Raw genomic sequence first — 54,258 nt, 5'->3', positions numbered from 1 at the left:
CAGGCGCCCGGTACCCCGCGGGGGCGGGCGGTAATCCGCTGGCGGTGCGTGCCGGGAGTCGCCATGATCGGCTCGTGGTATCCAGCCCCGCCGATGGTCGCGCCGGCATCGACGCCGCGCTCGTGACGCGGCTCGTCGCCGCGCAGTTCCCGCGGTGGGCCACCTGCCGGTGACCCCGGTCGAGGTCGACGGCTGGGACAACCGCACCTACCCGCCTGGGCGACGGGATGACCGTCCGCCTGCCGACGGCCGCCGGCTACGTCCCCGCCGTACACAAGGAGCACGAGTGGTTGCCCCGGCTCGCCCCGGCGCTGCCGGTCGCGGTGCCGCCGATCCTGGCCAGGGGGGCGCCCGGCGAGGGGTACCCGTACCCGTGGTCGGTGCGCGGCTGGTTGCCGGGCGAGACGGCGGACCGGGCCCGGATCGACGACCTGCCCGGGTTCGCGGTCGAGCTGGCGGGGTTCCTCCGCGCCCTCCGGCGTTGCGACACCACCGGGGCGCCGCCCGCCGGCGAGCACAGCTGCTACCGCGGCGCGGCGCCGGCCCACTACGACGGTGAGACGCGCCGCTGCCTGGCCGCGCTCGCCGGCCGGGTGGACACCGACCGGGCCGCCGCCGTCTGGGCCGCGGCCCTGGCCAGCGAGTGGCGCGGGGTGCCGGTGTGGTTCCACGGCGATGTCGCGTCCGGGAACCTGCTGGTGGTGGACGGCGGGCTGGCGGCGGTCATCGACTTCGGCACCTCGGGCGTCGGCGACCCGGCCTGCGACCTGGTGATCGCGTGGACCCGGTTCGGCGGCGGGAGCCGGCGGGCGTTCCGCGCGGCGGTGGGCGCGGACGAGGGCACCTGGGCGCGGGCGCGCGGATGGGCGCTGTGGAAGGCGTTGCTGGTCCTCGCCGGCACCATCGACACCGACCCGGAGCGGGCCGCCGCCAACGAGCGGGTCGTCCGCGAGGTCCTGGCGGACCACGAGGAGGCCGGGTAGGCGCGTCCCCGACTACCGGTGGGGACAGCGTTGCGAGAGGGGCGCCGGACCGCCCGCCCACGCGGCCATGCGTTTGTGGTGATTCACCCCGGGTAACCGCCGCGCGGAAACAGCGCCGACAGAGTACGTGCGCTGTGGAAGGCGGAGGTGATGAGCCTGTTGGAGGCGGCGCCCTTGGCGGGGCTTCGCGATCCGGACGGCGTGCGGGCGGGGGAGAACTTCCCGGTGGCCCTGCGCGTCCTGCCGGGTCGCGTGCGCCGGCATCTGCACGCGGTCTACGGGTACGCGCGGATGCTGGACGACCTCGGCGACGAGCCGGTGCCCGGCGTGGGCCGGGCCGAGCGGCTGGCGGCCCTCGACGCGGTCGAGGCGCAGGTGCACGACCTGTACGCCGGTCGCCCGGTCACCCTGGCGGCCGTCGCGCGCCTGGGACCCGCGGTGGTCGAGCGGGGCCTGCCGATGGCGCCGCTGCTGCGCCTGATCGAGGCCAACCGGATCGACCAGTTGGTGACCCGGTACGACACGTTCGAGCGGCTGGTCGACTACTGCACCTTCTCGGCGGACCCGGTGGGCCGGCTGGTCCTGCACGTGTTCGGTACGCCGCGGCCGGAGCAGGTGGCGCTGTCCGACCGTGTCTGCACCGGGCTGCAACTGGTCGAGCATCTCCAGGACGTGGGCGAGGACCGCCGTCGCGGCCGGGTGTACCTGCCGGCCGAGGATCTGGACCGGTTCGGGGTCACGGAGGCGGACCTGGACGCCGGTAGCGCCGGACCGGCGCTGCGCGCCCTGGTCGCGTTCGAGGCCGAACGGGCCGCGGCGTGGCTGACGTCGGGGGCGCCGCTCGTCGCCACCCTGCGCGGCTGGGCCCGGCTGGCGGTCAGCGGCTACCTGGCCGGCGGGCGCGCGGCGCTGACCGCGCTGGCCCGCACCGGGCACGACTCGCTGCGCGAACCGCCGGGGCGCAGCTCCCGGCTCGTGCTCGCACACTGGGTCGCCGCGACGGTCAGGAGCGCCGGATGACCGATGTGGACGCCGCCTACCGGCAGTGCCAGCTGATCACCCGCCAGCAGGCCCGCAACTTCTCGTACGGCATCCGGCTGCTGCCGCCGGTCAAGCGCCGCGCCCTGTCCGCGGTGTACGCGATGGCCCGGCGCATCGACGACATCGGCGACGGCGACCTGCCGGCCGAGCGCAAGCTCGTCCTGCTCGACGGCGTGCGCGCCGGGCTGCACGGGATCGCCGGCGGCGACGGGGGCGCCGGCGACCCCGTGCTGGCCGCGCTGGTCGACGCCGCCCGGCGGCTGCCGATCCCGCTGGAGGCGTTCGACGAGCTGATCGACGGCTGCGCGGCGGACGTGCGGGGGCGCGGCTACGACAGCTTCGACGACCTGCTCTGGTACTGCCGCAGCGTCGCCGGCTCGATCGGCCGGCTCTCGCTGGGCGTGTTCGGTGCCGCCGACCCGGACGCCGCCCGCCCGCTGGCCGACACCCTCGGCGTGGCGTTGCAGTTGACGAACATCCTCCGCGACGTGGTCGAGGACCGCACCCAGCAGCGGGTCTACCTGCCCGCCGCGGACCTGCGCCGGTTCGGCTGCGAGCTGGAGTTGCGCGACGGGCGGCTGACCGACCCGCCGTACCGGCTGACGGCGCTGCTGACCTACCAGGCGCGGCGCGCCGAGGACTGGTACGAGGACGGGCTGCGCCTGCTGCCGCTGCTGGACCGGCGCAGCGGCGCCTGCACCGCGGCGATGGCCGGCATCTACCACCGCCTGCTCGCCCGCATCAGCGCGAACCCGCTCGCGGTGACCCGGCAGCGGGTGGCGCTGCCGACCCGCGAGAAGGCATGGGTGGCCGTGCGGGCGCTGGCCGGGACCGGCGCATGAGCCGCGCGGGGGGTACCGACGTGTGCGTGGTCGGGGGCGGGCTGGCCGGGATCGCGGCGGCCGTGCGCCTGGCCGACCGGGGCGCCCGGGTGACCATGCTGGAGGCGCGGCCGGAGTTCGGCGGGGCGGCCCGTTCGCTCCGCCGCGGCGACCTGGTCGCCGACACCGGTCAGCACGTCTTCCTGCGCTGCTACCACCGGTACCGGGAACTGCTGGACCGGCTCGGTGTGGCCGGTAGCGTGGAACTCCAGGACCGGTTCGCGGTGCCCGTGCTGTCGCCCGGCCGGCCGCCGCACACCCTCGTCCGGGGTGACCTGCCGGCCCCACTGCACCTGCTCGGCGCGCTCACCCGGTACCGGCTGCTCAGCGGCGGGGAGCGGCTGGCCGCGGTGCGGGCGGCGGCCGCGCTGCGCCGCGTCGACCCGGACGAGCGGGCCAACGACGCGACGACCTTCGGCGCGTGGCTGCGGTCGCACGGCCAGGGGCCCCGCGCCGTGCGGTACCTGTGGGACCTCATCGCGGTCGCGTCCCTGAACCTCGCCTCGGAGCGGGCGTCGCTGGCCTCGGCCGCCCGGGTGTTCCGGACCGGGCTGCTGGAGCGGGCGGACGCGGGCGACATCGGCCGGCCCACGGTCCCGCTGGCGGACCTGCACGGCGGGGCGGCCCGCGCGCTGCTGGAGCGGATGGGCGTGCGGGTGCTGACCCGGACCCGGGCGCGGGGGATCAGCGCCGGCCCCGGCGGGTTCACCGTCGACACCGGGACCGCCGCCGTCAGCGCCGGTGGCGTGGTGCTCGCCGTGCCGCACCGGATCGCGGCCCACCTCGTCCCGCCGGGCGCGGTGGCCGACCCGGGTCGGTGGGCGGGGCTGGGCTCGTCCCCGATCGTCAACGTCCACCTGCGCTACTCCCGCCCGGTCACCGACCTGCCGTTCGCCGCCGCCGTCGAGTCGCCCACCCAGTGGGTGTTCGACCGGTCCGGGCCCGGCTGCGAGCGCGGCCAGTACCTGGTCGTGTCGCTGTCGGCCGCGGACGCGCAGGTGGCCCGGCCGGCGGCCGCGCTGGTCCGGGAGCAGGCGGCGGCGCTGGCCGACCTGTTCCCGGCGGCCCGGTCGACCCGCCTGCTCGACGCGTTCGTGACCCGCGAACCGCATGCCACGTTCCGCCCGGCGCCGGGATCCCGGTCGCTGCGGCCCGGCCCGCGCACCGCGCTGCCCGGCCTGGCTCTGGCCGGCGCGTGGACCGATACCGGCTGGCCCGACACGATGGAAGGCGCCGTGCGCAGTGGCCAGCAGGCCGCGGAGGTCGCCGCCCATCACCTGTCCGGCCGGCCCCGACCTCCGGAGGCACCGCGATGACCCTCAGCACCGTCGACACCGCCGATCAGGTCCGCAGCCGGGTGCAGCCGGCCATGCGGGCGCTGCTGGACCGGCTGGACCAGCGCAACCGCCTCGTGGCCGGTTACCAGATCGGCTTCTGGGACGCGGACGGCGAGCCCGCCGAGGCCGGCGGCAAGGGGCTGCGCCCGGCGCTGGCGCTGCTCTCGGCGCGGGCCGCCGGCGCGCCGCTCGACCTGGCGGTGCCGGCCGCCGTGTCGGTCGAGTTGGTGCACACGTTCTCGCTGCTGCACGACGATCTCATCGACGCGGACACCGAGCGCCGGCACCGCCCCACGGCCTGGGCGGTGTTCGGCCCGGGTCCGGCGCTGCTGGCCGGGGACGCGTTGCAGAGCCTGGCGTACGACGTGCTCATCGACGCGCCCAACGGGGGTGCCGCCACCCGCCGGCTCGGCGCCGCGGTCGCCCGGCTGACCGCCGGCCAGGCCGCCGACCTGGAGTTCGAGGGGCGCGAGGCGGTCGGGTTGGACGAGTGCCTGCGGATGGCCGCGGACAAGACCGGCGCGCTGATCTCCTGCGCCTGCACGCTGGGCGCGCTGATCTGCGGCGCGCCGGCCGACCTGGTCGCCGGGCTGTCCCGGTTCGGCGAGCAGATCGGCCTGGCCTTCCAGCTCGTCGACGACCTGCTGGGCATCTGGGGCGAGCCGGAGCGGACCGGCAAGCCGGTCGGATCGGACCTGGCCGCTCGCAAGTGGACGGTACCGACGGTGCGTGCCGCGACGTCGGACACCCCGGCGGGCCGGGAGTTCGCGCTGCGGTACCGGGAGAAGGCCGGCGCGGACGAGGGCGAGCTGGCGCGGCTCATCGAGCTGAGCGGAGCCCGGGAGTGGACCACCCAGTACGCGTCGCGGCGGGTCCGCTCGGCGATCAGCGGGCTGGACCGGCTCGAGCTGCCCGAGGACGTCCGTCGGGAACTGGCCAATCTGGCCGTCCGCGTGGTTGGGCGGGACCACTGATGACCCAGTTGCTCACCGGCCACCGCGGCGACGCGGCGCCCACCGGACCGGACTGGGGTTCCGCCCGGCACACCCTGGACCGGGCGGTGCAGCACCTGCTCGGCCGGCAGGACCCGGCCGGCTGGTGGAAGGGCGACCTGGAGACCAACGTCACCATGGACGCCGAGGATCTGCTGCTGCGCCAGTTCCTCGGCATCCGCACCGGTGGCGACACCGAGCGCACCGCCCGGTGGATCCGTTCCCAGCAGCGCGACGACGGCAGCTGGGCGACGTTCCATGATGGACCGTCGGACCTGTCCACCAACATCGAGGCGTACACCGCGCTGCGGCTGGCCGGCGACCCACCCGACGCGGGGCACATGCGCGCCGCGCGGGAGGCGATCCTGGACGCCGGCGGCATCGAGTCCAGCCGGGTGTTCACCCGCATCTGGCTGGCGCTGTTCGGGCAGTGGCCGTGGCGGGGACTGCCCGCGATCCCGCCGGAACTGGTCCTGCTGCCCACCTGGTCGCCGCTCAGCGTCTACGACTTCGGGTGCTGGGCGCGGCAGACCGTCGTGCCGCTGTCGGTGGTGCGCGCGCTGCGCCCGGTGCGCCCGCTGGGCTTCCGGCTGGACGAGCTGCGCACCTACCGCACGCCCCCGCCGCCACCGCCGCTGGGCACGACGGCGGGCAAGCTGCACCGGCTGGACCGGCTGGCCGCCGGGTACGACCACCTGGTGCCCGCGCCGCTGCGCCAGCACGCCCTGCGCCGCGCCGCCGCCTGGATCGTGGCCCGGCAGGAGGCGGACGGCTCCTGGGGCGGCATCCAGCCGCCGTGGGTGTACTCGCTCATCGCGCTGCACCTGCTCGGCTGCCCGCTCGACCACCCCGTGATGCGGCGCGGCCTGGCCGGGCTGGAGCGGTTCACCGTCCACACCGACACGCCCGAGGGGCCGGCCCGCTGGCTGGAGGCGTGCCAGTCCCCGGTGTGGGATACGGCCCTGGCGGTCACCGCCCTGTCCGACGCGGGGCTGCCGGCCGACCACCCCGCCCTGGGCCAGGCCGGGCGGTGGCTGCTCCGCGAGGAGATCACCGTGCGCGGGGACTGGGCGGTGCGCCGCCCCGGGCTGCCGGCCGGCGGGTGGGCGTTCGAGTTCGACAACGTCAACTACCCGGACACCGACGACACCGCCGAGGTGATGCTGGCGCTGCGGCGCACGGCGGTCCCGGCCAGCGCCGCGCTGCGACGGGGCGTGCGGTGGCTGTGCGGCATGCAGTCCCGCGACGGCGGCTGGGGCGCCTTCGACGCCGACAACACCCGGCGGATACTCGCCGATCTGCCGTTCTGCGATTTCGGTGAGGTCATCGACCCGCCCAGCGCGGACGTCACCGCCCACATCGTGGAGGCGCTGTGCGTCGAGGGGCTCGCCGGCTCGACCCCGGTCGAGCGGGGCGTGGCGTGGCTGCTGCGCGACCAGCGCCCGGACGGGTCCTGGTTCGGCCGGTGGGGCGTCAACCACGTCTACGGGATCGGCGCGGTGCTGCCCGCGTTGCGCGCCGCCGGGCTGCCGCCGACGCACCCGGCGGTCGCGGCGGCCGTGGCCTGGCTGCTGTGCCACCAGAACGACGACGGCGGCTTCGGCGAGGACATCCGCTCCTACCGCGACCCCGCCTGGATCGGCCGCGGCGGCTCCACCGCGTCCCAGACCGCGTGGGGGCTGCTCGCCCTGCACGCCGCCGGGCAGTCCGATACCGAGGCGGTCCGGCGGGCGGTGGACTGGCTGGTGACCACCCAACGCCCCGACGGCGGCTGGGATGAGCCGCAGTACACCGGGACCGGCTTCCCCGGCGACTTCTCCATCAACTACCACCTGTACCGGCAGGTGTTCCCGATCAGCGCCCTGGGGCGGGTACTCCGAGAGGTGGGGGAGTTGACGTGACGGCTGGATGGGCGATCTACGCGCCGATGCGGATGGAGACGCGGGCGCTGCGGGCCGGGCTGCCCGACGGTGACGGCCACGTTCACCGGACCGGCGTGGGGGCCCGGCGGGCGCGGCAGGCGTTCCGGGCCGGGACCGTGCCGCCGGTGATGGCGGTCGCGGGGATGTGCGGCGGGCTGGACCCGGAGCTGCGCCCCGGCGACGTGGTGGTCGCCGACGAGGTCCGCACGGACGCGCTGACCGAGGGCGCGATCCCGGCGACGCTCCACCTACCCGCCGCGCCGCTGCTCGCCGCCGCCCTGCGCCGGCGCGGGCTGACCGTCCATGTTGGACCGATGGTCAGCACCGACCGGCTCGCGTCCGGCGCGCAGCGGGAGCGGCTGGCGGCCACCGGCGCCCTCGCCGCCGACCTGGAATCCGCCTGGGTGCTGTCCGCCCGCCCCGGCGCGGTACCGGCGTGCGTGCGGGTGGTGGCCGATCCGGCGCCGGGTCACGTGCTGCGCCCCATCACGCTCGCGCACATCCGCCGGGCCCTGCGCTCCCTTCCGCCGGTCGCCGCCGGGCTGGCCGAGTGGTCCGCGGCGGCCACGGTGCGCCAGGTCCTGCTCGCCTCGCCGCGCTCGTTCTGCGCCGGCGTGGAGCGGGCCATCACGGTCGTGGAGCAGGCGCTCGACCGGTACGGCGCGCCGGTGTACGTGCGCAAGCAGATCGTCCACAACGCCCACGTCGTGGCGGCCCTGCGGGACCGGGGGGCGGTCTTCGTCGACGACCTGGACGAGGTGCCCAACGGCGCCGTCACCGTGTTCTCCGCGCACGGCGTGGCCCCGGCCGTCCGGGCCGAGGCGGCCGACCGGCAACTGTCGGTCATCGACGGCACCTGCCCGCTGGTGACGAAGGTGCACAGCGAGGCACGCCGGTTCGCCGGCCGCGGCGACACGGTGCTGCTGGTCGGGCACCCGGGCCACGAGGAGACCGAGGGCACCCAGGGCGAGGCGCCGGACCGGGTGCGCCTGGTGCCGGACGCGGCGGCGGCCGAGCGGGTCACCGTGGAGGATCCGGAGCGGGTGTCGTACCTGCTGCAGACCACGCTCGCGGTGGACGAGGCGGAGGAGGTCGTGGCCGTGCTGCGCCGGCGCTTCCCGGCGCTGGCCGGCCCGGGCTCCGACGACATCTGCTACGCCACCACCAACCGGCAGCGGGCCGTGCGCGCGATCGCGGCGGAGTCCGACGTCGTGCTGGTGCTCGGCTCGGGCAACTCGTCGAACTCGCGCCGGCTGGTGGAGGTGGCGGAGCGCGCGGGCACCCCGGCGTACCTGGTCGAGGACGCCGACGCCATCGACCCGCGCTGGCTGGCCGGCGCCACCGCGGTCGGGGTGACCGCCGGGGCCTCCGCGCCGCCCCGGCTGGTCGACCAGACCGTGGCCGTGCTGCGCGGCCTGGGCGCGGGCGAGGTCGACGAGCGCGTGCGCGCCACCGAGGACGTCCACTTCACGCTGCCGAAGGAGGTACGCCCGGCCTAGCCGGGCGGCGAAGCCGATGGGGATTCCGCTGCGTCAACGGCTGCGGGTCGGCCGGTACCTGATGGCCAACCGGCTGCGGCACCGGGAACGGTTCCCGCTGCTGCTGGAACTGGAGCCGCTGTTCGCCTGCAACCTCAAGTGCGCCGGCTGCGGCAAGATCCAGCAGCCGGCCCAGTTGCTGCGCCAGCGCATGCCGGTGGAGCAGGCGGTCGCCGCGGTCGAGGAGTGCGGCGCGCCGATGGTCTCGATCGCGGGCGGGGAGCCGCTCATGCACCCCGAGATCGACCGGATGGTGGGCGAGCTGATCGCCCGGCGCCGGTACGTCTTCCTGTGCACCAACGCGCTGCTGCTGCCGAAGAAGCTGGACCTGTTCCGCCCGTCGCCGTACTTCGCGTTCACCGTCCACATCGATGGGTTGCGGGACCGGCACGACGCCTCGGTGTGCAAGCCGGGCGTCTTCGACGAGGCGGTGGCGGCGGTGCGCGAGGCGCAGCGGCGCGGCTTCCGGGTCACCACGAACACCACGTTCTTCAACACCGACACCCCGCAGACCATCATCGAGGTGCTCGACTACCTCAACGACGACCTGCGGGTCGACGAAATGATGATCTCCCCGGCGTACGCGTACCAGAAGGCGCCGGACCAGGAGCACTTCCTCGGGGTGGCGGAGACCCGGGAACTGTTCCGCAAGGCGTTCGCGAACGGCCGGCGCCGCCGGTGGCGGCTGAGCCACTCGCCGATGTTCCTCGACTTCCTCGAGGGCCGGGTGGACTTTCCGTGCACCGCCTGGGCCATCCCGTCCTACTCCCTGCTCGGCTGGCAGCGGCCCTGCTACCTGATGGGCGACGGGTACGCGGCCTCCTACCGGGAACTGCTGGAGAGCACGGACTGGGATCAGTACGGGCGCGGCCGCGACCCGCGCTGCGCCAACTGCATGGCGCACTGTGGCTACGAGCCCACGGCCGTCATGGCGACCATGTCGTCGCTGAAGGAGTCGATCCGGGCGCTGCGCGGCGGCGCGTGACCGCCGCGGCGCCCCTCGGTCACCCGCGCCGCCTCGGTCACCCGAAGCGGCGGGTGAGCCGCCGGTAGCCGCCGGGTGCCAGCGCCCGCACCGCCACCGGCAGGCGCAGCCACGCCGGCAGGTACACCTCGGGCCGGTCCGCCTCGACCGCGTCCAGCACCGCCTCGGCGACCCGCTCGACCGGCAGCGGTCGCGGCCGCCGGCGCCGGTACGGCAGGCCGCGCCGCTCGAAGAACGGGGTGTCGACCACACCCGGCACCACGACCGTCACCCCGACGCCGGTGCCGGCCAGTTCCAGGCGCAGGCTCTCCGCGAACACGTCCAGGCCCGCCTTGGCCGCCGCGTATACGGCCTCCTCGCGCACCCCGAGGCGCCCGGCGATCGAGCCGACGAACAGCAACCGGCCCCGGCCGCGGTCGAGCATGCCCGGCAGGACCGCCCGGGTCAGGTGCGCGGGCGCGCGCAGGTTGACCGCGAGCAGCCGGTCCAGGTCCTCGGGGGGCAGGTCCGCGAACGGGCCGGCCCAACCCGCGCCCGCGTTGTTGACCAGCAGGTCCACCCGGCCGGCCAGGTCGAGCACCCGGCGGGCCAGCGCCCGTGGGGCGGACGGGTCGGCCAGGTCCATGGCGATCGGGGTGGCGCCGGGCACCTCGGCCAGGGCGGCCGGGTCGCGGCCGTGGGCGAAGACCCGGGCCCCCGAGTCGACCAGCCGCGTCGCGAGCCGGCGTCCGATGCCGGAGGACGCCCCGGTCACCAGCGCCACCGCCCCGTCAACCCGCATGGGTCGCGCCCTCCGACTTGTCCGCCGGCCGGTCCGGGTGGTTGTGCCCGTCCGGGACGGGGGTGCCCGCCACGTGCGGCGCGCGCAGGGCCAGCAGCAGCACCCCGCCGGCGAGGATGATCAGGCCCAGCGACTCGCCGATGATCGGCCAGGTGCCGCCCCGGACGCTCTCGCCCAGCCACACCGTGCCGAAAATGATGGACACCAGCGGGTCGACGACGGTGATGACCGCCAGCGCCGGTGCGCCGATCCAGCCCGCCTGGTACGAGTTCTGGTTGAGCAGCACCCCGAGCGGCCCGAGCCCGCAGATCGTGTACGTCTGCCACTGCCGGGCGATCGCGAGGGGCCCCTGCGTGAGGTGGGGGGACAGGTCGCGGACGAACCCGGCCGTCAGGCCGTAGCAGATCCCGGCGGCGAGCGACAGCGGCAGGGACCGCCACTTGCGCCCCATCACCCGGGACAGGGCCAGGCAGGCCACGATCATGCCGCCGAGCACCAGGAACAGGACCAGGCCGGCGGCCGGGCGATGATGGCCGCGCATGCCCGCCGACGGGTCGGCCACCACCAGGAACGTGGTGAGGCCGGCCAGGCACAGCACCGTGCCCGTGACGATGATCCGGTCGGGCGGGCGGTGGTACACCCGGGCCGACAGCAGCACGTACCACAGCACGCCGGTCACCAGCAGCGGCTGGATCAGGCTCAGCGGTGCCAGTCGCAGGGCCACGACCTGGAACCCGAACCCGGCGGTGGCGAGCACGATCGACCACCGCCACGACGGCAGGCGGACCAGGTCGGTCAGCAGCGCGGGCTGGCCCGCCGGCCGGTCCGGCACCTGGTGGGTGGCCCGGTACTGGAGCACGCCCGAGGAGCCGAAGCAGCCGGCGGACGCCACGGCGAGGGGCACACCCGCGACGACCGACAGGGCGCTCACCCGGCGGCCTCCCGGGCCTGGGCGGCCGCCGTGGGCGCGGCATGAGCCGGAGCCTCGCCAATCATCCCGGCGGCGCGATCCGGGCCCTCGCCTACGACGGCGGCGGCGCGATCCGGGCCCTCGCCTACGACTGCGGCGGCGTGATCCGGGCGCTCGCGCATGACCGCCGCAACGCGGTCCGAGGGCTCGCCCATGACGGCGGCAACGCGGTCTGGGGGTTCGTCAATGACGGCGGCAACGCGATCCGAGGGCTCGCCCATGGCCGCGGCGGCGGGAGCCGGGGGTTCACCGGCGATCCCGTCGAGGGCGGCGTGCAGGGCCACGGTGAACGCCTCGCCGAACCCGGCCAGCGAGGAGTCCAGCAGCACGCCCACCCCGATGGTGTCCTCCCAGCGCATGGCGCCGATCCCGACGGGTACGCCCTCGGCCAGGGCGATGACCGGGACGGCGCCCACGACCGGCGCCCCGGCCAGCGTCAGCGCCTTCCGGGTGCCGATGACGTAGGAGACGTTCACGTTGGTGAACCGGTTCGTGTAGAGGCGGCGGGCCAGCCAGGCGTGCGCCGGCGCGGGCAGCGTGCCGATCGCCCGCATCACCAGTCCCGCCGCATGCTGCTCGCCCGCGTCGAGGCTCCGGCGCAGCCGGTCGCGGATCAGGGCCGCCCGCGCCGGGGTGGACATCGGGCCCAGCGGCAGGTCGAGCGCGACGGCGCCGGTCCAGTTGCCGTGCGTGCGCCAGCGCTCCCGGGGCGTGCGGGCGACCGGGACCGTGGCCCGCAGCCGGTCGGGTACCGGCGCGGCGGGGTAGGTGGCGCGCAGCGCCTCGGCCACGAGCCCGTACAGCAGTTCGCTGACGCGCACGTCGCACGCCCGGGCCGCCCGGTTCAGGCTCGCCATGGGCAGCGTCGCGGTGACGAGGCGGCGGTCCGGGGTGGTCAGCGGGCGGTTGAGCGCGCTGCGCGGGGCCGGCCCGGCGAAGGCCAGGCGGACGAGTCCTCGCCCGGTCAGCACCGCCGCCCGGAGCCCGCCGCGGATCCGGCCGGCCACCGTCTCCCGGCGCGGGGTCATCGAACCCTGTGCCGTGCCGCCGGGGTGGGGGTCCAGGATGCGCCGCATGGTGGCGAGGACCGCCATGCCGTCGCCGAGGCTGTGGTGCATCTTGATCGCCAGCCGGGTGCGGCCCCCGGGCAGCCCGGTGAGCAGGAGCATCCGCCACGGCGGCGCGTCCAGGGGCATCGGCTGGGACCAGAACTCGTCGAGGAGCCGGGCGGCGGCCGGCTCACCGCCGCCGGGTACCGGCCGCTCGTCCACGTGCGCGGCCGGGTCCACGTGGCGCTCGACGACCCAGCCGGCCCGGCGCCAGGAGGCCGTCCGCACCGGCCGCCGGCGCAGCGTCACCATGGCGGGCAGCCGCCGCCGCAGCACGTCGAGCACGTCGTCCCGGCGAAGGGGGCGCCGGTCCGGAATGGGCCCGATGTCCAGCACGGTACCGACCTGCTGGACCACCGTCGGTGACTCGACGTGCAGGAAGAACGCGTCCGGCGCGCGCAGCGGCCAGGCGTTCGCCGGCCTGGCGGCGGGCGGCGGCGGGGCGTCGCTGAGCGCCCGCAGGCCCAGGTCCGGCGCGTTTTCGACGGCGGTGCGTGGTCCGGCCCCGACGCGCCGGCGGCGCAGCACCGCCCGTACGGTGGTGGCCAGCGCGGCGGGGGTGTGGCAGGTCTCGGCCAGCCCACAGACGGTCATCAGCGCCGCGTTCGCCACGCCGTGCGCGGCGATCGGTCGGTACATGACCACCGGCGTGCCGCTGGCCACCGCCTCCAGGGCGGTCGCGCCGCCGGCGTTGTTGACCAGCACGTCGGCGGCCCGCAACAGGTCCGGCATGGTGTCCGCCCAGCCCAGCACGGTCAGCCGGTCCGGGGGCAGGTCGAGCGCCGCCAGCCGCCCGGCCAGCCGCTCGTTCCGCCCGCAGACCACCACCACCTGGCTGCCGGCCGCCGGGTCGCCGGCGATGCCGGGTGGCCCGTCGCCGGCCAGCGCCCGTACCGCCTCCTCCACCTCGCCGAACCCGAGCGACCCGCAGGCCACCAGCACCACGGGCCGGTGCGGGTCCAGGCCCAGGCGCTGGCGCGCGGGCACCGGGTCGCCCGGGTGGAACGCCTCGACCACCGGCGGCGGGCACACCGCCACGGCCGCGCCCGGGGCGGCCGCCGCGGCCAGCGGCGCGGCGGTGTCGTGCACGACCAGGTTGAGGTCCAGTTGCGGGTACACCCAGAAGGGGTGCGGCGCGAAGTCCGAGATCCACGCGCCGACCGGCACCGCCAGGCCCCGGTGCCGCCGCAGCCAGGCCAGGCCGGCGCTGCCCAGGGGGTAGGTGGACAGGATCAGGTCGGGGTCGAAGCCCTCGACCACACCGGCCAGCCGCCGCCCCGCCCACGCGCCGACGAACCGCTTGGCGGCGGAGCCGAACCACCGGTGCCGCCAGACCGAGGCGTAGAAGAACTCGTACAGCCACGGGACGCTGTCGACGTTCGTGACGTAGGTGCGGCGGATGGCCCGCCCGACCCCCGGCCCCATCGCCGCCAGCGTGTCCACCCAACGGATGGCGCTGCCCGGCCACAGCCGCGCGACCCGCTCCTCCAGCGCCCGGCCGGTCGCGTCGTGCCCCCCGCCGATCTCGGCCGAGACCACCAGCACCCGGCGCGCCGGCGGTGGCCCCGTGGCCACCCGGGCGGGTTCCGGCTTCACAACGGTCAGGCGTGCGGTCATGGGTCGCCGTTACCCGGTACCGGCTGGGGAAACCGCCAAAGAACGACGGTCGCGGAAATGAGGTACGCAATGGGCGCCCGCGCCCCGCCACGGTAGGACCCGTGGGGGAGCGCGGGCGCCCGCGCCGATCGCGCCGGTCAGGCGCCGACCCGCTCCTCCACCGGCTCATCCACGGGCTCGTCGTCGAGCTCGTCGAGGTGCTCGTCCATGAGCTCCTCGACCGGCACGAGCCGGTGCCGTTGGAGCGGCACGGCCGGCGCGGGGGGCAGCTCCGATTCGTCCGGCTCACCGGCCACCTGCGGCTGATCGACCCACAGGGCGCGCAACTGGGCCTGCATGAAGCCGCTCAGCCGGGCCCGGTACTCGCGGTCGAACCGCTCCAGGGCCTCGATCTGCTGCTGGAGCGCCTCCCGCTTGGTGCTCAGCCCGCCGACCACGTCGTCGTAGCGCCGCTGGGCGTGCTGCCGCAGTTCCTCGGCGTTGTCCGCCGCGGTGGCCGCTACCGCCTCGGCCTGCGTCCGCGCGTCCGCCACGATCTGCTCGGCGCTGCGCCGCGCCTCCTCCACCCGCGCCTGCGCGTCCCGTGCGGCCCGCTCGGCGGTCGCCCGGGCCTCACCGAGGACCGAGTCCGCCTCGCCGCGCACGCGCTGGGCGTGCGCCTGGGCGTCCCGGGCGATCTGCTCGGCGGCCGCCTGCGCGTCCGCCCGGATCTTGTCGGCGTGCTGGTGCGCGCGGTTGATGTGCTCGTCGGCCGTGCGCTGGGCCAGCGTCAGCACCTGGAGGGCGTGGTTCGGGTGATGGCCCGGGTCCGGTGGGAGCATGGGTGGCGGCGGGGTGGGCGGCGCCTGCGGGGACGGCGGGTGCATGGGCGGCGGCTCGGTGGCCGCAAGCTCCGAAGTGGCTCCGTTCAACATAATCTTGACGCGATCCTTGATCCGATTGTCGGTCACGGAGCAACCTCCGTAGCTGCCTGGCGTCGGTGCTTCGGGTCGGCGCATGTTACCAAGCTGAACTGCGTAAATGCGAGCGCGGGAAGCCGCGACGAAACCGGCACGTCCGGTGGGGCGGAGTGTCCTGATTGTCTGGTTCATCTGGAGGGTGCGCGGCATCGACCACTACTTCGCGGGCATCGTCATCTCCGAGGCGCTCGGCTGCCGCACCGGCGGAGTCGCCCGGGGTCGTGGCCGGCCGTCCGCCCTCGGCGCAGGAGGCGTGAACGGCCTCCCGCCCTCCCGTCCCCTGGTCGGGGGCTTGTTGCAAGCTCTTTGCAACAGCAAGAGTGACGCAATATGCTGGCCGCGATGTCCGGGCCGCGGTACGAGGCCCAGGGGGAGGGGTCATGAACGTAGAGGCGATGCACATCGCCAACGGGATCGTGAACGGCCCGGTCTCGGGCGCGTTCGCCGCCCTCGCCGTGCTGGCGCTGGCGGTCTGCGTCTGGCGCGGCCGGGCCGACCTCGACGACCGGTTGGCGCCGATGGCCGGCCTGGTCGCGGCGTTCATCTTCGCCGTGCAGATGCTCAACTTCCAGGTGCTGCCGGGCGTCTCCGGCCACCTGCTGGGCGGGACGCTGGCGGCGATCCTCGTCGGCCCGTGGGTGGGCGCGCTGTGCGTGTCGACCGTGCTCGTCATCCAGTGCCTGCTGTTCGCCGACGGCGGCCTCACCGCCCTCGGCCTGAACATCACGAACATGGCGCTGCTCGGCACCGCCGCCGGGTACCTGCTCGTCGCCGGGTTGCTGCGGCTGCTGCCCAGGACGCCGACCGGCCTGGCCGCCACCGCGTTCGTGGCGTCCGTGGCCAGCGTGGTGATCTCCTCGCAGGGGTTCGTCCTCGAATATTGGCTGGGCGGCACCACGCGGCTGTCGCTGCCGACGATCTCGCTCACGATGGCCGGGGTGCACGTGCTCATCGGCATCGGCGAGGGCCTGATCGCCGGTACCACGGTGGCCACGGTCAGCCGGGTCCGGCCGGACCTGGTCTACGCCCTGCGCCGGTTCCGGGCCGTCCCGCGGCCCGCGGCGGCGCCGACCCCGGCGACGGTGGCGGGAGGTGCGGCATGAGCCGGCGGCTCGGGTGGTTCCTGGCCGGCGGGCTGCTCGTCGCGCTGGTGCTGGCCGGTGTGGTGAGCGCCCTCGCCTCGTCCAGCCCGGACGGCCTGGACGCCACGGCGCTCAAGGGCTGCACCGTCGACGCCGAGGGCACCATCACCGGCGGCACGTGCATGGCCCAGCGCGAGGGCGAACACCAGATGGCCGACAGTCCGCTCGCCGACTACGGCATCAAGGGCATCGACAACCCGTACCTGGCGACCGGGCTGTCCGGCGTCGCCGGCGTGCTCATCACGTTCGGGCTGGGCGCCGGGCTGTTCTGGGTCGTCCGCCGGCGCGGTCCGGCGGTGGGCACCACACCCCGCGGCGGCGTGGCCGCGGGCGGAGCACCGGCGGACGCCGGGGAGCGCTAGTGGCCGGCGGCCACGCCCACCCGCTGCACCTGGCCCGGGACAGCGCCGTGCACCGGCTGCCCGCCGAGGTGAAGATCGTCGCGGTGCTGCTGTTCACCGTCGTCGTGGTCATCACCCCGCGGGCGGAGTTCGCCGCCTTCGCCGGGTACGCCGCGCTGCTGGCCGCCGTGGCCGCGGCGGCCCGGGTACCGCTGCCGTGGCTGGCCAAGCGGGCCACCATCGAGCTTCCGTTCGTGCTGCTCGCCGTCGCGCTGCCGTTCGCCGGGCACGGCGAGCGGGTCACCTGGCTGGGCATGTCGCTGTCCGTCGACGGCCTCTACGGCGCCTGGAACATCTTCGCCAAGGGCACCCTCGGCGTGGTCGCCTCGCTGCTGCTGGCCGCCACCACCACGATGCGGGACCTCATCCTCGGGCTCGACCGGCTGCGCTGCCCCCGGGTGTTCACCCAGATCGCCACGTTCATGCTGCGGTACATGGACATTCTCGCGGACGACGCCCGCCGCATGCGGATCGCCCGGCTCTCCCGCGGGTACGACCCCCGGTTCCTGTGGCAGGTGAAGGCGTTCGCGGTCAGCGTCGGCGCGCTGTTCCTGCGGGCGTTCGAGCGGGGCGAACGGGTCTACCTGGCGATGGTGGCGCGCGGCTACACCGGGCGGCTGCCCCGCCCCGAGGGCGCCGACGCGTCCGCCACGCAGTGGGCCGCCTCGGCGCTGCTGCCCGCCGCGGCCGCCGGCATCGCCGTCGCGGCGGTGCTGCGATGACCGCGCCCTCCCTCAACGTCACCGGCCTGCACTTCGCCTACCCGGACGGCAGCGCCGCCCTCAACGGCGTCGACCTGCGGCTGGAGCCGGGGGAGCGGGCCGCCCTGCTCGGCCCCAACGGTGCCGGCAAGACCACCCTTGTGCTGCACCTGAACGGCATCCTGCACGGCGGTGCCGGCACCGTCGAGGTCGGCGGCGTCCGGGTCTACCCCGCCGACCGGGCCGGCCTGGCCGAGATCCGCCGCCGCGTCGGCATCGTCTTCCAGGACCCGGACGACCAGTTGTTCATGCCCACCGTCGCCGAGGACGTCGCCTTCGGCCCGGCCAACCTCGGCATCCGGGGCGACGAGCTACGCGCCCGGGTCGACGAGGCCCTCGCCGCCGTGGACATGACCGCCCACCGCGACCAGGTGCCCCACCACCTCTCCTTCGGCCAGCGCCGCCGGGTCGCCGTCGCCACCGTCCTGGCCATGCGCCCGGACATCCTCGTCCTCGACGAGCCCTCGTCCAACCTGGACCCGGCGAGTCGCCGGGAACTGGCGCAGATCCTCCGGTCCCTGCCGGTGACGGTGCTCATGGTCACCCACGACCTGCCGTACGCGCTGGAACTGTGCCCGCGCTCGGTCATCCTGGACACCGGCCGCGTCGTCGCCGACGGCCGCACCATCGACCTGCTGGCCGACGCCGACCTGCTAGCCGCGCACCGGCTGGAACTCCCGTTCGGCTTCGACCCCGCGTTCGCCGCCCAGCGGCTAGCGCGGGTCACCGGTCCGGCGGGGGAAGCGGTCGTTGGTTAACGTGGCCGGATCCGGTGGCGGGTAGGGCAACTGCTGCGCTTCGCGGCGCAGGAGGCGCTGAGCTGCCTGTTCGCCGCGGCGGTGTTCGTGATGCTCGCGGTGGCCCGGGTCGTGCCCCTGCCGGTCCCGCGGTACGACGCGCTGTTGATCGGCTGTGTGCCGCTCACCCTCGGGCTGTGGGCCGCCCGCGTCGAGACGGGCCGTGAGGTGCTGGTCATCGGCGCGTTTCTCTGGTTGGCCGAGAACGCGGCCACGTTCCTTCACGCGTGGCGATACCCGAACCAGGGGGACATCTGGCGGGTGGTGCACGTGTCGAAGTTCGGGTCCAGGGCGCTGCTGGTCAGTGTCAGCTTCGTGCTGGTTGCGTCCCTGAAGCGGCTGGACCACCGCCGGCGCGGCGAGGTCGGCTCCGACTTCGACCCGCCCTTGCCGCTCGCTCCCCGCCCGGCGGTGGGCGAGGGGGTGCCAGCGGCGGCGCCGTCGCCGGACACTCGACCACCCCGTCCCGAAAGTTTCGGAAAAGTTACGGTACGTGGCGGTGTGTGATTCGGCGCTCGGAGATCGCCGGGTGCGGTAGGAGGCCGCGGGGAGCGCCGGGGATCGACGCGGACCGAGGGATTGATGTTTCCGGAATGTTGCCGTTAACATGCTGGCATCGAGATCCGTCAAAGCCCCGACGCGCCGCCCGATGGTCGAACCACGTGTCTGCCCACGGCTGGGGGCGATGAGCGGTGCCGAGTTCCGTCACTATCTGAGAGGCAGAAGCATGACTGAGCAATCCAGGGCTCCGCGGCTGCGCGGCGGCCCGCGGGCCGCGTTGGTGTTCGCGGCCGCCGGGCTGCTCGCCGCTGGCGCGGCGGTGACCATGGCGACCTCGGCGAGCGCCGGTACGACGCTCGGGGCGTCGGCGGCGGAGAAGGGCCGCTACTTCGGGACGGCGGTCGCGGCGAACAAGCTCAGCGACTCCACGTACGCGGGGATTCTCCAGCGCGAGTTCAACATGTGTACGCCCGAGAACGAGATGAAGATCGACGCGACCGAGCCGAACCAGAATCAGTTCAGCTTCGGCAACGCCGACGCGATCGTCAGCCGGTGCACCGCCAACGGCGCCCGGATGCGCGGGCACACCCTGGCCTGGCACAGCCAGCAGCCCGGCTGGATGCAGAACATGTCCGGGACCGCGCTGCGCAACGCCATGATCAACCACATCAACGGCGTGATGGCGCACTACAAGGGCAAGATCTACGCCTGGGACGTGGTGAACGAGGCGTTCCAGGACGGCGGCTCCGGCGCCCGGCGGGACTCGAACCTGCAGCGTACCGGCAACGACTGGATCGAGGTGGCGTTCCGTACCGCGCGCGCCGCCGACCCGGCCGCCAAGCTCTGCTACAACGACTACAACACCGACGGGCAGAACGCGAAGTCCAACGCGGTGTACGCGATGGTGCAGGACTTCAAGTCCCGGGGCGTGCCGATCGACTGCGTCGGCTTCCAGGGCCACTTCAACAGCAACTCGCCAGTGACCAGCGACATCCAGGCCAACCTGCAGCGCTTTGCCAACCTGGGCGTGGACGTGCAGTTCACCGAGACGGACATCGAGGGTTCGGGCACCGCGCAGGCCGACAACTACCAGCGGGTCGTGCAGGCGTGCATGAACGTGTCGCGCTGCACCGGCATCACCGTCTGGGGCATCCGGGACTCGGACTCGTGGCGGTCCGGCGGCACCCCGCTGCTGTTCGACTCCAGCGGCAACAAGAAGCCGGCGTACACGGCGGTGCTGAACACGCTCAACGGTGGCAGCCCGACCACGCCGCCGACGAACAACCCGCCCACCACCAACCCGCCGACGAACCCGCCGACCAACCCGCCCACGAACCCGCCCACGAACCCGCCGACCAACCCGCCGGGCCAGGGCGGCTGCTCCGCCTCGGTGTCGTTGCAGACGTGGACCGGTGGCTTCGTGGCGACGGTCCGGGTGACGGCCGGCTCCAGCTCGGTGAACGGCTGGTCCGTGGGCATGACGCTCCCGAGCGGCGCCAGGATCGTGAACGTGTGGAACGCCAGCCAGAGCGCCACCAGCGGCTCGGTCCAGTTCTCCAACGTCAGCTACAACGGCCAGATCGCGGCCGGGCAGTCCACGGAGTTCGGCTTCCAGGCCGACGGCAACGCGAGCACCATGACGCCGACCTGCTCCGCCCGCTGACCTGACCCGGTACCCGGTGCGGGCGGTGCGCCGCCCGCACCGGGTCACGTCTTTTGCGAGCACACTGGCGGTGTGCAGTTACCGATCATGCCGCCGGTGCAGCCGATGCTCGCCAGGCCGGTGCCGGACCTCCCGGCCGCCGGCTGCTACGAGCCGAAGTGGGACGGGTTCCGCTCGATCGTCTTCCGGGACGGCGACGAGGTGGAGATCGGCAGCCGGAACGAGCGGCCGATGACCCGGTACTTCCCGGAACTGGTCGCGGCGTTGCGGTCCGAGTTGCCGGTGCGGTGCGTGGTGGACGGCGAGATCGTCCTGCCCACCCCGCACGGGCTGGACTTCGAGGCGCTCCAGTTGCGCCTGCACCCGGCCGCGTCCCGGGTCGCCCTGCTGGCCGGGCGGACGCCCGCCGCGTTCATCGCGTTCGACCTGCTCGCGATCGGGGACGAGAACCTGACCGGGCGGCCGTTCGCGTACCGCCGCGAACGTCTGGAGCGGGCACTGCGGGACGCGCGTCCCCCGGTGCACGTGACGCCGGCGACCACGGACCGGGCGCTGGCGCTGCGCTGGTTCGAGATCTTCGAGGGCGCCGGCCTGGACGGCGTGATCGCCAAGCCGCTGGACGGCTTGTACGAGCCGGACCGGCGGGTCATGTTCAAGGTCAAACACGTGCGCACCGCGGACTGCGTGGTGGCCGGCTACCGGACGCACAAGAGCGGGCCGGACCGGGTCGGCTCGCTGCTGCTCGGCCTGTACGCCGAGGACGGGTCGCTCGCCTCGGTCGGGGTGATCGGCGCGTTCCCGATGGCCCAGCGCGCCGCCCTGTTCGCCGACCTTCAGCCGCTGGTCACCACGTTCGACCGGCACCCGTGGAGCTGGGCGGGGCAGGTGGCGCCCACCGGCCAGCGGGAGTACGGCTCGCGCTGGAACGCGGGTAAGGATCTCTCGTTCGTGCCGCTGCGCCCGGAGCGGGTGGTCGAGGTCCGCTACGACCACATGGAGGGCAACCGCTTCCGGCACACCGCCCAGTTCGTCCGCTGGCGCCCCGACCGGACCCCACGCTCGTGCACGTTCGCGCAGCTCGACCGCCCGGTTTCGGTCGACCTGAACGACATCGTCCCCGGCCTGCGCCCGCCGGCCTGACGGCGCCCGGCAGTACGGTGGGGCGATGTACGAGACACCACAGGAGGTCGCGGACCTGCAACGGCTGCTGGACGCCTCGCACGGTGCCGCGACGGCGCACCTGCGCGACATCGTGACGGGCGAGGGCGTGCTGACCGCGCGGGATCTCGTCGCGTTGCTGACCGGGATGAAGGTGCTCAGCCTGGCGACGGTCACCGCCGGCGGCGAGCCGCGGATCAGCGCGGTGGACGGTCATTTCCTGCACGGCACCTGGTCGTTCGGGACGAGCGGCGCCGCCGCGAAGGCGCGGCACATGAGGGCCCGCCCGGCGGTCAGCGTCGCCCACGTCGACGGCGAGCGGCTCGCGGTGTTCAGCCATGGCCGGGTGGCGGAGATGGCGCCGTCCGACCCGGACTGGGCCGAGACGATCGGGCACTGGACGGCGCACTACGGCAGTTCGCCGCTGTCCTGGGGCGAGGACGTCCGGATGTACCGCTACCGTCCGCGGTGGATGGTGGGGTACGCGGCGAACCAGGCCGAGCTTCGCACCGATCGGGGCATCAGCCTCGAATAGCCGCGCCACACCGCACCCGGTGACCGCTGCGTGTGGCAGGGTGATCGGATGGCGGAACGGCATTCCGGCGCGGTGACGCCGGCCATCCACACGGAGATCCGGCAGGGCGACTGGGGCGACCGCGACCTGTCCGGCGCCGACCTGGCCAATGTGGCGTTCCTGGACCTGGACCTCGCCGACCTGACCGACGCGGACCTGCGCGGCTCCGACCTGACGGCGCTGGACCCGCGGGCCGCGCAATTGCGGGGTGCCACCATCGACCCCGCGCAGGCCGTCATTATCGCGGGCGCCCTCGGGCTGGTCGTCCGCCCGCTCTGAGCGGGGCCGGCGGGCGGTCAGCGACGGCGGTTGGCGGCGTCCAGCCTGGCCATGATGTCCAGCCACCGCTGCGGCAGGCCCAGGTCGAAGTAGCGGGACTTGAGCAGGATGATCTTCATTTGCCGGTCGGCGAACAGCCCCTCGACGGCGGCGTGTAGCCCGGCCAGGAAGGCGCGCTCGGCCAGCCGGCGGATGGTGCCCGGGGCGATCCGCACCGTCCACTGTGTCATGCCGCGGGCGTCGATCCGGACGGCGCCGTCCGGGGAGCGCCCGACGCCCTCGACCGCGTTCAGCTCCTCCTCGTACGCCCGCTGCTTGGGGTCCGTCGGCGGACGCTCGGCGGCCCTCAGCTCCTCGGCCGTGAGGTTCTGCGACCGGCGGTACGCCTCGGAACGGCCGCGGTGGTACGCCACCCAGGCGGTGCCGCCCAACCGGGCGAGCTGGTGGGCGAGGTCGTCCTCCCGGTAGCGGTCGTAGGCTTCGGGGCGGAACGACACGTCGACCTGCGTGTAGTTGGTCACCCGCGCGGTGATCTGCTGATCGGGTGAGCGGACCTCCACCACCATCCGAGCCAGATAGTCGCTGACCGATGGCACGCCGGGGGTCATGCCTCGCTCGCATCGGCGGCCCGGCGGGCGCGGGCGCGGCGCTTCCCCTCGTGCATCGCCTGCACCCGGGCGACCGGGATGCCACGCCCCTCCTCGACGAGGTCGGCCGGGAGCCGCTGCGGCGCCGGGTAGTCGGCCCACGCGTCGCCCGCGGCCAGCCGCGCCGGTGCCGTGTGGACGGTGAAGTCGCCGGGGGCCACCCGGTCGAGGTCCGCCCAGGGCACCGGGAAGGAGACCGGCGTGCCGGGCCGCAACCGGGGACTGTAGGCGGCCACCACAGTCGCCCCGCCGGCTCGGGTGGAGTCCAGGAAGACCTTGCCGCCCCGGTCCTCACGGATGAACGCCGTCGTGGCGAGGTCCGGGTCGAGGCGCTCGGCCCGGGCGGCGATCGCCCGGGTGGCGGCGGCCGCCGCCTCCGCGTCCACGCCGCCCACCGGCACGAAGATGTGCACGCCCTTGGCGCCGCTGGTCTTGACCACGCCGGCCAGCCCGGCGTCATCCAGCACCCGGCGGATCAGCCCGGCCGCCCGCACCGCCAGCGCGAACGAGTCGCCCTCCGGCGGGTCCAGGTCGAGGACCAGGTGGGTGGGGTGGGCCGGGTCGCCGGCCCGCATGAGCGTCGGGTGGTACTCCACCGCCCGCTGGTTGGCGAACCAGAGCAGCGTCCGGCGGTCGTCGCAGAGCGCGTACGAGATCTCCCGGTGCGACGACTCGGCCCAGTGGCGGACCGACGGCACCCACTCCGGCGTGTACTTCGGCAGGTTCTTCTGCATGAACGGCTGCTGGCCGCGCAGCACCCGGATCACCGACAGCGGCCGGTCCCGCAGGTGGGGGAGGAGGTGGTCGCGGACCGCGTCCAGGTACTCCACCAGCTCCCGCTTGGTGGCGCCCGCGCCGTCGAACAGCGGCTGGTCCAGGTTGCTCAGCGGCACACCGGCCCGGGATTCGCTCATCTGCGCATCATGCCCCGTCCGCCGCCCGCTCGGGGCCGACGTAGGTCCAGGCGCCGTTTTCGCGGACGAACGTGCTGCGCTCCCGCAGCGCGTCGGCGCGACCGTTCTCGCGGTAGTGGGCCCGGAACTCGACGACGCCCGTCCGGTCGAACAGGCCGCCGCCCTCGGTGGCGAGCACCTCGAGGCGGGTCCAGCGCACTCCCGGGTCCGGATCGAGGCGACGCGGCCGGGTGGTGGGGTGCCACGTCCGGCGCAGGTACTCCGCGTCGCCGACGGCGAACGCGCTGAACCGCGAGCGCATCAGCAGTTCGGCGGTGGCGGCCGCGGCGCCCCCGTGGAGGGCGCCGCAGCACTCGTCGTACCCGTGGCCGCTGCCGCAGGGGCATCCGGTGAGCATGCCCCCATTGTGGTACGCGCCCCCGCCGCCGCGTGGCGTCAGCCCGCCGTACGAACGGGGATCGGCGGGGCCGCCTCAGGAGCGTGCGGGGAGTGTGCCGGCGGCTGCACGGACCGCCACGGCCTCGCTGATCGTGGCGGCGGTCCAGAGCCGGCCGAAGTCGGGTCCCAGTCTCTGCCGCGCCACCCGGGCAACCTAGCCCAACGGTCCGGCGGGCCGCGCGTCACTCGCCGGCGAGCAGTTCCTCGAAGCTCGTCGTGAGGGCGAACGGGTCGGCCGGGGCGGCCGGTTCGCGGCGGGCGATCTGGTCGGCGAGTTCGCGGCCCGCGCGGCCGATGCGGGCGTTCAGCGGCCCGGTGGCGGTGGCCCCCGCCCAGTCCTCCGGTGCGGCGAACACGGACGTTGGCACGACCACGGCGCGCAGGTGGGCGAACAGCGGGCGCAGCGCGTGCTCCAGCGCCAGCGAGTGCCGGGCGGTGCCGCCGGTCGCCGCGATCAGCACCGGCTTGTCCACCAGCGCCGCGTCGTCCAGCACGTCGAAGAACAGCTTGAACAGGCCGCTGTACGAGGCGTTGAAGACCGGCGTGACGGCGATCAGCCCGGCCGCGCCGCGGACCGCGTCGGCGGTGGGCTGGAGCGCGGCCGGCGGGAAGCCGGTGAGCAGGTTGTTCACCAGGTCGTGGGCGTGGTCCCGCAGGTCGACCGGGTGCGGTCGGGCCGCGACGCCGCGGTGCTCGAGGTCCGCGCGGGTGGCGGCGGCGAGCTGGTCGGCCAGCAGCCGGGTGGACGAGGGCTGGCCGATCCCCGCCGAGATCACCGCGATGGTCCGCTCGCTCATCGCCGCGCCTCCGTCTCCGGGGTCGTGCGGGCGGCGGTTCGCAGCGAGGCGTGCGTCGGCGCGTCCGGGACGTGTGCCGGCCGCCCGGTCGCGAACTCCTTGCGCAGGACCGGCACGACCTGCTCGCCCAGGATGTCCAGCTGCTCCAGGACCGTCTTCAGCGGCAGCCCGGCGTGGTCGATCAGGAACAGTTGGCGCTGGTAGTCGCCGACGTACCGGCGGAACGACAGGGTCCGGTCGATGACCTGCTGCGGGCTGCCCACGGTCAGCGGCGTTTCCCGGCTGAAGTCCTCCAGCGACGGGCCGTGCCCGTACACCGGGGCGTTGTCGAAGTACGGCCGGAACTCGCGGACCGCGTCCTGCGAGTTGGGGCGCATGAAGACCTGGCCGCCGAGGCCCACGATGGCCTGGTCGGCGGAGCCGTGGCCGTAGTGCTCGAAGCGCTGCCGGTACAGGCCGACCATGCGCTGGGTGTGCTGCTTGGGCCAGAAGATGTGGTTGGCGAAGAAGCCGTCGCCGTAGTAGGCGGCCTGCTCGGCGATCTCGGGGCTGCGGATGGAGCCGTGCCAGACGAACGGCGGCACGCCGTCCAGCGGGCGCGGCGTCGAGGTGAACGACTGGAGCGGTGTACGGAACTTGCCCTCCCAGTCGACCACGTCCTCGCGCCACAGCCGGTGCAGCAGCGCGTAGTTCTCGACCGCCAGCGCGATACCGTTGCGGATGTCCTGGCCGAACCAGGGGTAGACCGGCCCGGTGTTGCCGCGCCCCATCATCAGGTCGACGCGGCCGCCCGCGAGATGCTGGAGCATCGCGTAGTCCTCGGCGATCTTCACCGGGTCGTTCGTGGTGATCAGCGTGGTGGCCGTGGACAGCAGCAGGCGCTCGGTGCGGGCCGCGATGTAGCCGAGCATCGTGGTGGGGGAGGAGGGCACGAACGGCGGGTTGTGGTGCTCGCCGGTGGCGAACACGTCGAGCCCGACCTCCTCGGCCTTCAGCGCGATCGCCACCATCGCCTTGATCCGCTCGGCCTCGGTCGACACCCGGCCGGTGGTCGGGTCCGGCGTGACGTCGCCGACGGTAAAGACCCCAAACTGCATCGTTGCGCTCCGCGTCCGATCGTGGTTCAGCTTCCTACACCCCACCCAACATAGTTGACGCGTCAACAATTCCCCCGGCGCCGCCCGTCCGCTGGGCCCCGGTGGTAGTGGTGCCCGTGGCGCGGGTTCCATCCGCCCGACCGTGGCGGGCGGGGGAGGGGGTGTTCAGGACGTTGCGGTCCTCCAGCCGGGCCAGCATTAGGTGGCGTCCGGCGCTGCCCCTGTCGGGCCCTGCGGCGCGGCGGTCACCCGGGCGAGGAACCGCTCGGCCACGTCGACCGTCTCGGCCGCGGTCCACTCCAGCGCCGGCTCCGCGACCGTCACCTCCGCCATCGCCACGCCGGGCACGTCCGTCTCCGACCAGCGGTCGACGAACAGAACCCGCTCCTGCTCGGCCATCTCCAGCGCCGCCGCGTTCAGCGCCCCGGCCGAATGGGGCAGCCACAGCCGGAACTGGTGGGTGTGCGGCGGCTCCGGGAACACCCGCGCGCCGGGTACCTGGGCCAGCGCCTTGGCCACCACCGCCGCGTGCGCCACGAGTTCCGGCAGCCGGGGTAGGTGCGCCGCCAGGCCGTGCAGGGCGCTCAGCGCCGCCGGCCACTGCTCGAACACCTGCCCGCCGTACCGGTGCCGCCACGCCTTCGCGTACCCGCCCAGTTCCGCCGGGCCGGCGAGGACGGCGCCCGAGAGCCCACCGAGCGACTTGTAGAACGAGACATAGACGCTGTCCGCGAGCGCGGCGGCCTCGGGCAGCGGCTGCCCAAGGTGGCTTGTGGACTCCCACAGCCGCGCCCCGTCAACGTGCACCCACGCGCCACGTTCCCGGGCGGCACCCACCACGGCGACCAGTTCGTCCCAGGTGGGCAGCACGAAGCCCGCCTCCCGCAGCGGCAGTTCGAGCAGCAGCACCGAGAACGGCTCGCCCAGCCCGGCCACCTCGGCGGCGGTGGGCTGGCGCGGCGCCGTCGTCGGCCACACCGCCGCCAGGCCGCCCAGCCGCGCGTACGCGTGCCGCTCGTGCACCTCCAGGTGCCCCAGCGGGTGCATCGCCACCACCGGTTCGCCGTCGTGGGTCCAGTACCGCAGGGCCACCTGCTGGGCCATCGTCCCGGTCGGGAAGAACGTCGCGGACGCGGTACCGAGTAACTCCCGCACCCGCTCCTCGAGCGCCGCGACCGGCCCGTCCCCGTACCGGTCCGGCCAGCCGTCCAGTTCGGACCGGCCCGCGATGGCGGCCAGCCGCTCCCGCATCGTCTCCGGCCGGACGCCGGACAACACACGCGTGCAGGCCCGCACCGCCGCGAGGCGGCGCTCCCGCTCGTCGTCGCTCATGCGCCGAATCTACCGGCGCCGCCCGCTGCCCGCCCTCGCTTATCGCCGCTGCTCCGCGAGCCCCGACCCGGTGACACAAGTACCGGGACATCGCCGTGACACATCTACCGGGACATGACAGCCGTTTTCTGGCGGTGTTGGTACCAAGATCTCGTCGGTGGGCCCGCGCCAACGCTCAACGCCTACGCCCCCGAGGGCAACTCGGCCGCCAACTGGTCCAGTTCGGCGCCGCCGGCCATCAGCCGGGTCAGATCCTCCCGGGTGATGTCGGCCCTGCCGAAGTCCCCCATGCTGCGACCGCGGTTGAGCAGCAGGAAGCGGTCGCCGACCGGGTACGCGTGGTGGGGGTTGTGGGTGATGAAGACGACCGCCAGCCCGCGCTCGCGGGCCCGGGCGATGTACCGCAGCACCACGCCGGCCTGCTTCACGCCGAGCGCGGAGGTCGGCTCGTCCAGGATGAGGACGCGGGCGCCGAAGTACACCGCGCGGGCGATGGCCACGGACTGGCGCTCGCCGCCGGAGAGCTGGCCGACGGGCTGGTCGGGGTCGCGAATGTCGATGCCCATGGCGCGCAGTTCCGCGCGGGTGGTGCGCTTGGCGAAGCCGACGTCGAACCGGCGGAACGGGCCCCACCCCGTTGTCGGTTCGGCGCCGAGGAAGAAGTTCCGCCAGACCGACATGAGCGGGATCAGCGACAGGTCCTGATGGACGGTGGCGATGCCGCGGTCCAGGGCGTCGCGCGGGCTAGCGAAGGCCACCGGCTCGCCGTCGTACAGCAGCCGGCCGGAGTCGGGCTGGTGCACGCCGGAGAGTAGCTTGATGAAGGTGGACTTGCCGGCGCCGTTGTCGCCCAGGACGCAGGTGACGGAGCCGGCGTGCACCTCGGTGGAGACGCCGTGCAGGGCGACGATCGACCCGTACGTCTTGCCGACGTCGCGGACGGCGAGCAGCGGCCCGGTCATCGCTTGGCCCGTTCGGCGTGCCGGCGGATGTAGTGGTTCAGCAGCGTCGCGATCAGCAGCAGGGTGCCGAGGAAGGCCATGAACCAGTCGCTGTCCCAGCCGGCGAAGACGATGCCCTGCTGCGCCATGCCGAAGATGAGCGCGCCGGCCGCCGCCCCGACCGCCGAGCCGTAGCCGCCGGTGAGCAGGCAGCCGCCGATCACCGCGGCGATGATGTACTGGAACTCCTGGCCGATGCCGGCGTTGGCCTGCATCGAGGTGAGCCGCACCACCGCCATCGCGCCGACCAGCGCGGCGCCGGTCGACACGGTCATGAACAGGAAGATCTTGGTGCGCGCGGTGGGCACCCCGACGTTGCGCGCGCCGGCCGCGCCGCCGCCCACCGCGAAGATCCAGTTTCCGGGACGGGTGCGCAGCAGCACCCAGGTCGCGGCCGCGGTGATGAGCAGCCACCACAGGATGGTGACCCGGTAGTGGCCGCCGGCGATGCGGACCGTGCTGGCCAGCACCATGTCGGCCCAGTGGTAGCCGGCGGCCCGGGTCAGCCCGCCGACCTGGACGGTGCCGGTGACCAGCTTGGTGATGCCCAGGTTCAGCCCCTGCAGGACGAGGAACGTGCCCAGCGTGACGATGAAGCTGGGCAGCCCGGTGTGCACGACGATCAGCCCGTTGGCCAGCCCGACCAGCGCGCCGGCGACCAGGGCGATCGCGATGGCCAGCCCGATGTGCAGGCCGGCCCGGGTGCTGAGGATGGCGATCAGCAGCCCGGAACTGGCGGTCATCACGCCGGCGGACAGGTCGAACTCGCCGCCGATCATCAGCAGCGCCACGACCACCGCCATGATGCCGAGCGTCGCCGCCGGGTCCAGCACGTTGGCGAAGCCGGTCGCGGTGGCGAACGCGTCGGTGTACGAGGCGAAGAACGCGAAGACCGCGACCGCGCCGCAGACCGCGGACAGTTCGGGCCGGGACAGGAGGCGGCGGCCCAGGCCGGTGGGTCTGAGCCGCTCGTCTCGGGCCGCCGTGGCGGTGGCCATGCGCTACCTCGTCCCTGCCGCGGCCAACTGCTTGACCTGCTCGACGTTCTCCTTGGTGACGTAGCCGGGGCCGGTGAGCACCGGCAGCCCGCCGCCGACCGTGTTGCCGTTGGTGATGTACAGCTTCAGCATCACGATCGGCAGGTAGCCCTGGAGGTACTGCTGCTGGTCCACGGCGAACAGGACGTCGCCGGCACCGATGGCGTCGGCGACGTCCCCGTTGAGGTCGAAGGTGGCGACCTTCGCGGCCGACCCGGCCGACTTCACCGCGGCGGTCGCGGCCATCGCGACGGCCGGGTTCAGCGTCAGCACACCGTCGATGGACTTGTCCTGCTGGAGCTTCGCGGAGATGGTGTTCTGCGCGGCGGCGACATCGCTGATCTTCACCTGGAGGTTCTCCACGGTGCCGCCGAGCTTGCTCTTCGCGCCCGCGCAGCGCTGCTCCAGGCCGACGTTGCCGGCCTCGTGCACGACGCAGATTAGGTGCTTGACGCCCGCCTCGGCGAGCTTGCCGCCCGCGCCCTGCCCGGCGACCGTCTCGTCCTGGCCGACGTGCGCGATCGCGCCGAACGCGGCGGACTGCGACTGTCCGGAGTTGATGGTGACGACCGGGATGCCGGCCGCCACCGCCTTGGCGATCGGTTCGCGCAGCGCGTCCGGGTTGGCCATCGAGACCACCAGCCCGGAGACCTTCTGGCTGACTGCGCCGTCAATCAGGGTGGCCTGCTGCGCCGGGTCGCCGTTGCCGTCGTACCTGACGGTGATGCCCTGGTCCTTGCCGGCCGCCTCGGCGCCCTTCTTCACCACGTCCCAGAACGCGTCGCCGGCCGAGGCGTGGGTGACGACGGCGAACGTGTAGCCGCCACCGGCGGGGGCGTCCGCCCCGGCGGAGCCGTTCGGGGTGGCCGGCTCGTTCGAGCCGGTGCAGCCGGCCGCGACCAGCAGGGTCAGCGCGGCCAACGCGGCCAGCGTGGCGGCCGACCGGGTCCGTGCCTTCATGTCTCCTCCAGCGGGGGTGTGGCGGCGCAGGTGGTGGGCTGCGCGCGCGGCGACGGCGGTCAGGGGTTCCTGCGCCATCATGGTGCACCGCCGGTCGCGATGCTCACCGGCGGGCCCGTTCCACCTCGGCGACGGCGACCCGGCGCCCGGAGCGCCAGGAACGGGTCGCGGCCTCCGCGATCATCATCGCCCGCAGGGCGTCCCGCGGTGTGCACGGGTTCGACACCCGGCCGGCGGCGACCGCCAGGAAGGTGCGCATCTCCGCCTCGTACGCGGTGGAGAAGCGTGCCAGGAAGCCCGGGTACGGGGTGCCGCCGGGCCACGGCGACGGGGGCGCCGTCGGCAGTGGAGCGTGCTCGTCCAGGCCGGCCACCATCGTCCCGGCCGACCCGCACACCTCCAGCCGCACGTCGTACCCCGCGCCGTTGTACCGGGTCGCGGTGCACACGGCGAGAGTCCCGTCGTCGAGGGTCAACACGGCGGCGGCGGTGTCCACGTCGCCGGCCTCGCCGAAGAACCGGGCGCCCCGGTTCGACCCGGTCGCGTACACGTCCACCACCTCCCGCCCGGTCACGTACCGGATCGCGTCGTAGTCGTGCACCCCGCAGTCGTGGAAGATCCCGCCGGAGGTGGGGATGTAACCCGCGTGCGGCGGCGCCGGGTCGCTGGTGCAGGCGCGCAGCGTGTGCAGCCAACCCAGCTTGCCGGCGCCCACCGCCTCCCGGATCGCCTGGTACCCGGGGTCGAACCGGCGCTGGAAACCCACCTGGACGGGCACCCGGGCGCGGGCGAGGTCGACGACGAGCCGCCGTGCGGCGGCCACCTCGTCGGCGATGGGCTTCTCGCAGAACACCGGGATGCCGGCGGTGACCGCCGCCCGGATCAGCGCGTCGTGTTCCGGTGTGGGCGCCGCGACGACCACCGCGTCCGGCCGGGCGGCGAACAGGTCCGTGACGGAGGCCGCCGCGACCGCGCCGACCCCCGCCGCCGCCACGGCGGCCCGCCGGCCGTCCAGGTCGGCGATGAACAGCGGCTCCACCTCGGGGAGGGCGGCCAGCGTTCCGGCGTGCACCATCCCGATCCGACCGACGCCGATGAGGCCAACCCGCACGTCCGCCTCCCACCCAGGCCGTACCGAGTAGGTTCCCAAATGTAAGCACCGGTTGGACCCTTTGTCTATACATCCGGACCTTTGCCAACCGGCGTGCACGGCCGGCTGACGCTCCCGGATGTCGATCAGTGAGGTGGCCTTGCCCCCCGGCGGGTGGGTCGCGGCGCAAGGCCCGACGACCCCGGCCGTGCAGCGGGTCGTCGGGTGGTTCGGGCCCGACTCTGCTTCCATATAGGAAACACCACCCCCTTACACGCGCCCTGGGCCCCGTGCCCTGGGCCTCGCGGTCGTCAGCGCCGTCGGCGGTGGCCGCGTTGGCAGCGGCAGCGGTGGATGGTGATATGTATCTGTTGAGGACCGTGCGTGCCGCGCACTATGTGTGCGTGACACGCACAGGCTTTCACTGAAGTACACGCTCCTCCGGCCCGCTCACGCCGGACCACAGTGGGCGCGAGATCCTGGTAAGACACGCCGACTTTCGACTTTCTGACCGGTCCGGTACCAAGATCTGCCGCCCGCGCCCGCCGCCGAGACCGAGCGATAGGTCCGGGTGAGCGTCCTCGGGCCGGCGCAGGGCGGTCAACTCCAGCCGTAGCCGTCCCGCAGCGCATGGGCGACCACGTCGAACCGGCGCCGGTCCAGGATCGCCCCCTCGCGGCGGATGCCCATCTCCGCCACCGTGAGCACCCGGTCCAGCCGCACCCAACTGGGCCGCGCCTCCCGGTCCCACGCGCCGGTGCCGAGCGCCAGCCAGTTCCGTTGGCCGTCCCGATCCTGCTGGCTGGAGAGCATCAGGCCGAGCAGAATGTCGCCGTCCCGGCCCACCACGAGCACGGGGCGGTCCTTGCCCAGGTTCGGCTCGTCCTCGTACGCCACCCACGTCCACACCACCTCGCCCGGGTCCGCCCGGCCGTCGAGCTCCGGAGAGTAGACGAGCTTCCGGCGTACCCGTGCGGTCGGCAGCGGGCGTGCGCTGGGGCTCTTGAGCGGGCGGCGAGGGGTTACCCGGCTGCCGACGCGGCTCAGCACCGCCGTCACGCCGGACCAGAGTCTGCTCACCGGCGCACCCTAACGGGCGGTGTCGCCATCCTCCAGCCAGGCAACGAGCCGGGGGGCGCCAGCGACGCCAGAAGGTCCTGATAGCCCGCCAGATCATCGGGGGTGAGGACCTAGCGCGGGCCGGTCTCCTCAACGACCTCGAACTCGAGCAGGCTGGCGCCGGTCGCCACCGGCTGGCCCTGGTCGCCGTGGGCGGCGCGGGCCGGTCCCGAGGCCCAGGCCCGGAACGCCTCCTCGCTCTCCCACTTCGTGTAGACGAAGTACCGCCGCTCGTCGCCGACCGGGCGCAGCAGTTCGAAGCCGAGGAAGCCGGGCTGCCCCTCGACGGCGTGCCGGCGGTTGGCGAAGCGGCGTTCCAGTTCGGGGCCGGCACCCTCGGGCACCTCGATGGCATTGATTTTCACGACGGCCATGGCCTCGAATCTACCCCCGCTCCAGGTCGCTCAGGCGGGCGATGTTCTCCGCCTCGGACGGGTCGGCGGCGGGGCCGGCGAGGAACGCGTCCACCACCTCGACGGCGACGTCCGGTGCGAGCCGCTTGAGGCTGAGCGCGAGCACGTTCGCGTCGTTCCAGAGCCGGCTGTGGCGGGCGATCCACGGTTCCCACGCCAGGGCGGCCCGCACCCCGGGGACCTTGTTCGCGGCGATGGCGGTGCCGGTGCCGGTCCAGCACATGACGACGCCGAGGTCGGCGCGCCCGTCCACCACGGCCCGACCGACCGCCGCGCCGATCTCCGGCCACTGCCGGGCGGTGGTCGCGGCGACGACCTCGTGGCCGGCGCCGGCCAGGTGTTCCCGCACCGCCCGGGTGGTCTCGTTCTCGTCGTCGGTACCGAAAGCGATCCGCATACCCCTCATCCTGCACCGGACCCGGGCCGGGGCGGACTTCGCGCCGCCCCGTTGACATCGATTTCCGCTCTCCGCCAGGGTGGGGCACGTGACACGAGTTGACGGGGTGAACCGTCCGACGCGCAGCCAGCAGTGGTACGCCGGTACAGACCGCAACGCCTACATCCACCGCGCGTGGATGCGCCGGGGGTTGCCGGCCGACGCGTTCGACGGCCGCCCGCACATCGCGATCGCGAACACCGCGTCCGACCTGACGCCGTGCAACGTCCACCTGGACGAGGTGGCCCGGGCGGTGAAGGACGGCGTGTTCGCGGCCGGCGGCGTCCCGTTGAACCTGCCGGTGGTGTCGCTGGGCGAGACGCAGGTGAAGCCGACCGCGATGCTGTGGCGCAACCTGGCCGCGATGGCCGCGGAGGAGATGCTGCGGGCGAACCCGATCGACGGTGTGGTGCTGCTCGGCGGCTGCGACAAGACGATCCCGTCGCTGCTGATGGCCGCCGCCAGCGTCGACCTGCCCGCGGTCGTGGTGCCCGGCGGCCCGATGCTGACCGGGCACTTCCGCGGCACGGCGCTCGGCTGCGGCACCGACGTGTGGCGGCTGAGCGAGGAGGTCCGCGCCGGCACCCTGTCCGAGGAGGCGTTCCTCGAGTCCGAGTCGGCCACCTACCGCAGCCGCGGGCACTGCAACACGATGGGTACCGCGTCCACGATGGCGTGCGTGACCGAGGCGCTCGGCATGACGATCCCGGGGGTGGCCGGCATCCCGGCGCCGGACAGCCGGCTGCTGGAGCGGGCGCACGCCAGCGGCCGGCTCGCGGTGGACCTGGTCCACGCGGACCGCCGGCCGAGCGCGGTGCTGACCCGCGGCTCGTTCCACAACGCGATCGTCGCGCTGGCCGCGATCGGCGGCTCCACCAACGCGGTCGTGCACCTGCTCGCGATCGCCGGGCGGCTGGGGGTCGAGCTGAGCCTGGACGACTTCGACGCGATCGGCGCGGACGTGCCGCTCCTGGTCGACCTGCAACCCGCCGGCCGGCACCTGATGGATGACTTCCACCGCGCCGGCGGGTTGCTGGCGGCGCTGCGCGAGGTGCGCGACCTGCTCGACCCGGCCGCGATCACCGTCACCGGGCGCCCGTTGGTCGACCATCTCGACGCGGCCGAGGTGTGGGACCGGGAGGTGATCCGCGCGCGGGGCGAGCCGCTGCGGGCGGCGGCCGGCATCGCGGTCCTGCGCGGCAACCTCGCCCCGGACGGTGCCGTGGTCAAGCCCGCCGCCGCCTCGCCGCACCTGCTGCGGCACACCGGCCCCGCGGTCGTCTTCGACAGCATCGAGGACCTGCACGCCCGCCTCGACGATGAGGATCTGGCGGTGGACGAGAACAGCGTGCTGGTGTTGCGCGGCTGCGGGCCGCGCGGGTACCCGGGGATGCCGGAGGTGGGCAACATGCCGCTGCCGGCGAAGCTGCTCGCCCGGGGCGTGCGGGACATGGTCCGGATCAGCGACGCCCGGATGAGCGGCACCGCGTACGGGACGGTCGTGCTGCACGTGGCGCCCGAGGCGGCGGTGGGTGGCGCGCTGGCCCTGGTCCGCGACGGTGACCTCATCGAGATCGATGTTCCCGGGCGGCGGCTGAACCTGCTCGTCCCGGCGGGGGAGCTTGCGCGGCGGGAGCCGGCACCCGCCGCGCGGGCCGCGTACGCCGCGCCGGCCCGGGGTTGGGAACGGCTCTATGTGCAGCACGTGATGCAGGCCGACAAGGGTGCCGACCTGGACTTCCTGGTGGGTTCCAGCGGCGACCGGGTGGCCCGCGAATCGCACTAAGCTGAGCGGGGAAGCACGCAGGGCTTCGACGGGGGTGGGCATGACGACGGGGAACCGCAACCGAAGCCGCCGTGGCCTGGTCGCCGCGGCGCTCGTCGCCGGGGCCGCCGCCGGCCTCGCCTGGCTGGCCCGGGAGGTGCCCGTCCAACTCGGTGCGGGGTCCCGGGGTGCGCGGCTGGAGCGGGTGCGCCGCTCCCCGCAGTTTCGAAAGGGCGCCTTCCACAACACCCTCCCGGCCCGCCCCGTCCCGCGCAGCGCCATGAGGCACGCGGTCCGCGACATGCTCCGCGCCGGCGCGCGTCGCCGGCCGAGCGCGCCGATCCCGCTGCTCTCGGCCGGCCCCGGCGAGTCCGCCGAGTTGGCCGTCATCTGGTACGGGCACAGCAGCGCGCTCGTGGAGGTCGAGGGGAGGCGCGTGCTGCTGGACCCGGTGTGGAGCGAGCGCTGCTCCCCGTCGTCGGTGGTGGGTCCCCGCCGGTTGCACGCGATGCCGGTGGCCCTGGAGGATCTGCCCGCCCTGGACGCCGTGGTCATCTCCCACGACCACTACGACCACCTCGACATGGCGACCGTGCGGGCGCTCGTCCGGTCGCAGCGGGCGCCTTTCGTGGTACCGCTGGGGGTCGGCGCGCACCTGGAGCGCTGGGGTGTGCCGGCGGAGCGGATCGTCGAGCTGGAGTGGGCGGAGGGCGTCGACCTGGGCGGGGTGCGGCTCACCTGCACCGCCGCCCGGCACTTCTCGGGTCGCGGGTTCACCCGGGACACGACCCTCTGGGCGTCCTGGGTGATCGCGGGGGAGCGGCGGAGGGTCTTCTACACCGGGGACACCGGCTACTTCGACGGGTACCGCGCGATCGGCGCCGAGCACGGCCCGTTCGACGCGACGCTGGCCCAGATCGGGGCGTACGGCGAGGCGTGGCCGGACATCCACATGACGCCCGAGGAGGCGATCACCGCCCACCTGGACCTCGGCGGCGGGCTGCTGGTCCCGGTCCACTGGGGCACGTTCGTGCTGGCGCCGCACCCGTGGTCGGAGCCGGTGGACCGGCTGTGGTCGGAGGCGAAGGCGCGGGACGTGCGGATCGCGGTGCCCCGCCCCGGCGAGCGCGTGGATGTCGACGCGCCGCCGGCCGTCGAGGCGTGGTGGCAGCAGGTCGCCTGAGGGGTTTCGTGCCGTTTGCCCGGCCCGCGCCAGGGGTAGCGCCGAGGCCATGACCGAGCCCGACCGACCCGAGCCCGACCGACCCGAGGACCTGATGCCGGACGAGCCGCCGGTGGTGCAGCCGGTCGAAGAGACCGAGGCGTACGCGGAGGCGGTGGACGACGACTCGGTCCTGCCGGAGCTGAACGTGGACCCGCCGCCCGGCCCGGGCCCGCAGCGCCCGAGGGAGCGGTAGGCCGGCTCACCCGCCCTCGCCTTCCCAGGGTCAGCCGGTCGGGAGATTAGAACCGATGGCGGCTGGGTACTTGGGCGCCACTATGAGACCGAGATTCTGGTGGATTTACGCCCCGAGCAGGGGATCCGTCGCTACGATCCCCGACCCCTGACACCGACGGATTCCGCACCGGCAACAGTTGGCTTTCCCCGCGGACGAGGTGCAGGGAGGAACCACCATGACCGCGACACGGACTTTGACGACCACCCGGATCGGGCCCGATGCCGAGCTGACCGAGGCGTTCGAGCAGCTCGCGGGTCGCACAAAGAGCGGCGCGGACAGCGGCGGCGCCGCCGACCTGCTCACCGCCATGGCCGCCCTGCCGCCCGGGCACCCGGACCGGCCCGCGCTGCGCGACCAGGCGATCGAGGCGTTCCTGCCGCTGGCCCGCCACCTGGCGCTGCGCTTCCACGGCCGGGGCGAGCCGCTGGACGACCTGGTGCAGACCGCGATGATCGGGCTGATCAAGGCGGTGGACCGGTGGGATCCCGAGCGGGGTGTGGACTTCGCCGGGTACGCGATCCCGACGATCATCGGGGAGATCAAGCGGCATTTCCGGGACCGCACGTGGGACGTGCGGGTGCCGCGGCGGCTCCAGGAGCTGCAGCTGGCCATCTCGGAGGCGACCAGCAAGCTGACCCAGACGCTGGGCCGCTCGCCGACGGTCGCGGACGTGGCCGCGCACCTGGACATCGGCGAGGAGGAGGTGCTGGAGGGGTTGGAGGGCGCCCGCGCCTACAACGCCACCTCGCTGTCCACCCCGACCACCGCGGACGGCAACACCGAGCTGGGTGACACGCTCGGCGGCGCGGACCCCGAGTTCGAGCTGGCCGAGCTGCGGGTGGCCCTGGGCCCGGCGCTGGCGACGCTGGACGACCGCGAGCAGAAGATCCTCACCTTGCGCTTCTACGGCAACCTGACCCAGTCGCAGATCGCCGAGCGGGTCGGCGTCTCGCAGATGCACGTCTCCCGGCTGCTCGCCCGGGCGCTGACCAAGCTGCGCGGCGAACTCGGCGCCGCCGGATCGGGCTTCTGAGCATCCGGCTAGGACGGCTCGGGCCGGGTCCCCTCGGTCAGCTTGTTGATCACTCCGGTGATCGTGAGCACGTGGGCGACCCGGCCGGTCACCCCGGTCACCAGGTACGGGACGCCCGCCTCGGTGGCCGCGTTGTGCCCGGCGATCAGTACCGAGATGCCGGAGGAGTCCAGGAACGTCACGCCGGTCAGGTCCACGGTCACGGAGGTGGCCGGCCCGGCGATCTCGGCCAGCAGCGTGCGGCGCAGCGTCGCGGCGTGCGACACGTCGATCTCGCCCGTGATCGCGATCACGGCGCCCGCGCCGTCCCCCCTGCTGACCCCGATCTCCATGGCCGTTCCCTCCTTGCCGATCACGCCATCGTGCCACCCCGGAGGGGTTCCCACCCGGCGAGCGGTCAGGCGCCGGCGGCCCGGTGGGCGGCGATCGCGGCGCCGACGATGCCGGCGTTGTTCAGCAGTTCCGCCGTGACCATCGGGGTCCGGATGTCGATCGCGGGGAAGAACTTCTCGGCCTTCTTGCTGACCCCGCCGCCGATGATGAACAGGTCGGGCTGGAACAGCGACTCCACGTGCCGCAGGTACTCCTCGACCCGCCGGGCCCACTTGTCCCAGCCCAGGTCGTGCTGCTCGCGGGCCCGGTCGGAGGCGCGCAGTTCGGCGTCCTCGCCGCGCAGTTCCAGGTGGCCCAGCTCGGTGTTGGGCAGCAGCCTGCCGTCCAGGAACACGGCGCTGCCGATGCCGGTGCCGAAGGTGAGCATGATCACCGTGCCCCGGCGGCCCCGCCCGGCGCCGTAGGTCATCTCGGCGATGCCGGCTGCGTCCGCGTCGTTGACCACGGTGACCGGCCGGTCCAGCGCGGCCGAGAGCAACTCCGCCGCGGGCGCGTCGATCCACGACCGGTCCACGTTCGCGGCGGTCTTCGTGACGCCGCCGACCACGACCGACGGGAAGGTGACGCCCACCCGCTCGGCCGGCCCGAAGTGCTCGGCCACCCGCCGCACGGTGGCGACCACCCGCGCCACGTCGGACCGGTGGGGCGTCGGCTCCCGGTGCCGCTGCTCGGCGAGCGCGCCGGTGACCAGGTCGACCGGCGCGCCCTTGATGCCCGACCCGCCGACGTCGATTCCCAGGATCACTGTTTCGGCCCTCCGCCGTACCGTTTGATCCTCAAGCCTAGTTGCGGGGCGCCCACCCCGCCGACGACTGGCGCGAGCCCGCCCATGTGGCTGTGCGCGGGCCGCTACCGCGCCGCCGTGCGGTTCGGCGTGGGCCGCCGGCCCGATGGGCCGGTGCACTCGGAAGCCGAGCCGGTTCGCCGGTTTACCGGCGCGCAGGCGGGTATCAGCCATCGCCGCGCCCACCCCGCCGTTCCGGTGGGCGAGCTCGTCCGCGGGCGCGGCCCATGGGTACCGGGGTGGACGGGAAGGCGTTAGGGGGTCGTCAGCCCGTCCGCCCCGGCCCTCGAAGCCGGTACTGTGCTGGCGTGCCCCGGACCGTGTGGCGTCTCGTGATCGCCGTTACCGCCGCCGTCGCCGCCGCCTCCTGGATCGAGGGGACGATCAGCCTGCGGGCGTTCACCGTCCAGGTCAACCTGCTGATCGCCGCCTGCTACGGCTGGCTCGCCCTGCGCCCGCCGGCGGCCCGCCGCCCCGCCCGGTACACCGGCCCGCTGCGCGGCGGCGTCCTGGTCGCGGCGCTCGCGCTCAGTGCGATCTTCTTCGCCGAGGGTGGCGACGGCGGTACGCCGCGTTCGCTGCTGGCCCACCTGGTCACCACCCTGCTGGTCCTCGCCGACTGGCTGCTCACCGGCCGCGACGAGCCCGCGCCGCCCCGGTGGCTGCCGGTCGCCTGGCTCGCCTATCCGGTCGCGTACCTGGTCATGACGCTGATCGTCGGTACGCTCATGACCGGGCCGGCGTGGCGCCGGTACCAGTACCCGTTCCTCAACCCGACGGTCCCGGGCTTCCTGGGCCGGATCGCGGTGTTCGCCGCGCTGATCCTGCTGCTCGGCGTCGCCGTCCTCGCCCTCGCCCGGCTCCGTACCCGGCTCTCCTCCCGCCCGCGGCTCTAGCCATCGCGGTTTGTGGTGCCCGCTCCTGGTGGCCGTTGCCGCCCGCCACACGTGCGAGATCGGTGTGGCGGGTTGCGCCCGCCGACGGTCAGGGGCGGCTGGAGTCGCGGACGACGAGTTCGGGCTGGAAGAGGACGCGCCGGTGGCGGTGGTCCGGGTCGGACTCGCCGAGCATCAGGTCGGCGGCGGTGCGGCCGAGCCGGTACTTGGGCTGGCGGACCGAGGTGAGCGGCGTCGACAGCATGCCGGCGAACTCGAGGTCGTGCCTCTGTTTCGTTGATCTTGTCACTTTCTCATCGATCCGTCGGTGGCCTTCGACGGTCCACATTGACCAGGAGAGACCACGAGTACGGGCTGTTGTCAGATGGCCACCCTCTGATAACCTTCTATGTGAGTCCAAACCGGACGGCACCGGGCGCCCACTGGATGGGGAGATGATGTCAAGTACGAGGTACAGCAGAAGTCGCATTCGGGCGATCGCATCTGCCGCCATTGTGGGCACGATGCTGGCCATCGCGGGATTCCCGACAGCGGCATGGGCCGACTATCGTGTGCCAATCAGCGGCGATACCTGGAGTGATTCAGGGGTTTGGTACACGTCAGCTACGTGGCGAACCGTCTCGTTCGCAGACGGGCCATATGTCAGCATCAACATCAGTAAGGCGCCCAAGTTGCGCAGTGGATCGCCTGACTATATCAAGTGGCGAATCAAGGTCACCGATGATGGTCCGACCTATGCCATCAACCAGACGGCATCCACATACACCGATCTTGGCTACTATGGCCCTCCTGGCACCCAATTTAGGAACAAGTTCGCCCGCGGCACCACCTGCTCCAACTGTGACCATTCCTTCTCGGGCAGGATGACCTACTGACCAATCCTCTTGCATTTCATGTGAGTCGTATGTGGGCCTTGAGCAGCGAGGATCACATGCGGCTCGCGTGAGCAATGGAGTGGCCAGCGAGAATGGACTGATTGGCCTAAGGATGTTCGGCAACTATTATGTAACCAGGCGAACTGGATGGGCGCGTGCGGCTGTTCCCTTGCTGATCCCGCTATTGGCCAGCAGTGCCTGCAGTAGCCCATCTGCAGAACGGAAGTATGGAAGCGTGCAGGAGGCAGCGAACGAGTTCCGAGAGGAGTCCAAGAGGTTACAGCTAGGACCGGGGTGGGAGTGGCCCGCGAGTCCCGGGTACCCCGAGCGTGCCGACGACGGCGGTTTGCAAATGTACGAAACCAACACCGGTAGGGTGGATGCCGCCTGGTACTGGCACTGCTCATGGGGTCGCACGTTCTTCTCGACGAGGGATGCGATAGAACGGCGAGCGGCACTGAAACAAGTGCTAGCATTACGTCAATCGGCGTTCTACAAATGGGGTCTCGATGAGGCGGGGCGCAGTAGCCGAGATGCCGTCCTGAATGACGCCAGCGATGGACGGGTTGAGGAGTTGCGGCAAATCATCGACCTCAACTGCCCGGCGGCGCCTGAATGACAGAATCTACGCCGGGAGACCTCCGGACAGCTAGCCCCTCTATCGCGTCCCCATTACTAATGGGGGTCGGGATTGGGGTGGCTGCGGTCGTTCCGGACTTGTTTCCGAACTCGGCAACAGAACTTCTACTGCCCGTTGTCAGTTCCGGGTTCGCCTGGGGATTAGTAGCCCTCCTGGCCGCCATGCTTGCCAACGAGCGGGTGTCGGCCATCAGGTTCGCGATAGGAGCACTCTCGCTGGCAACCGTCACCTACTATACGCTAATAGTATTCCTTAGCCGCCGTTGGTACCACAAACCTGACGCCCTTACCGGCGGCGAGTCATGGTATGGTCTTCTGTCGGTAATTAGGTCGGCAGTTTTCTGGGTCGCCGCATCGGGCTGCGCAGGCCTTATGATGGGAGTCTTGGCTGACATCATGAGGCGCGGCTCCGCGCGAAACAGCACCGTCGCGACGGGAGTGGCGTTCGGATTGCTCGCAGGGCAGGGAACATACGGCCTCTTCCACATCGCAGTGCTCTGGGCTGGACCGTTCGACGCTTTTGCTGTGGATCAACTGCGATCGGCGCTCATCCAGATGCTCTTTGTTGGTGGAGCATTTGCTCTTGTTCTTTGGAATCGAGAAAGGACAGTTTCTTGGCCTGCGCTCGCACTGAGCTTGATGCTCTCGACCATGGCAAGCGCCACTATTTGGCACGCTATTGTGGTCATCAGGACCATGCTATAGGTCGAGTAGCCGGGAGGGATCTCACCTCCAGGCTCTCGCAGATCTGGGCGTAACTACTGGGCGTCCACCACGATGACGACGTCGAGGCGACGGGGGCCGTGGACGCCCTCCACCCGATCAAGCTCGATGTCGCTGGTCGCCGAGGGGCCGGAGACCAGCGTGATGGGGCGTGACGGGTCGGGCAGCGCCGCGAAGCCGGCCGGCACCCCAGCCACGACGCGGCTCGCCGGTACGACGCAGATGTGGTGGTCGGGGACGAGGGTGAGCACGCGGCGACCCTGCACCGGCCCGGTGTCGAGGATCAGGGTGCCGGTCTCGGCGATGGCGACCGCGCACCCGGTGAGGGCGGCGACGCCGGGTGCGTCGAGCCGGGCGACGGTCAGCGGCTCCGGGGCGCCGTCGCGCAGGACGGTTCCGGTCCAGGCGGAGAGCCAGTCCGCGGGGATGTCGGGCGGCGTCGCGACGGCGGTCGCGCCGGCGAGCAGTTCCCCGACGACCGAGCCGACCGACCCGGCCGGGCAGTGGCGAACGTTCGCCTTGTAGTCGACGAGACGGTCGGCGAGCAGAGCGATGACATCGCCGCTGCCCGCGGCGCCCGCCCCCACAAGCGCTGCACCGGAGACCGCTCCGGCGGGTGCGGCGGTGGCCGGTGCGGCGGTGGCGGGCGGTGCGGCGGTGAGGGCGCGCCGGATGCGGCTCAGGATCTCGTCACGCGCGTTCACGGGACCACCATTCGCGGAAGGTCTCGCCGGGCGGCAGCGGGGCGTCCCGGCTGGTCGTCCAGGCCGACAGGGGCCAGGGGAGGCGGCGCAGGGTGTCGCGGCGGCGGCCCAGGCGTAGCGGGGCGGCGCCGCGCCGGGCGGCTCGCAGGGCGGCGGCGTAGCGGCGGCGGTCCCGCATGAGGAAGGAGAGCGCGCGCATCGCCGTGCGCTCCGCCGACGGCCTGCCGCGCTTAGCGTCCACTCCAGACTGTCGAAGGTGGACGAGAATGCGGGGGATGTCGATGCGGACCGGGCAGGCGTCGAAGCAGGCCCCGCACAGCGTGGACGCGTACGGGAGGCTGCGGTTGAAACCGGCGTCCTGGCCGGCGAGCTGCGGGGAGATGATCGCGCCGATCGGGCCGGGGTAGACCGAGCCGTACGCGTGGCCGCCGACCCGCTCGTAGACGGGGCACACGTTGAGGCAGGCCGAGCAGCGGATGCAGCGCAGGGCCTCCCGGCCGTGCGGGTCGGCGAGGGTGGCCGTCCGGCCGTTGTCCAGCAGGACGATGTGCACGTTCTGCGGGCCGTCGCCGGGCGTCACGCCGGTCCACAGGGAGGTGTACGGGTTCATCCGCTCGCCGGTCGAGGAGCGGGGCAGCAGTTGGAGGAACACGTCCAGGTCGGCGAAGCGGGGCAGGAGCTTCTCGATGCCGACCACGGAGATCAGCGTCTCGGGCAGGGTGAGGCACATCCGGCCGTTGCCCTCGCTTTCGACCACGACCAGCGTGCCGGTCTCGGCGATGGCGAAGTTGGCGCCGGAGATGCCGACCTTCGCGGTGAGGAACTTCGCCCGCAGGTGCCGCCGGGCGGCTTCGGCGAGGGCGGCCGGCGCGTCGCCGAGGTCCGGGTCGACGCCCGCCATGCGGGCGCGGAAGATGTCGCGGATCTGCCCCCGGTTGTAGTGGATCGCGGGCACCAGGATGTGTGACGGTGCGTCGTCGGCGAGTTGGACGATCAGTTCGGCGAGGTCCGTCTCCACGGCGGCGATGCCGGCCTCGGCGAGTGTCTCGTTCAGCCGGATTTCCTGGGTGACCATCGACTTGACCTTCACCACCTCGGTCGTACCGGTGGATCGGACCAGGTCGGTGACGATCGCGCTGGCCTCGGTGGCGTCCCGGGCCCAGTGCACGGTGGCGCCCCGGGCGGTGGCGGCGGCCTCGAACTGCTCCAGCAGCGCGGGCAGCCGGGCGAGCGCGTCGTCCTTGGTCGCCGCGCCGGCCCACCGCAGGGCCTCCCATTCGGGTACCTCGCCGACCACCCGCAGCCGCTTGTCCCGGATCGTGTGGGTGGCCCGGCGCAGGTTCGTCCGCAGTTGCGCGTCGCCCAGTTCCCTGGCCGCGTACCGGGGGAAGGGCAGCGGGGTGACGATGTGCCCGCTACCTCTATCCACTGTGGTCATTGTGCCCCCTCGCTGGCGAGGATCTCGGCGTAGTGGATGGGACGCGCGCCGCCGCCGGCCCCCCGGGAGAGGCCGCCGCCGATGTGCGCCAGGCAGGAGTTGTCCACCGCGGCCACGTACTGCGCCCCGGTGGCGGCGATGGCGGCGCACTTGTCGGCCAGCATGGCGCCCGAGACGCCGGCGTTCTTCACCGCGAACGTGCCGCCGAAGCCGCAGCACTCCGCCGCGCCGGGCAGGTCGGCCAGGTCGATCCCGCCGACCGCGCGCAGCAGCGCCAGCGGGCGGTCGCCCAGGCGCAGCATGCGCAGGCCGTGGCAGGTCGGGTGGTAGGTGACCCGGTACGGGAAGCGGGCGCCCACGTCGGTCACCCCGAGCACGTCCACCAGCAGTTCGGACAGCTCGTACGTGCGGGGTGCCACGGCGCTCACGGCGGCCGCCAGGCCCGGGTCGCCCTCGGCGAGGTGGGGGTACGAATCGCGGACCATCGCCACGCACGACCCGGAGGGCCCGACCACCGCGTCGTACCCGGCGAAGGCGTCGACGAAGCGGCGCACGAGCGGCATCGCCTCGGCCCGGTACCCGCTGTTGGCGTGCATCTGCCCGCAGCAGGTCTGCTCGGCGGGGAACTCCACGGTGTGCCCCAGCCGCTCCAGCACCCGGACGACCGCCCGGCCGGTGCCGGGGAACATCAGGTCGTTGACGCAGGTGATGAACAGTGCGATGCGCATACGGTCGCCTCATCGAAGAAGGGCAGGTGGCGCTGCCGGGACGCGTCGAGATGGTCGCGCATCGCCGCGGCGGCGCCGGCCGGGTCCCCGGTCAGGACGGCGTCGACGACGCGGTGGTGCTCCCGGGCGCTGACCCCGAAGTGCGCGGCGGGGAAGTGCAGCCGGAACAGGTGCAGGTGTGGACGCAGCCGCACCACGGACTCGTGCAGCATCCGGTTGCCGGCCAGCTCGGCGAGCAGGTTGTGGAACCGGGCGTCCTGCGCGGTGAACGCCGCGTACCCGGCCCAGCCGTGGTGCCCCTCCGGCCCGGGCAGGTCGGCCTCGGCCCGCAGGTGGTCGGCGGCCGACGCGTCCAGCTCGCCGGCGGCGGACCGGCGGGCGGCACGCTCGGCGGCGGGCACCTCGAGGATCGCCCGCATCTCGAACAGCTCCTCGAACTCCTCCCGGGTGAGCAGCGGGGTGGCGGTGTACCCGGCGAGCGGGCGCTTGCGGACCAGCCCGTCGGCCTCCAGCCGGGCGAGGGCCTCGCGGACCGGGGTCGCCGAGACCTGGAGTTGCCGGGCGAGCGCGTCGATGGTGATCCGGGCGCCGGGCGCGACCGCGTGGTCCATGAGCAGGCCGCGCAGGGACTCGTACACGTCGTCGCTGAGGACCAACCGGCGGGCGGGTCGCATGATCGTGGATCCTATACGATCCTTCGCCGTCCCTCCATCGGGGGAACGGGATATCGATTTTCACGGGTGGCCGTCAGCTTACGGATTGTGTGCGTCGCGGCCGGTGGTGTGGGGTAGTCCCATAGCCCGAGGAACCTACGGGGTCCCTTCCGCCGATCCGCTTTCCGGCCCGCCCCGACCGGGAAGCCTGGAGGAGACGATGGTCAGGCCGTCTGCCGGCAACCGCGGCGGCAACGGGCGTCCCGCCCGGTTCCGGTTCCGGCCCCGCGCACCCCGGCAGCGCTCCGGCAACCGCATGCCCTACCCGGACGAGCGCGCACAACCCCAGCAGCACGGCACCCGGTACGGCGCCGAGGCGGACGACCCCCGGGTGGAGCCGACCCCGCCGAACGAAGACGATTTCGCACCCGATGAGCGGCCAGCCGGGCGCGACGCGCCCCCGCTCGCCGTCGTCCTGGGAATGACCAGGGGCAACGGCCCGATCGCCGGGCCGGCCCGCGCCCTCGGCATCGCCCTGCTCGCCTCCGGGGCGCTGGTCCTCGCCTGCCTGATCGCCCTCGTGCTCTGGGCGCTCAAGGCGCTGCTCTAAGCCGGGTCGGCCGCGGCCTGGGCGCCGCTGTCGGCCAGGTCGACGACGATCGGGGCGTGGTCGGAGGGGCCCTTGCCCTTGCGCGCCTCCCGGTCCACGTACGCGTCCCGCACCCGCTCGGCGACGCCCTCGGTCACGTACACCAGGTCGATGCGCATGCCCTTGTTCTGGTGGAACATGCCGGCCCGGTAGTCCCAGTACGTAAAGGGATGCGGACCCTTCAGCGGCCGGGGGACCACGTCGTGCAGTCCGGTGGCGCGCAGCGCGGCGAGGGCCGCCCGCTCCGGGGCCGTGACGTGCGTCGAGTCCACGAAGACCGCCGGGTCCCACACGTCCGCGTCGGTCGGCGCGACGTTGAAGTCGCCGCAGACCGCCACCTCCGCCCCGGCGGACACGTCCACCGCGACCGTGTCCCGCAGCGCCTCGAACCAGGCCAGCTTGTACCCGTAGTGCGGCGAGTCCGGCACCCGCCCGTTCGGCACGTAGACGGACCAGATGCGCACGCCCGCGCAGGTGGCGGCGATGGCGCGGGGCTCCGGTTCGGGGAAGCCGGGTTTGCCGACGAGCCCCCGGGTGACGTCCGCCAGCCCGACCTGGGACAGCAGCGCCACGCCGTTCCACCGGCCGTCGCCGTGCGCGGCGGTCTCGTACCCCAGGTCGGCGACCTCCGCCGCGGGGAACTCGGCCGCGGCGCACTTCGTCTCCTGCAGGCACACCACGTCCGGCCGGGTGGCGGCCAGCCACTCCAGCAGTCGCGGCAGCCGCGACCGCACCGAGTTCACGTTCCAGGTAGCAAGACGCATCTCTCCATCTTCGCCGGTGCGTCGGACGGGTGGGCACAGCGTCACGGAGCGGATGCGTTCCGTGGGCGAGTAGTGACAGAAGGTGTAACGCTTGGATAGTGTCCGATTCCATGCGCCTGCGGCTGAGCATCTCCGGTACCGATGACGCGCCGGACCTGGAGGCGCTGCGGTCGCTGAGATCCTGGCTCGCGGACGAGCCGTCGGTGCGCCGGTACGCCCGGATCCAGTGGGGCGGTGCGGCGGCAGAGAGGGAGCTGGGTACCGCCGTGGACGTGGTGTCCCTGGTCCTCGGCACCGGAATCTCCACTGTGCAGCTGCTGCTGGCGATCGCGCAGTGGCGGGCCTCGCGCCCGGTACCGCCGACCGTCACGGTCACCCGCACCGAGCCGGACGGCGCCACGGTGCGGATCGAGGCCACCGACGCGGAGGCGCTCGCCGCCGCGGCCGGGGTGTTGGAAGGGCGCTAGCCGATGGCGGAGCTGGCCGAGCCGCGACTGTCCCGGGTGGTCCTGATTGGCAACGGGCGGTACAGCCACCCGGACCTCGAGGACGTGCCGGCGGTCCTGCGCAACGTCACCGGGCTGCGCGGCGTGTTCACCGACCCGGAGCTGGGGGGCGTGCCGGCCGACCACTGCGTCGCGCTGGTCGACGAGGCGGACGACGCGGTGGTCGCCCGCACCGTGCGCGAGGCCGCCGCCGAGACCCACCCCGATGGGCTGCTGCTCGTCTACTACGCCGGCCACGGCCTCATCGACCCGTTCGATGGCAGCCTGGTTCTGGCCCTGGCCGACACCGACCCGTCCACCCCGTACGAGGCCGGGCTGCGGTACGAGTTGCTGCGCCGGGCCATCGCCGGCAGCCCGGCCCGGCGCCGCGTGGTGATCCTGGACTGCTGCTACGCCGGCCGGGCCACCGCCGAGCTGGCCGGGGAGACGGCCGGCACCACCACGGTCGCGGACCGGGCCGAGATCGACCAGACGTGCCTGCTGGTCTCCGCGCCCCGCAACCGGACCGCGAAGGCGCTACCCGGCGAGCCGTACACCGCGTTCACCGGGGAGCTGCTGCGGGTCCTGCGGGGCGGCCTGCCCGACCAGCCGGCCGTGCTGGACGTGCGCACCGTCTGGCTGGAGGTGCGCCGGGCGCTGGCCGCGCGCGGGTTCGAGCTTCCGGACATCCGGGCGGGCAACGCCGGCGACGGGGTCCCGCTGGTCCGCAACGCGGCGCGGGGGCAGCGCGACTTCGTCGGCAAGGTGCTGGTCGCCTCGGCCGCGACCACCGAGCGGGACCTGCACCAGGCGGTCGTGCTGGTGCTGCGGCACGAGCGGGCGCGGGGCGCGATCGGGGTGCGGATCAACAAGCCGGTCTGGCGGGTGCCGGTGGACTTCCCCGAGGGCTGGCGGCGGCTGCTGAAGGAGCCGGCGCTGGTCTTCGACGGCGGCCCGCTGAACACCGCCGAGGGGTACATCGCGGCGGCCCTGCAGTGGCCGGGCCGGGACGCGCCGGTACGGTTCCAGCGGGTCAGGGACCGGCTCGGCGTGATCGCGCTGTCCACCGACCCGGCGCCGCTGCCGACGCTGCTGTCCAGCGTGCGGCTGTTCTCCGGCTACCTGGGCTGGGGGCCCGACCAGTTGGAGGCGGACATCGACGAGGGCGTGCTGCTGCGCACCGACGCGCCCACCAGCATCGCGGTGCAGTCCGAACGACCCGAGGAACTGTGGACCAGCCTGCACCAGCGGGGCGCGTAACCGGGAAGGAGGAGTCCGGTGCCGGAATCCACCGGCGAGGACGCGCTGGTCGAGCGGCTCGTGCGCGCGGTCGGCCGGGGCGAGCAGGTGACCCTGCTCGTCGGCTCCGGGGTGAGCGCGCTCGCGGTGCCCCGGCTCGCCCGGATGCTGGAGCACGCCGAGCGGTACGCCGCGGGCGTCGGCGACGACGGCGACCTGAGCGACGCGCTCGCCCAGGCCCGCGCCGAGCAGGGCCCGGACGCCCGGGTGCTGGACGTCTACGTCGCGTACCGGAAGGTGTTCGCGGACTGGGTCTCGCCGTTCGAGTTCGACGTGGTGGCCCAGCAGGCGGTGCTGGACGCGTACCGCCCGCCGGACCTGTTCGATTCGCCGCTGGCCGCGCACGGCATCTGGCAGCGGGTGGACCTGCGCCTCGGCGAGCACGTGGAGAACAGCACCGAGTGGTGGGACCTCCCGCCGGGGGTGGAGGCGCTCGGCCGGCTGCTGGCGACCCGCCCGAACGAGTTCGGCAACCGGCTGCTGACCACGAACTTCGATCCGTTGGTGGAGGTGGCGGTCCGCGGCGCGGAGGGGCGGGCGGTCAGCATCCCGGTGGACCCGCACGGCTCCGCGCCCGTGCCGGCCGGCACCGAGGGCTCGATCCGCGTCTACCACCTGCACGGCTTCTGGCGGCCGTCGCTGCGCATGGGCGGCCCCGGCCTGCTGCACGACCCGGGCGCCCTGACCCACCCGGCGCGCCGGATGGTCCGCGCCGTCGCCGACCTGATCACCGGCGACGTGGTCTGCGCCGTCGGGTACGGCGGCTGGGACGACGCGGTGGTCGGCGCGCTGCGCGAGGTGGCCCGGCTGCGGCCGGTCGAGCTGCTGTGGGCGCTGCACGGCGAGGAGCCGGAGCGGACCGGCGCGGTGGAGGAGCGGGCCAAGCTGGCCGGCGCGGTCACGTTCTTCCCCGGCGTGGACGCCGACCGGCTGTTCCCCCGGCTGGCGCAGCGCCTGGACGTGCCGATGATCTCGCGGGGCGGCGATGCCCGGCGCCGGTTCCGGCATCCGGCCTGGGAGCGCGAGCTGCTCTCCGCGCCGGGCAACACCCCGCCGGACGACATCCTCCGGCTGCTGCGCCAACTCGACCAGCGGTACGGCTGGGGTCTGGAGTGGGCGGACCGGCCGCAGGCGCCCACGCTGGTGTTCTGGCCGATCCGGCTGCGGTCGCGCCCGTCGGTGATCCACGCGGTGCAGGCGTTCGGGGCCGGTGCGCTCTCCGAGCGGGGCGCCCGCGTGGTGGTCTGCCTGGACGACTTCGGCGTCACCCAGCGGGCCGAGTACACCGAGCGGTTCCGCCACGAACTGCTGCGCTGGCTGCGCCGCATCCACCCGGACGCCGACCCGCAGTTCTCGTCCCTCCAGGACTTCATCGAGGACCCGGACCGCCCGGCCGGCGGCGGCGACCTGGCGACGCTGCGCCGCCCGGTCGACCCGTGGCAGGTCGCCCGCGCCTTCTACGGTTCGCACAACCCGTCGGTCTACAGCCTGCTGGCGGGGTTGAAGGTGGTGCCGAACCTGGCGCTGCGGGAGCTGTCCGACGAGGCCAAGGCCAAGGAGATCGTCCAGGCGCTGCTGCGCAAGGACGCGAACCGGCTGCTCACCCCGCTCACCCAGTGGTCGCTGCTGCACCAGGTGCTGCGCACGGAGAACGCGGACCACGTGATGACGCTCGGTGGGCGCAACGAGGGCTTCCTGTGGGGGCTGTACCGGGAGGCGTTTGACCTGAACGTCAACCACCTGTACAACCCGTACATCAAGAGCCTGACCAACGAGTCGCTGATGGTCCGCTGGTCGAGTGTGGACGAGTTGCGCCGGCACCTCCAGCGGGCGTACGAGCGCGGCGGTTGGCGGGAGCACGAGGGTCACTACATCCCCTGGCTGGTGCAGAACGCGCTGCTGCTGCCGATCTACCTGGCCCGCGAGGACTTCCCCGACCTGGGCGGGTACCGGCTGGACTCGTGGGCGGGGTTCGCCGCCGCCCTGGAGGCCGGGCTGCCCGTCCTGGACCTGCTGGCCGAACGGGTCTCGCAGTTCTACCTGGGCGAGCAGCAGGGGTGAGGCCGGGCGCGTGGTGCCCGGGGAAGGTGTGGCCGAAGAGCGGTCGCGGGTCGCGACGGCCTCCGGGTATTTTCGGGACATGAGGACCCGGCGGGTGATCCTGGCGGTGGCGGACCCCGACACCGACCCCGAGCGCGGCAGCGATCTCGGCGGGTTGACCGCCGAGGTGAGCCCGCTGCTCGGCCGCGAGCTGACCGCCTATGTGGCCGGTGCGGGCAGCGCCCGGGAACTGGAGCGGTGGGCGCGGGACGACGACGCGCCGGCCCGGCGCTCCGCCGCCGAACGGCTGCGCACCGCCCTGCACGTCATCGAGGTCTTCGCCGCGGCGAACCGGGCCAGCCGGGCCGCGGGCTGGCTGTGCGACCCGCGGGCGGTCCGGGCGGGCGCCTCCCCGGCGCAGTTGATCCGTGACGCCGTACCGGACAGCGCCCGGCCGATCCTCGCCGCCGCCCGCCGCTTCGCGTTGTCCGTCGGCCGCTGAGCGGGCCCATGGTGAGCGGCCCGGCGGCCGTTACCGACCCAGCGTGGTGGCCTGCCGGTGCACGACCCGCCACCGGCCGCCTTCGCGCTGGAAGAACAGCGATTCCTTGACCCACTGCTGCTGCGGGCGCCCGTCCGGCCCCGGCGTCAGCACTCGGTTCACGCTGTTGGTGAACCCGCCTTCGCCGAACGTCGTCACGGTCAGCTCGTAGACCTCGACCTCCACCTCGCTGCGGCGCAGTTCCTCCGCCCGGCGCTCGACCAGGCTCCGGATGTGGCGCTCCGCCCGGGCCGGGTCCGGCTCGAATCGGGGCCGCCAGCGTTTCAGCCAGGCGCGCGCCCGCCGCGCCCCGTCCGCCGCGCCGGCCGCCAGACGTCCCATCCGCTCGTCGGCGGCCCGCCGGTCCGCGGTCCGCTCGTGTTCCAGGTACCAGATCAACCCGGTCAGCTCGTACATCCCCCGCTCCCCGCTGTTGCCAGTGGAGAGCGAATCACCAATACCGGGCGCGGTAAACCTGATTACGCCATGGGCGGAGCGGTGAGCACCGCGGCGATCAGCTCGGTGCCGGTGCCGGCGAGATCGGTCAGCCGGCCCGGGGCGTCTTCCTCGATCGCCAGCAGGACGAGTTCGTTGATGCCGCCGACCAGCGCCATGCACATCGCCGGGGCCGGCACGCGCAGGTCCCGATCCTCCTTGGCGGCCTCGGCGAGCAGGTCGTGCAGCAGGTCGGCGAAGCGCTGGAGCTGCTCGCGGCGCAGGGCGAGGGCGCGCGGGCCGGCGGCGGACAGTTCGAGGGTCAGCCCCCGGGTCATCGCGGGGTGCGCGTCCAGCGCGGCCAGGTAGGCGGTCACGGCGGCGCTGACCCGCTCCCGCCAGGGCAGCGGCCGCCAGCCGGCCGCCTGCACGACCCGCAGCAGGTGCTCGCTGGCGTCGGCGAACGAGGCGAGGAAGCACTCCTGCTTGTCCGCGAAGTGCTGGTAGAACGTGCGCTTGGAGACCTGGGCACGCCGGACGACGTCCGCGATGGTGGTGGCCCGGTACCCCTTCTCGGTGACCGCGGCGGCCATGCCGGCGGTCAATCGGTGTCGATGTCCACCGGCGTCGCCGCCGGTGCCGTCGCGTCTCCCCATGGTGGTACGCGATGGTACCGTACCGGCGTGATGCCGCAATGAGGTCGGGGTTGGACGGCAAGGTCGTGCTGGTCACCGGGGCGGCCCGGGGCATCGGGGAGCACACGGCGCGCCTCGCCGCCGCCCGCGGCGCCCGGCTGGCCCTGGTCGGCCTGGAGGCGCCGCTGCTGGCCAAGCTCGCCGATGACCTACCCGGCCGGCACTACTGGGCCGAGGCGGACGTGACCGACCAGGCGGCCCTCGACGCGGCCGTGGCCGGCGCCCGGGCGGCGCTCGGCGGCATCGACGCGGTGGTGGCCAACGCCGGCCTGGCCAACATCGGCACGGTCGCCGCCGGCCCGGTGGACGCCCTGGTCCGCACCATCGAGGTGAACCTGATCGGCGTGGTGCGCACGGTCGCCGCCACCCTGCCGGCCATCACCGAGCGGCGCGGGTACTTTTTGCTGATCTCCTCGGCGGCGGCGTTCAGCGCCCTGCCGGGCATGGCGGCGTACTGCGCGTCCAAGGCCGGCGTGGAACAGTTCGGCGCCGCGCTGCGCCTGGAGACCCGGCACCTCGGCGTCCGCGTCGGCACCGCGCACCCGTCCTGGATCGACACCGACCTGGTCCGGGACATCCGCGCCGACCTGCCCGCGTTCAACCGCACGCTGAGCCGGCTGCCGTGGCCGCTCGGGCAGACCACCAGCGTCCAGGCGTGCGCCGAGGCGCTGGTGGACGCCGTCGAGCGGCGGCGCCGCCGGGTGTACGTGCCGCGCCCGGTCGGCCTGGTCCAGGCGATGCGGACGCTCGTGAACGGCCCGCTCGCCGACCGGGTCATCGGTCGCACCGCCCGCACCACCGTCCCCGAACTCGAGGAGCGGGCCCGCTCGCTCGGCCGCGCCTTCGGCGCGCACAGCATGGGCAACCGCTGAGCGGGCCGCCGGGTCGCGCCGGGTAGCCGGGCCGGCGAACTTCCCTTCCGGGTACCGGTCCGGCCCGATCGGCGGGTGTCTCCCCGTTTCCCACGTCAGGTGGCCCGGCGGCGCCCTGCGCGCGGCGGTGGCCGGACGTATCGTGGGGGGCGGCGAAGGGACACACCGTGATGGTGACGATCGTTCGCGGGGCACGGGGGGAGGGGCGTCGGCCTTGAGCGACACGACGCCCGACGAGCCGGGCCAGGCGACCGCCGAACTGGCCGAGCCGGCGTCGGCGACGCTCGCCCAGCCCGCGCCGTCCTCACCCGGCGTGGTGGCGGACCCGCTGATCCAGGCCGGCTTCGACGGCGGCTCGGTCACCGAGATCCGGCACGCCGTGGTCCGCTCCGCCGCCACGGCGGGCCTGTCCGGCCAGCGCCTGGACGATTTCGTGCTGGCGGTGAACGAGCTGACCACCAACGCCGTGCGGCACGCCGGCGGGCACGGCGAGATCCGGCTGTGGCAGGCCGGCGAGGCGGTGCTGTGCGAGGTGGCGGACGACGGTGCGGGGATTCCGCGCGGCCTCGCCGACGGGGCGGACCGGCCCGGGCCGAGCGCCACCGGCGGCTGGGGGCTGTGGCTGACCCGGCGGCTCTGCGACGACGTGGCGATCGAGACGGGGCCGACCGGCACGACGGTGCGGATCACGATGCGGGTCGCGCCGTGACCACCC

At 73.6% G+C, this 54,258-nt stretch carries 59 protein-coding genes; 32 read left to right on the top strand and 27 right to left on the bottom strand.

Going from position 1 to position 54,258, the window contains the following annotated elements:
• Positions 1-227 precede the first annotated feature (227 nt).
• The 8 genes from KJS59_RS09955 (at position 228) to hpnH (ending at position 9,679) form a co-directional block, all read left to right on the top strand.
• Positions 228-983, top strand: coding sequence for an aminoglycoside phosphotransferase family protein (locus KJS59_RS09955; protein WP_249714018.1), 756 nt, complete (start codon positions 228-230; stop codon positions 981-983).
• A gap of 150 nt (positions 984-1,133) precedes the next feature.
• The gene (gene hpnC / locus KJS59_RS09950; protein WP_213452325.1) at positions 1,134-2,003 is read left to right on the top strand and encodes a squalene synthase HpnC; all 870 of its coding nucleotides are present in this window, start codon (positions 1,134-1,136) and stop codon (positions 2,001-2,003) included.
• On the top strand, positions 2,000-2,866 hold the full coding sequence (hpnD, locus tag KJS59_RS09945) for a presqualene diphosphate synthase HpnD (RefSeq protein ID WP_213452322.1): 867 nt from the start codon (positions 2,000-2,002) through the stop codon (positions 2,864-2,866). Before hpnC ends, hpnD begins: the two co-directional genes overlap by 4 nt.
• Positions 2,863-4,221 (top strand): hydroxysqualene dehydroxylase HpnE, encoded by a 1,359-nt coding sequence (gene hpnE, locus KJS59_RS09940; RefSeq protein WP_213452320.1) that lies wholly within the window; start codon positions 2,863-2,865, stop codon positions 4,219-4,221. The genes hpnD and hpnE overlap by 4 nt, the downstream gene beginning before the upstream one ends.
• A complete protein-coding gene (locus KJS59_RS09935) occupies positions 4,218-5,216 on the top strand; it encodes a polyprenyl synthetase family protein (RefSeq protein ID WP_213452318.1) in 999 nt (332 codons plus the stop codon). Before hpnE ends, KJS59_RS09935 begins: the two co-directional genes overlap by 4 nt.
• The gene (gene shc, locus KJS59_RS09930; RefSeq protein WP_213452316.1) at positions 5,216-7,135 is read left to right on the top strand and encodes a squalene--hopene cyclase; all 1,920 of its coding nucleotides are present in this window, start codon (positions 5,216-5,218) and stop codon (positions 7,133-7,135) included. The genes KJS59_RS09935 and shc overlap by 1 nt, the downstream gene beginning before the upstream one ends.
• On the top strand, positions 7,132-8,655 hold the full coding sequence (ispH, locus tag KJS59_RS09925; RefSeq protein ID WP_213452314.1) for a 4-hydroxy-3-methylbut-2-enyl diphosphate reductase: 1,524 nt from the start codon (positions 7,132-7,134) through the stop codon (positions 8,653-8,655). Before shc ends, ispH begins: the two co-directional genes overlap by 4 nt.
• Positions 8,656-8,671: 16 nt before the next feature.
• Positions 8,672-9,679: an adenosyl-hopene transferase HpnH gene (gene hpnH / locus KJS59_RS09920; protein WP_213452313.1), complete on the top strand. Its 1,008-nt coding sequence runs from the start codon at positions 8,672-8,674 to the stop codon at positions 9,677-9,679.
• A 37-nt stretch (positions 9,680-9,716) separates the two neighbouring features.
• On the opposite strand, the gene KJS59_RS09915 is transcribed toward hpnH, so the two are convergent.
• The 4 genes from KJS59_RS09915 to KJS59_RS09900 form a co-directional block, all read right to left on the bottom strand.
• The gene (locus tag KJS59_RS09915) at positions 9,717-10,460 is read right to left on the bottom strand and encodes an SDR family NAD(P)-dependent oxidoreductase (protein WP_213452312.1); all 744 of its coding nucleotides are present in this window, start codon (positions 10,458-10,460) and stop codon (positions 9,717-9,719) included.
• A complete protein-coding gene (locus KJS59_RS09910; RefSeq protein ID WP_213452311.1) occupies positions 10,450-11,391 on the bottom strand; it encodes a DMT family transporter in 942 nt (313 codons plus the stop codon). The genes KJS59_RS09915 and KJS59_RS09910 overlap by 11 nt, the downstream gene beginning before the upstream one ends.
• Positions 11,388-14,156: a wax ester/triacylglycerol synthase domain-containing protein gene (locus KJS59_RS09905; RefSeq protein WP_213452310.1), complete on the bottom strand. Its 2,769-nt coding sequence runs from the start codon at positions 14,154-14,156 to the stop codon at positions 11,388-11,390. The genes KJS59_RS09910 and KJS59_RS09905 overlap by 4 nt, the downstream gene beginning before the upstream one ends.
• A gap of 137 nt (positions 14,157-14,293) precedes the next feature.
• Complete coding sequence (locus KJS59_RS09900) at positions 14,294-15,106, bottom strand: DivIVA domain-containing protein (RefSeq protein WP_249714017.1); 813 nt, start codon at positions 15,104-15,106, stop codon at positions 14,294-14,296.
• Between the two features lie 389 nt (positions 15,107-15,495).
• Here KJS59_RS09900 and KJS59_RS09895 point away from each other — a divergent pair, with 389 nt between their 5' ends.
• From KJS59_RS09895 to KJS59_RS09855, 9 genes are all read left to right on the top strand, one after another.
• Positions 15,496-16,218, top strand: coding sequence for an energy-coupling factor ABC transporter permease (locus KJS59_RS09895; RefSeq protein ID WP_213452309.1), 723 nt, complete (start codon positions 15,496-15,498; stop codon positions 16,216-16,218).
• On the top strand, positions 16,215-16,619 hold the full coding sequence (locus KJS59_RS09890) for a PDGLE domain-containing protein (protein ID WP_213452307.1): 405 nt from the start codon (positions 16,215-16,217) through the stop codon (positions 16,617-16,619). Before KJS59_RS09895 ends, KJS59_RS09890 begins: the two co-directional genes overlap by 4 nt.
• Positions 16,619-17,380: a cobalt ECF transporter T component CbiQ gene (gene cbiQ, locus KJS59_RS09885; RefSeq protein ID WP_213452305.1), complete on the top strand. Its 762-nt coding sequence runs from the start codon at positions 16,619-16,621 to the stop codon at positions 17,378-17,380. Before KJS59_RS09890 ends, cbiQ begins: the two co-directional genes overlap by 1 nt.
• On the top strand, positions 17,377-18,177 hold the full coding sequence (locus KJS59_RS09880; RefSeq protein ID WP_213452303.1) for an energy-coupling factor ABC transporter ATP-binding protein: 801 nt from the start codon (positions 17,377-17,379) through the stop codon (positions 18,175-18,177). Before cbiQ ends, KJS59_RS09880 begins: the two co-directional genes overlap by 4 nt.
• Positions 18,178-18,186: 9 nt before the next feature.
• Positions 18,187-18,723 (top strand): DUF817 family protein, encoded by a 537-nt coding sequence (locus KJS59_RS09875; protein ID WP_213452465.1) that lies wholly within the window; start codon positions 18,187-18,189, stop codon positions 18,721-18,723.
• 220 nt (positions 18,724-18,943) lie between these two features.
• Complete coding sequence (locus KJS59_RS09870) at positions 18,944-20,380, top strand: endo-1,4-beta-xylanase (protein ID WP_213452301.1); 1,437 nt, start codon at positions 18,944-18,946, stop codon at positions 20,378-20,380.
• Between the two features lie 72 nt (positions 20,381-20,452).
• Positions 20,453-21,520: an ATP-dependent DNA ligase gene (locus tag KJS59_RS09865; protein WP_213452299.1), complete on the top strand. Its 1,068-nt coding sequence runs from the start codon at positions 20,453-20,455 to the stop codon at positions 21,518-21,520.
• 25 nt (positions 21,521-21,545) lie between these two features.
• Positions 21,546-22,073: a pyridoxamine 5'-phosphate oxidase family protein gene (locus KJS59_RS09860; RefSeq protein WP_213452297.1), complete on the top strand. Its 528-nt coding sequence runs from the start codon at positions 21,546-21,548 to the stop codon at positions 22,071-22,073.
• A gap of 48 nt (positions 22,074-22,121) precedes the next feature.
• Entirely contained in the window at positions 22,122-22,391 is a 270-nt protein-coding gene (locus KJS59_RS09855; RefSeq protein ID WP_213452295.1) for a pentapeptide repeat-containing protein, read from the top strand.
• A 17-nt stretch (positions 22,392-22,408) separates the two neighbouring features.
• Here the strand turns inward: KJS59_RS09855 and KJS59_RS09850 are convergent, their stop codons facing one another.
• From KJS59_RS09850 to KJS59_RS09790, 13 genes are all read right to left on the bottom strand, one after another.
• A complete protein-coding gene (locus KJS59_RS09850; protein ID WP_213452293.1) occupies positions 22,409-22,999 on the bottom strand; it encodes a hypothetical protein in 591 nt (196 codons plus the stop codon).
• Positions 22,996-23,952 (bottom strand): DNA polymerase domain-containing protein, encoded by a 957-nt coding sequence (locus KJS59_RS09845; RefSeq protein WP_213452291.1) that lies wholly within the window; start codon positions 23,950-23,952, stop codon positions 22,996-22,998. The genes KJS59_RS09850 and KJS59_RS09845 overlap by 4 nt, the downstream gene beginning before the upstream one ends.
• A 7-nt stretch (positions 23,953-23,959) precedes the next feature.
• A complete protein-coding gene (locus tag KJS59_RS09840) occupies positions 23,960-24,349 on the bottom strand; it encodes a YchJ family protein (RefSeq protein ID WP_213452289.1) in 390 nt (129 codons plus the stop codon).
• Positions 24,350-24,572: 223 nt separating this feature from the next.
• A complete protein-coding gene (locus KJS59_RS09835) occupies positions 24,573-25,187 on the bottom strand; it encodes an FMN reductase (protein ID WP_213452287.1) in 615 nt (204 codons plus the stop codon).
• Positions 25,184-26,284, bottom strand: a complete 1,101-nt coding sequence (locus KJS59_RS09830; protein WP_213452285.1) for an LLM class flavin-dependent oxidoreductase — start codon at positions 26,282-26,284, stop codon at positions 25,184-25,186. Before KJS59_RS09830 ends, KJS59_RS09835 begins: the two co-directional genes overlap by 4 nt.
• Before the next feature lie 198 nt (positions 26,285-26,482).
• Positions 26,483-27,616, bottom strand: a complete 1,134-nt coding sequence (locus tag KJS59_RS09825) for a threonine aldolase family protein (RefSeq protein WP_213452283.1) — start codon at positions 27,614-27,616, stop codon at positions 26,483-26,485.
• A gap of 182 nt (positions 27,617-27,798) precedes the next feature.
• The gene (locus KJS59_RS09820; protein WP_213452281.1) at positions 27,799-28,578 is read right to left on the bottom strand and encodes an ATP-binding cassette domain-containing protein; all 780 of its coding nucleotides are present in this window, start codon (positions 28,576-28,578) and stop codon (positions 27,799-27,801) included.
• Positions 28,575-29,615: an ABC transporter permease gene (locus KJS59_RS09815; protein ID WP_213452279.1), complete on the bottom strand. Its 1,041-nt coding sequence runs from the start codon at positions 29,613-29,615 to the stop codon at positions 28,575-28,577. The genes KJS59_RS09820 and KJS59_RS09815 overlap by 4 nt, the downstream gene beginning before the upstream one ends.
• 3 nt (positions 29,616-29,618) lie before the next feature.
• Positions 29,619-30,614, bottom strand: coding sequence for a sugar ABC transporter substrate-binding protein (locus KJS59_RS09810; protein WP_213452276.1), 996 nt, complete (start codon positions 30,612-30,614; stop codon positions 29,619-29,621).
• A 103-nt stretch (positions 30,615-30,717) separates the two neighbouring features.
• Entirely contained in the window at positions 30,718-31,725 is a 1,008-nt protein-coding gene (locus KJS59_RS09805; RefSeq protein WP_213452274.1) for a Gfo/Idh/MocA family protein, read from the bottom strand.
• A 579-nt stretch (positions 31,726-32,304) separates the two neighbouring features.
• Positions 32,305-32,688, bottom strand: a complete 384-nt coding sequence (locus tag KJS59_RS09800; RefSeq protein WP_376771148.1) for a type II toxin-antitoxin system PemK/MazF family toxin — start codon at positions 32,686-32,688, stop codon at positions 32,305-32,307.
• Between the two features lie 206 nt (positions 32,689-32,894).
• On the bottom strand, positions 32,895-33,197 hold the full coding sequence (locus tag KJS59_RS09795; protein ID WP_213452272.1) for an antibiotic biosynthesis monooxygenase family protein: 303 nt from the start codon (positions 33,195-33,197) through the stop codon (positions 32,895-32,897).
• Positions 33,198-33,207: 10 nt separating this feature from the next.
• Positions 33,208-33,633 (bottom strand): RpiB/LacA/LacB family sugar-phosphate isomerase, encoded by a 426-nt coding sequence (locus tag KJS59_RS09790; RefSeq protein WP_213452270.1) that lies wholly within the window; start codon positions 33,631-33,633, stop codon positions 33,208-33,210.
• A gap of 88 nt (positions 33,634-33,721) precedes the next feature.
• Here KJS59_RS09790 and KJS59_RS09785 point away from each other — a divergent pair, with 88 nt between their 5' ends.
• The 4 genes from KJS59_RS09785 to KJS59_RS09770 all read left to right on the top strand — a co-directional run bounded on the left by KJS59_RS09785 (position 33,722) and on the right by KJS59_RS09770 (position 37,930).
• Positions 33,722-35,458, top strand: coding sequence for an IlvD/Edd family dehydratase (locus KJS59_RS09785; RefSeq protein ID WP_213452267.1), 1,737 nt, complete (start codon positions 33,722-33,724; stop codon positions 35,456-35,458).
• A gap of 40 nt (positions 35,459-35,498) precedes the next feature.
• On the top strand, positions 35,499-36,620 hold the full coding sequence (locus KJS59_RS09780; RefSeq protein WP_213452265.1) for an MBL fold metallo-hydrolase: 1,122 nt from the start codon (positions 35,499-35,501) through the stop codon (positions 36,618-36,620).
• Positions 36,621-36,669: 49 nt separating this feature from the next.
• Positions 36,670-36,855, top strand: coding sequence for a hypothetical protein (locus tag KJS59_RS09775; protein ID WP_213452263.1), 186 nt, complete (start codon positions 36,670-36,672; stop codon positions 36,853-36,855).
• A gap of 349 nt (positions 36,856-37,204) precedes the next feature.
• On the top strand, positions 37,205-37,930 hold the full coding sequence (locus KJS59_RS09770; RefSeq protein ID WP_249714027.1) for a SigB/SigF/SigG family RNA polymerase sigma factor: 726 nt from the start codon (positions 37,205-37,207) through the stop codon (positions 37,928-37,930).
• A gap of 8 nt (positions 37,931-37,938) precedes the next feature.
• On the opposite strand, the gene KJS59_RS09765 is transcribed toward KJS59_RS09770, so the two are convergent.
• Both KJS59_RS09765 and ppgK read right to left on the bottom strand, forming a co-directional pair.
• On the bottom strand, positions 37,939-38,262 hold the full coding sequence (locus tag KJS59_RS09765; protein ID WP_213452261.1) for an STAS domain-containing protein: 324 nt from the start codon (positions 38,260-38,262) through the stop codon (positions 37,939-37,941).
• Positions 38,263-38,327: 65 nt separating this feature from the next.
• Positions 38,328-39,068 carry a polyphosphate--glucose phosphotransferase gene (gene ppgK / locus KJS59_RS09760; RefSeq protein ID WP_249714015.1) on the bottom strand — a complete coding sequence of 247 codons (741 nt, stop codon included), beginning with the start codon at positions 39,066-39,068 and terminating at the stop codon, positions 38,328-38,330.
• A 347-nt stretch (positions 39,069-39,415) separates the two neighbouring features.
• Between ppgK and KJS59_RS09755 the strand changes: the two genes are divergently transcribed.
• Positions 39,416-40,003 carry a hypothetical protein gene (locus tag KJS59_RS09755; RefSeq protein ID WP_213452259.1) on the top strand — a complete coding sequence of 196 codons (588 nt, stop codon included), beginning with the start codon at positions 39,416-39,418 and terminating at the stop codon, positions 40,001-40,003.
• Positions 40,004-40,091: 88 nt separating this feature from the next.
• Here KJS59_RS09755 and KJS59_RS31045 read toward each other — a convergent pair whose 3' ends face one another.
• Positions 40,092-40,292 (bottom strand): substrate-binding domain-containing protein, encoded by a 201-nt coding sequence (locus tag KJS59_RS31045; RefSeq protein ID WP_249714014.1) that lies wholly within the window; start codon positions 40,290-40,292, stop codon positions 40,092-40,094.
• Between the two features lie 214 nt (positions 40,293-40,506).
• Between KJS59_RS31045 and KJS59_RS09745 the strand changes: the two genes are divergently transcribed.
• From KJS59_RS09745 to KJS59_RS09735, 3 genes are all read left to right on the top strand, one after another.
• Positions 40,507-40,878, top strand: coding sequence for a hypothetical protein (locus tag KJS59_RS09745; RefSeq protein ID WP_213452255.1), 372 nt, complete (start codon positions 40,507-40,509; stop codon positions 40,876-40,878).
• Positions 40,879-41,230: 352 nt separating this feature from the next.
• On the top strand, positions 41,231-41,497 hold the full coding sequence (locus tag KJS59_RS09740) for a hypothetical protein (RefSeq protein ID WP_213452253.1): 267 nt from the start codon (positions 41,231-41,233) through the stop codon (positions 41,495-41,497).
• A gap of 77 nt (positions 41,498-41,574) precedes the next feature.
• Positions 41,575-42,222 (top strand): hypothetical protein, encoded by a 648-nt coding sequence (locus tag KJS59_RS09735; protein ID WP_213452251.1) that lies wholly within the window; start codon positions 41,575-41,577, stop codon positions 42,220-42,222.
• A 53-nt stretch (positions 42,223-42,275) separates the two neighbouring features.
• Here KJS59_RS09735 and KJS59_RS09730 read toward each other — a convergent pair whose 3' ends face one another.
• Genes KJS59_RS09730 through KJS59_RS09715 form a run of 4 tightly spaced genes read right to left on the bottom strand, consistent with a single transcriptional unit; the run spans position 42,276 to position 45,784 of the window.
• Positions 42,276-42,944, bottom strand: coding sequence for a LutC/YkgG family protein (locus KJS59_RS09730; RefSeq protein WP_213452249.1), 669 nt, complete (start codon positions 42,942-42,944; stop codon positions 42,276-42,278).
• Positions 42,931-44,382, bottom strand: coding sequence for a LutB/LldF family L-lactate oxidation iron-sulfur protein (locus KJS59_RS09725; RefSeq protein ID WP_213452248.1), 1,452 nt, complete (start codon positions 44,380-44,382; stop codon positions 42,931-42,933). The genes KJS59_RS09730 and KJS59_RS09725 overlap by 14 nt, the downstream gene beginning before the upstream one ends.
• The gene (locus KJS59_RS09720; RefSeq protein ID WP_213452246.1) at positions 44,379-45,110 is read right to left on the bottom strand and encodes a (Fe-S)-binding protein; all 732 of its coding nucleotides are present in this window, start codon (positions 45,108-45,110) and stop codon (positions 44,379-44,381) included. Before KJS59_RS09720 ends, KJS59_RS09725 begins: the two co-directional genes overlap by 4 nt.
• On the bottom strand, positions 45,071-45,784 hold the full coding sequence (locus KJS59_RS09715) for a GntR family transcriptional regulator (protein ID WP_213452244.1): 714 nt from the start codon (positions 45,782-45,784) through the stop codon (positions 45,071-45,073). The genes KJS59_RS09720 and KJS59_RS09715 overlap by 40 nt, the downstream gene beginning before the upstream one ends.
• 199 nt (positions 45,785-45,983) lie before the next feature.
• Here KJS59_RS09715 and KJS59_RS09710 point away from each other — a divergent pair, with 199 nt between their 5' ends.
• Positions 45,984-46,373 carry a hypothetical protein gene (locus tag KJS59_RS09710; protein ID WP_213452242.1) on the top strand — a complete coding sequence of 130 codons (390 nt, stop codon included), beginning with the start codon at positions 45,984-45,986 and terminating at the stop codon, positions 46,371-46,373.
• On the opposite strand, the gene KJS59_RS09705 is transcribed toward KJS59_RS09710, so the two are convergent.
• Complete coding sequence (locus KJS59_RS09705; protein ID WP_213452241.1) at positions 46,370-47,176, bottom strand: exodeoxyribonuclease III; 807 nt, start codon at positions 47,174-47,176, stop codon at positions 46,370-46,372. The two genes, KJS59_RS09710 and KJS59_RS09705, sit on opposite strands and share 4 nt — an antisense overlap.
• Before the next feature lie 110 nt (positions 47,177-47,286).
• On the opposite strand from KJS59_RS09705, the gene KJS59_RS09700 reads away from it, so the two are divergent.
• From KJS59_RS09700 to KJS59_RS09685, 4 genes are all read left to right on the top strand, one after another.
• Positions 47,287-47,643: an effector-associated constant component EACC1 gene (locus KJS59_RS09700; RefSeq protein ID WP_213452239.1), complete on the top strand. Its 357-nt coding sequence runs from the start codon at positions 47,287-47,289 to the stop codon at positions 47,641-47,643.
• A gap of 3 nt (positions 47,644-47,646) precedes the next feature.
• Positions 47,647-48,921, top strand: coding sequence for a YqgE/AlgH family protein (locus KJS59_RS09695; protein WP_213452237.1), 1,275 nt, complete (start codon positions 47,647-47,649; stop codon positions 48,919-48,921).
• Positions 48,922-48,939: 18 nt separating this feature from the next.
• Complete coding sequence (locus tag KJS59_RS09690) at positions 48,940-51,021, top strand: SIR2 family protein (RefSeq protein ID WP_213452236.1); 2,082 nt, start codon at positions 48,940-48,942, stop codon at positions 51,019-51,021.
• 79 nt (positions 51,022-51,100) lie between these two features.
• A complete protein-coding gene (locus KJS59_RS09685) occupies positions 51,101-51,502 on the top strand; it encodes a hypothetical protein (protein WP_213452234.1) in 402 nt (133 codons plus the stop codon).
• 30 nt (positions 51,503-51,532) lie between these two features.
• Here KJS59_RS09685 and KJS59_RS09680 read toward each other — a convergent pair whose 3' ends face one another.
• A complete protein-coding gene (locus tag KJS59_RS09680) occupies positions 51,533-51,958 on the bottom strand; it encodes a Cif family virulence factor (RefSeq protein WP_213452232.1) in 426 nt (141 codons plus the stop codon).
• A 62-nt stretch (positions 51,959-52,020) separates the two neighbouring features.
• Positions 52,021-52,632, bottom strand: a complete 612-nt coding sequence (locus KJS59_RS09675; RefSeq protein WP_213452230.1) for a TetR/AcrR family transcriptional regulator — start codon at positions 52,630-52,632, stop codon at positions 52,021-52,023.
• A gap of 38 nt (positions 52,633-52,670) precedes the next feature.
• Between KJS59_RS09675 and KJS59_RS09670 the strand changes: the two genes are divergently transcribed.
• On the top strand, positions 52,671-53,543 hold the full coding sequence (locus tag KJS59_RS09670; protein ID WP_213452228.1) for a short-chain dehydrogenase/reductase: 873 nt from the start codon (positions 52,671-52,673) through the stop codon (positions 53,541-53,543).
• 313 nt (positions 53,544-53,856) lie between these two features.
• On the top strand, positions 53,857-54,252 hold the full coding sequence (locus tag KJS59_RS09665; protein ID WP_213452461.1) for an ATP-binding protein: 396 nt from the start codon (positions 53,857-53,859) through the stop codon (positions 54,250-54,252).
• Positions 54,253-54,258 lie beyond the last annotated feature (6 nt).

This window comes from Rhizomonospora bruguierae (assembly GCF_018397995.1).
GTDB lineage: Bacteria > Actinomycetota > Actinomycetes > Mycobacteriales > Micromonosporaceae > Rhizomonospora > Rhizomonospora bruguierae.
This window is presented reverse-complemented; position numbering and strand designations above follow the sequence as displayed.

Coding starts and splice junctions, on each gene's coding strand:
- KJS59_RS09955 (WP_249714018.1), top strand. CDS start 228: ATGACCGTCCGCCTGCCGACGGCCGCCGGCTACGTCCCCGCCGTACAC.
- hpnC (WP_213452325.1), top strand. CDS start 1,134: ATGAGCCTGTTGGAGGCGGCGCCCTTGGCGGGGCTTCGCGATCCGGAC.
- hpnD (WP_213452322.1), top strand. CDS start 2,000: ATGACCGATGTGGACGCCGCCTACCGGCAGTGCCAGCTGATCACCCGC.
- hpnE (WP_213452320.1), top strand. CDS start 2,863: ATGAGCCGCGCGGGGGGTACCGACGTGTGCGTGGTCGGGGGCGGGCTG.
- KJS59_RS09935 (WP_213452318.1), top strand. CDS start 4,218: ATGACCCTCAGCACCGTCGACACCGCCGATCAGGTCCGCAGCCGGGTG.
- shc (WP_213452316.1), top strand. CDS start 5,216: ATGACCCAGTTGCTCACCGGCCACCGCGGCGACGCGGCGCCCACCGGA.
- hpnH (WP_213452313.1), top strand. CDS start 8,672: ATGGGGATTCCGCTGCGTCAACGGCTGCGGGTCGGCCGGTACCTGATG.
- KJS59_RS09915 (WP_213452312.1), bottom strand. CDS start 10,460: ATGCGGGTTGACGGGGCGGTGGCGCTGGTGACCGGGGCGTCCTCCGGC.
- KJS59_RS09905 (WP_213452310.1), bottom strand. CDS start 14,156: ATGACCGCACGCCTGACCGTTGTGAAGCCGGAACCCGCCCGGGTGGCC.
- KJS59_RS09895 (WP_213452309.1), top strand. CDS start 15,496: ATGAACGTAGAGGCGATGCACATCGCCAACGGGATCGTGAACGGCCCG.
- KJS59_RS09890 (WP_213452307.1), top strand. CDS start 16,215: ATGAGCCGGCGGCTCGGGTGGTTCCTGGCCGGCGGGCTGCTCGTCGCG.
- KJS59_RS09880 (WP_213452303.1), top strand. CDS start 17,377: ATGACCGCGCCCTCCCTCAACGTCACCGGCCTGCACTTCGCCTACCCG.
- KJS59_RS09870 (WP_213452301.1), top strand. CDS start 18,944: ATGACTGAGCAATCCAGGGCTCCGCGGCTGCGCGGCGGCCCGCGGGCC.
- KJS59_RS09860 (WP_213452297.1), top strand. CDS start 21,546: ATGTACGAGACACCACAGGAGGTCGCGGACCTGCAACGGCTGCTGGAC.
- KJS59_RS09855 (WP_213452295.1), top strand. CDS start 22,122: ATGGCGGAACGGCATTCCGGCGCGGTGACGCCGGCCATCCACACGGAG.
- KJS59_RS09850 (WP_213452293.1), bottom strand. CDS start 22,999: ATGACCCCCGGCGTGCCATCGGTCAGCGACTATCTGGCTCGGATGGTG.
- KJS59_RS09845 (WP_213452291.1), bottom strand. CDS start 23,952: ATGAGCGAATCCCGGGCCGGTGTGCCGCTGAGCAACCTGGACCAGCCG.
- KJS59_RS09840 (WP_213452289.1), bottom strand. CDS start 24,349: ATGCTCACCGGATGCCCCTGCGGCAGCGGCCACGGGTACGACGAGTGC.
- KJS59_RS09835 (WP_213452287.1), bottom strand. CDS start 25,187: ATGAGCGAGCGGACCATCGCGGTGATCTCGGCGGGGATCGGCCAGCCC.
- KJS59_RS09830 (WP_213452285.1), bottom strand. CDS start 26,284: ATGCAGTTTGGGGTCTTTACCGTCGGCGACGTCACGCCGGACCCGACC.
- KJS59_RS09825 (WP_213452283.1), bottom strand. CDS start 27,616: ATGAGCGACGACGAGCGGGAGCGCCGCCTCGCGGCGGTGCGGGCCTGC.
- KJS59_RS09820 (WP_213452281.1), bottom strand. CDS start 28,578: ATGACCGGGCCGCTGCTCGCCGTCCGCGACGTCGGCAAGACGTACGGG.
- KJS59_RS09815 (WP_213452279.1), bottom strand. CDS start 29,615: ATGGCCACCGCCACGGCGGCCCGAGACGAGCGGCTCAGACCCACCGGC.
- KJS59_RS09810 (WP_213452276.1), bottom strand. CDS start 30,614: ATGAAGGCACGGACCCGGTCGGCCGCCACGCTGGCCGCGTTGGCCGCG.
- KJS59_RS09795 (WP_213452272.1), bottom strand. CDS start 33,197: ATGGCCGTCGTGAAAATCAATGCCATCGAGGTGCCCGAGGGTGCCGGC.
- KJS59_RS09790 (WP_213452270.1), bottom strand. CDS start 33,633: ATGCGGATCGCTTTCGGTACCGACGACGAGAACGAGACCACCCGGGCG.
- KJS59_RS09780 (WP_213452265.1), top strand. CDS start 35,499: ATGACGACGGGGAACCGCAACCGAAGCCGCCGTGGCCTGGTCGCCGCG.
- KJS59_RS09775 (WP_213452263.1), top strand. CDS start 36,670: ATGACCGAGCCCGACCGACCCGAGCCCGACCGACCCGAGGACCTGATG.
- KJS59_RS09770 (WP_249714027.1), top strand. CDS start 37,205: ATGGCCGCCCTGCCGCCCGGGCACCCGGACCGGCCCGCGCTGCGCGAC.
- KJS59_RS09765 (WP_213452261.1), bottom strand. CDS start 38,262: ATGGAGATCGGGGTCAGCAGGGGGGACGGCGCGGGCGCCGTGATCGCG.
- KJS59_RS09745 (WP_213452255.1), top strand. CDS start 40,507: ATGCTGGCCATCGCGGGATTCCCGACAGCGGCATGGGCCGACTATCGT.
- KJS59_RS09740 (WP_213452253.1), top strand. CDS start 41,231: ATGTACGAAACCAACACCGGTAGGGTGGATGCCGCCTGGTACTGGCAC.
- KJS59_RS09725 (WP_213452248.1), bottom strand. CDS start 44,382: ATGACCACAGTGGATAGAGGTAGCGGGCACATCGTCACCCCGCTGCCC.
- KJS59_RS09720 (WP_213452246.1), bottom strand. CDS start 45,110: ATGCGCATCGCACTGTTCATCACCTGCGTCAACGACCTGATGTTCCCC.
- KJS59_RS09715 (WP_213452244.1), bottom strand. CDS start 45,784: ATGCGACCCGCCCGCCGGTTGGTCCTCAGCGACGACGTGTACGAGTCC.
- KJS59_RS09710 (WP_213452242.1), top strand. CDS start 45,984: ATGGTCAGGCCGTCTGCCGGCAACCGCGGCGGCAACGGGCGTCCCGCC.
- KJS59_RS09705 (WP_213452241.1), bottom strand. CDS start 47,176: ATGCGTCTTGCTACCTGGAACGTGAACTCGGTGCGGTCGCGGCTGCCG.
- KJS59_RS09700 (WP_213452239.1), top strand. CDS start 47,287: ATGCGCCTGCGGCTGAGCATCTCCGGTACCGATGACGCGCCGGACCTG.
- KJS59_RS09695 (WP_213452237.1), top strand. CDS start 47,647: ATGGCGGAGCTGGCCGAGCCGCGACTGTCCCGGGTGGTCCTGATTGGC.
- KJS59_RS09685 (WP_213452234.1), top strand. CDS start 51,101: ATGAGGACCCGGCGGGTGATCCTGGCGGTGGCGGACCCCGACACCGAC.
- KJS59_RS09680 (WP_213452232.1), bottom strand. CDS start 51,958: ATGTACGAGCTGACCGGGTTGATCTGGTACCTGGAACACGAGCGGACC.
- KJS59_RS09675 (WP_213452230.1), bottom strand. CDS start 52,632: ATGGGGAGACGCGACGGCACCGGCGGCGACGCCGGTGGACATCGACAC.
- KJS59_RS09670 (WP_213452228.1), top strand. CDS start 52,671: ATGAGGTCGGGGTTGGACGGCAAGGTCGTGCTGGTCACCGGGGCGGCC.